A 57,671-nucleotide genomic window follows, 5' to 3' on the forward strand; every position below is an offset into this window, starting at 1 on the left:
TTGAACACGCCCTTTTCTAGGATAGTTTAATCATACGGAATCCCATTTTGACGTGTCCACTATTTAGACTAACTCTAACCCGCTCCTTTTCGGAGTAACTTTTTCGGATTTCGGAGCGACTTCAGTTGCATTCGGAGCGAGTTTCCGGCGATTCGGAGCACCCGCTCTTTTTTCGACGTTCCGTCTCGGCTTTCTCCGGTTTGGTCTAGCTTTCTAATCTGATCGGACGGCTGCGCTGTACCCGTCAACTGCGAGACATCCTTTTTCCTGCAGTTAATTATGAACAGGAGAGGACTTTTTTGTCATGAAGTCCCGGATTGAATCATGAAACGACTGTATGGGTAAACCATCCTATTTGTATTTATCAATGGTTTTTTCCGCCTCCCCTTACTTTATATTCCGCAAGAAAAAATTTGGATGATATTAATTATAAAAAATTCAGAATTCAATCAGATCTGCAGTTCAAATTGTTCCGCTGTCAAAAGGCAGCCTCTTAAGCAATGGCAATGGCTCCGCTTTTTGCTGTGCGGAAAAGCGTTTGCGATCGGCCGTGCTGCCTGAAGCATGGCGGCGGAACGGCCGATCGCAAAAAAAAACAGGAAATATGCGCCATTAAATAAGCGGATGACGCATACTTCCTGCACCTTTGAATCCGAATAATTAGAGTAAAGAAAATGATTTTTTCTCTCTCAGGATTCGTAATTGATTTTATTCACTGCAGGGATTTCGCGGGAGACACTCGCCGTCTGCAGGTCTTCACTCGGGATATTCAGGATAAATTTGACGATATTTTCAGGAATCAGCGGATCGACGTATTCCTGCTGCGATTTCTTGATTTCTTTCAGCATCGCCACGTTATTATCAAGCAGTTCGTTGATCGTCGGGACCAGGTCGCTCATCGACCCGCAGGTGATGGCCAAATGATACTTTTCGGCAAATCTCGGGTTGCCCGCTTCCTGGCCCGGAAGCGCCCCGGTAATTACGATCGGCGTGTTGCATGAGACGGCTTCCATCATCACATTCGGACTGCTCCTGATAAAGGCAATATCGGAATTTGCGATCAGATCCTGTATGTTTTGAGTGAATCCGTAGATTTTTACTTTATCGCCGTATTTCTTTCCAAGAGTTTTTTTTAGGTGAGCTTGTAATTTTTCATTTCTTCCGGCTACAATGGTAATATTAAATCCAAAATTATCAATCAGCGTCTTGGCCATCTTGCCCATGTTCCCGACGCCCTCGCCGCCGCTCATAATCAGGCAGTTCAAAGGCTTTCCGGGGGTGTAGTGCTCCGGCATATTCTTGGACGTGTGATTGTAGAAACGCGAGCGGACCGGAAAACCGAGCACCTTGATTTTTTCAGACGGAACACCGAATTCAATACATTTTTCCTTGGCTTCTTCCGTAGGGCTGATGATATAGTCGGCGCGCGGGTCCGCCCAGAACGGTGTAATGCTGATCAGATCGGCAATCAGCGTGACAAAAGGGATATGGATATTATTTTTTTCCAATATGTTAATAATTGAACCATTGAAGTTCGGATGTACAGTCAGAATCAGGTCCGGTTTCACTTGATCAAGCAATGCAAGGAACCTCGTTCTGATTTTCAATTCAACCAGATGGTTGACAAACGTCATTTTGACCGATGTGTAATCCCAGATGATTTTCCACAGATGTTCGGAATTTCTTGTGATCGGCCCGTACATTTTACCTACTTTGAGCAGTGTGCTTCCGCCAAGAGAAAAGCCATCGACGACATGGATCTTTACGTCCGGAACAATATCGAATTTCTCGCTCAAGGATTCGGTGATGCTCTTATGTCCATGGCCGGTGTAATTAGACGATATGATGAGTATGTTTTTAATCATCGAAGATATCCTTTCTCTAACAATTGGACTGACTCGCTAGATAAACAGTCTCTTCTGTCTAAATTACATTGTATGATAAACTGGGACAAGAAACAATTTATTTTAAGAAAGATATAAAATAATGCTAGCAAAAAGTTAGAGGCTGTGCAACACCAAACCTTAAGGAGACAGGCATTCCATGTCATTTCAGAAATTCAAAACAATTTACGCCATTTGTGTCTATGTCAGCCTGGCGGCGTTTGATAACATCGTTGTTGGGTTGTTCCCCCCTTTGTTTTCCAACATTTCTCATGACCTTGGTGTCGCGGTTTCGGCGATGGGCGTCGTTTCGGCGATTAATATTCTTGCAACGTCACTTTCTTCCCTGTTTTGGGGTTATCTGTCCGGAAAATACAATAGAAAAAAATTGATTATTGTCGGAACGCTGATCTGGGTAGCCGGCGTCTACCTGACGTCGCTGAGCTCTTCCTATATTCTGCTGCTGGCTTTCCAGATCGTGACCGGAATCGGGCTCGGCTGTGTAGCCTCGATCGGTTTCAGTGCGCTGACCGACTATGTCCCTTACCGGTCCAGGGGCATGATTCTCAGCCTCTGGGGCATGTCACAGGGATTCGGGGGTATTGCCGGCGCCCTGATTGCCTCGATCATCTCGACACTGTCGGACTGGCGCATGCCGTTCGAAGTGCTCAGCATGCTCGGCCTGGTTCTGATTATCTTTTACTTCTTTGTAGAAGAACCGAAGATCGGGAATACCGAGCCGGAACTTCGGGCGCTGATTAAAGAGGGACAAAGTTATAATTACCGGATCACCCCGGGTCAGATCAGGATGATGCTGGGAAAGAAAAGCAATCTGCTCCTGTTTCTGCAGGGCTTCTTCATGAATATTTCGACGGGAAGCCTCATCTGGCTTCCGACGCTTTACATAGCCAAACTAGAGGCACTGGGCTACGGAAGCAAGATTGCCATTATTGTCGCGTCTTTCCTGTACGGCATTTTTCAAATCGGCGGAACACTGACTTCCCTGTTCGGTTATCTCGGAGATGTTTTGCAGCGCAGAAGCTACAAAGCGCGCGCCCTGATTACATCGGCTTTTGTGTTTGCGACCATGCCCCTCTATATCCTATTATTTATTTTTCCCATTAATCAATTATCACTTCCTAAGACGGTAAATTCGGTCACGCTGTTTTTCAGCCTGATTGAGCAGATGTTCACGAATCCATGGATACTGGCCCTTTTTGTCATCGCCCTGTTCGCATCGGCCGCCCAGTCCGCCAATACGCCGAACTGGCTGGCGCTGATTACGGATGTCAATCTTCCGGAACATCGCGGGACCGTTTTCAGCATTGCCAATCTGGCCAACAGTCTGGGACGTACCTTCGGCAACCTGGGCATGAGCGGCATCCTTGCTTTTGTCTCCGTCTATCTGCAGCATCCGGGCGACTACGTCCTGACCATGAGCCTTCTTGAGCTGCCGCTGCTTCCTTCGGCGATCTGCTATCTGGTCATGGCGAAGTACAATGTCAGCGATATTAAGCATGTGAAAAAGGTTCTGAACAACCGCGGAAAAACGATTTGCAAAAAATACGAGGACTACGCCGACCGCGATGAAAAAAGGTCAACCTGAATCTGCGTAAATGTTTCTCCGCTGAGACAAGCATCCCCGGAACCGCCGGATAAACGGTTTCGGGGATGCTTTGTTTTCGTAAAAGGAATTTATTTTGCCTGTGCGGCAAAGAGTCTGGCGATCTCCACGATGGTCTGAGCGGCTTTGACCATGTTATCGACGGAGATATACTCGAATTTTCCGTGAAAGTTCTCGCCGCCGGTGAACAGATTCGGCGTCGGCAGGCCCATGTAAGAAATCTGAGCGCCGTCCGTACCGCCGCGGATCGGCAGCACCTGCGGTTCAATACCGAGGTTCTTCATCGCCTGGTAGGCGACGTCGACCACTTCCTTGTTTTGTTCCACTTTTTCTTTCATGTTGTAATACTGGTCTTTCAGTTCGAGAATCACGCTGCCGATTCCGTACTTCTTCTCAAGCTTTCGAGCCGTATCCCGGACGAATGCTTTCCTTGCGGCGAATTCGGCTTTGCCGAAGTCGCGGATGATGTACACGAGCTTCGTTTGTTCAACATCGCCGGCAAATGAAAGCAGGTGATAGAATCCTTCATAGCCGTCGGTCAGTTCCGGTGCTTCGTCTTCGGGCATCCGGTTCTGAAAATCAATGGCGACTTTGATCGAATTGATCATCTTTCCCTTAGCGGAACCCGGATGGACGTTGCTTCCCTTGAAAGTAAGCTTTGCTTCCGCGGCATTGAAATTTTCATATTCAAGCCCGCCGAGCGCGCCGCCGTCGACCGTGTAGGCGAGGTTTGCGCCGAATGCTGCAACGTCGAATTTATGCGGCCCCCGACCGATTTCTTCGTCGGGAGTAAAAGCGACACGCACCTGGCCGTGTTTGATTTCAGGATGGTGGAGCAGGTAATCCATGGCTGTCATAATCTCGGCAATGCCGGATTTATCATCGGCGCCGAGCAGCGTTGTTCCGTCGGTCGTGATCAGGGTGTGCCCGACATATTTTTTCAATTCGGGAAACGCATCCGGACTGAGCACGACTTTCCGTTCTTTGTTCAGAACGATGTCTCCGCCGTCGTAATGTTCGACAAACTGCGGATTGACGCCGTTGCCTGTAAAATCAGTGGCCGTGTCGGCATGGGACATGAAACCGACTGTCGGCACATCTTTATCCGTATTGGCCGGCAGCGTCGCCATCACGTAGCCGTTCGCATCAATCGCCGCCTCGGCCATGCCGATCGTTTTCAGCTCGTCAACGAGCCGGTTCAGCAGCGTCAGCTGACCCGGGGTCGACGGGCAGCCGGGATTGTTGTCGTTTGATTGCGTGTTTACTTTTACGTAAGAGATAAAACGTCTGATTATATCTTCCCTCAAAAAAGCCATCTCCTTTTCAGCATCTGAATTTATCTTACCACGACAGAAGCCGGGCAACACATCACAAGAAAGGGGAGCTGCTGCCGGTCATAGTTCCAGCCGGACGGAAAGGACGTTCCCAGAAAACTTCTGCCGGTAAAAAAATTTACGGCTGCCAGGATCAGAGCATAGAGTCCGAGAGCGTATGCGGGAAGAGCGAGCCGATGCCAGCAGTGCCTGCAAAGGACCGCCCTCCCGGACAATTTCAAGCGATCTGGAAAAGGGGAGCGCTCCTCTGTTGATCACTCTATAGCAGAATACGCCGGACAGCGTGCGGTTAAAAAATGACCGACGGATCGGAAGGGATCGGTCATTTGTAAATAATCGGAAATGCAGCGGATAAGACCGGATAAACGAAGAGAAGCAGCCGGATGATAAAAGCTTTTAACGTTCCGCTGCGGATGGAGGACGGATGCCTAATAGAGGTGCGGTGCCGAAGATCCGGCCGCTGCACATATCAGGATCACTGCCCCCCAGGGACGGTCCGTTCCTGCCATCCGTGGTCAGATTGTCTACTAGCAGAGTGATATCTTTTTCCATTTCGATCGCTTTCACTCTCAGTCTCCCGATTCTATTAGAGATTATCCTGTTACGACGGTATTTTTCGTGAAAATCAATATGGATTAAAGAGTCCGATTTCCGATGGATCGGACCGATTTTCATCTATCCTTTCGCCGGCTCATGATCGGTCGCTGTGAACCGGGCACCCGTGTCCGATGATGAATCCGGTTTATTTACCCTCTTTGAGTGTCACGGCATTCGCCCATTGCATATATCATATTGAGGCCCAATTATTTTCACCGATGCCGGCTGCGGCACGCTGCTTTTCCATTTTTCAAGAGAAAGGGGGCGCGATATGAGTGAACTGGAAGTGGTGCACTGCAGTAAATACTACAAAAAGAACGGCGAACTGTTCTGTGCGCTGAAAGAGGCCGACATGCAGATCGGAAGCGGCAGATTTGTCAGCATCATCGGCCCGAGCGGCTGCGGTAAAACGACGCTTTTCAATATTATTTCCGGACTGACCGGGCCGTCCGCTGGACAGGTGCTTCTAGACGGAGAGAATATTGTCCGCGAGAGCGGGCACGTCGGATACATGCTTCAAAAAGATCTTCTGCTCCCATGGCGGACCATTCTTGATAATGTCATTATCGGGCTCGAAATCCGCGGGATATCAAAGAAAAAGGCGCGTGAACGGGCGCTGCCGCTGCTGCGGAAATACGGTCTGGCCGGATTTGAATATGACCGTCCCGATGCACTGTCCGGGGGGATGCGGCAGCGGGCCGGCCTGATCCGAACACTGCTGCAGGACATGAATGTTATTCTGCTCGATGAACCGTTCGGCGCTCTGGACGCCCAGACGCGGCTGCAGATGCAGAACTGGCTGCTTCAGATCTGGAACGATTTCCGGAAAACGATCCTTTTTGTGACGCACGACATTGACGAAGCCATCTATCTTTCTGATGAAATCTACGTCTTTACACGCCGCCCCGGCCGGATTAAAGCCAAAATAGAAGTCGGACTGCCGCGTCCCCGCGATGAGCGGACGATGACGGATGAGCGATTCCTGCAGCTGAAACGAGAGCTTTTACTGATGCTGAAGGAAGAACGCGAACCGTCGGCCTGACTAAGTGCCGGAGCGGCAGTTTAAAAAAAACATTGGATAAAAAAGAAGAACGGAGGCGGGTCGTCAGTGGGGAACAGGAAGAAAAACAGCCGCGGTCCGCTGATTGAAGATCAGAGCGCGGACGCAGCGAGGCTCCGGCACCGAGCGCTTGCCGGACAATTGATTGCAGGCGTCCTGATTGTCTTTTTATGGGAATTTCTGACGCGAATCGGATGGCTGGACAGTTATTACTGGAGCAGCCCCTCAACCATTGTCCGGACGGCCTGGACGGCGATTACAGAAGGCACGCTGCTGCAGGATCTCGCGTACACATCCGGCTCGACGCTTGCCGGCTTCATTCTCGGCACTCTGGCCGGGAGCGCTCTCGGCCTGTCGTTCTGGTGGTCCGGGCTGTATACGAAGATCGCCGAACCGTATCTGATCGCCCTTAATGCGGTGCCGAAACTCGCTCTCGGGCCGGTGCTCGTGATTATGTTCGGCATCGGATTCGGTTCCAAAGTTGTCCTTGCTTTTCTGATGACGGTAGTCGTTGCGGCGATTGCGGCCTACAGCGGAGTGAAAAATATCGACCGCGATCTTGAGAAAATGCTGATTTCACTGGGGGCAAAAAGGCGCCACGTGTTTATAAAACTGGTTATCCCGGCGTCGATGCCGTGGATGGTCGGCATTCTTAAAATCAATATTTCTTTGGCGCTGGCGGGAACGATCGTCGGTGAATTTATCAGTTCAAGACAGGGGATCGGCCGGATGATCCTTTACGCAGGGCAGGTGCTGAATATGGACCTTGTATGGGTCGGCGTCGTTTCGCTGTCTGTCCTGTCGATTGTGATGTATCTCGGAGCCGTCTGGCTGGAGCACCTGCTTATGCGAGAAAGAAAAACAAAGTCATGAACGGAGGTAAGGGTCAGCATGAAAAAATTAAAGTGGGCGCTGAGCCTGTTGATGGTGTCCGCTCTGCTCCTGTCGGGCTGCGGAGCGGCGGGGGGTTCAAAAACAGCGGAGAAGATCGTCATAGCCGAACCGGTTCATCTGATTGCCTATCTGCCTCTTTATGCAGCCATTGATAAAGGCTATTTCAAGCAGGAAGGCCTGAATGTCAGTACCATTACGGCAACAGGCGGGGCGCATGTCACCACCGTCGTCAGCGGCGATGCCTGGGGCGTGATCGGCGGACCGGATTCCACTCAGATCGCCAACGCGGGGAAAAGCAAAGATCCGATCGTATCCGTCGTCAACGTTGTCGACCGGGCCAATGTGTACTTGATGGCAAACTCCAAACTGCAGCTGAAGGACCGCAGCGATAAAGGGCTCGCCGCATTTTTAAAAGGAAAAACAATTGCCGCCGGCCGGTACGGCGGCAGTCCGGACCTGCTGACCCGCTGGCTGCTGATAAAACTCGGACTTAATCCGGAAAAAGACGTCAAACTGGAAGAACAGGGCGATGCGGCCGCCGCCGTTTCGCTCGTATCGCAGGGCCAGGCCGATATTGCCAACGGGGCGGAGCCGCAGATCACCGAAGGGATTAAGAAGGGTGCCTGGAGCGAACCGTTTTACGGCTTCCCGAGCCTCGGCGATTACGCATATTCTGTGATCAGTGTGAAACAATCGACGATAAAAAAAGAACCGCAGACCGTACAGAAGTTTGTCAATGCGATGCTTAAAGGGCTCAAACTGATCAATGAAAATAAGAACGAGGCCTTGAAAATACTGAAAAAGGAATTTCCGACAACGTCCGAGGCGAGCCTGAAAGCGGCGCTGGACCGTGCATACAAAGATCAACTGTGGAGCAAAGACGGAACGATCTCTCCGGCCGCCGTGGCCAAACCGCTGGACGTTGTCGCCAAAACAGGCGTGTACACAAAAGGCTATGACTTCAACAAACTGGTCAACATGTCATTCGTCAAAAATGCCTCGAAATGAAGCAGAAAAAAGAGTGTAAATGACCGGATCCGGAGGGGGCTATAAAGAGAAGCCGGGAGCCGGTGTCCATTCTTTTTTTTTACAGAGATCGCGGACATGCCGCCCGGCTGCAGAAAATTTGCCTGATTCTGTTCGAACAGCCCTGTGCCCTGAATTTTCCCGGTATCCGTACGGTGAATCCCTTCATGCGCCGTCCCCGGGCCCCGATAAGCTTCCTGCCGCGTGGCTGTCATCACGGAATTGCTGGCATGCCTGCGAAACAAAAAGGTTGCATCATACAAGTTTATCGCTGTATAATACACTTTATTTACAGGAAACTTGGTCAGGAACGAGGCGATTTTTATCATGACGCGATCCGGCACCGATCCGCTTGAAGTGATCGAGTATGAAGTGGTCGTGCTGCTCCGCCGGGCGGATTTTAAAAAAACGATGGACGGCCGGGAGAACAGTCTGTTCCGTTCCGGATACCTGATTCTGAATGTACTGCTGAAAAAGAGCCCGATGTCGGTTCGCGGACTGGCGGACCTGTTTCAGCTGGATTTGTCGACGATGAGCCGCCAGATCAAAGCGCTGGAAAACAAAGCGCTGATTGCCCGGAAAATAGAGGACCATGACGGACGTGTTCATCAGATCTCGATTACCGAGGCGGGAAGGCATGCGGTCTCCGCGCTGAAAGAAGAACGTATCCGGATTTATCAGGGCCTGCTCGACGACTGGAGCGAGGAAGAGCGGACCGTGTTTGCCGATCATCTGGCGGGACTGAACAGAAAAATCGAACGAAGAAAACGACTCAAATAAAAGGGGAGTTCTGTATGGTAAAGGAGACAATCGACTTTGCGAAAACGGCACTGGTTCTGATCGATCTGCAGAAGGGCATCGTCGGCGTGCCCGGAGGAGACCGGGTCGTTGAAAATGCAGCGAAACTGGTGGATCTGTTTCATAGGCGGGGAGGATTCATTGTCTTTGTCAACGTCGATTTTCATGACGGAAAAGATGTGCTGAAGCCCCTGACCGATCAGCCGTTTCCGGCCGGTGAAAGAGCAGATGACTGGGCGGTTCTCGATCCGCGTCTCGATATTGGCAATCAGGACTATCGCCTGACCAAAAGGCAGTGGGGCGCTTTTTTCGGTACGGATCTGGATCTTCAGCTGAGGCGGAGGGGCATCGATACCATCGTGCTCGGCGGGATCTCAACTAACCGCGGTGTGGAGGGCACGGCCCGCGAGGCTTTTCATTACGGCTACCATCAATTTTTTATCGGGGATGCAATGACGGCGCACAGCGAAGAAGAGCACAGGGCCTCCATACAATTTATTTTTCCCTATATCGGGAGAGTTCGTTCGACGGACGGCTTTATCAAGCAGGCGGATGAATGAGCGGCTGGAAAAAAAGCCGCCCGGTTTTTCTGACGGCCATTGCAGCCGGAACAATACTGAATCCGCTCAATTCGTCGATGATCTCGCTGGCGCTTCGCAGCATTCAGGATAATTATCGGCTGTCGTTTGCCGCCGTTTCCTGGCTTGTGTCCGGATTTTATCTGGCCAGCGCGGTCGGCCAGCCGATAACGGGGAAGCTGGGGGATCTTGTCGGCCGCAGGAAGATGTTTCTGATCGGGTTATTGATTGCCGCCGCTGCCTCGCTGGGCGCCCCTCTGGCACCGACTTTTCTCTTCCTTGTTCTGATGCGGATTTTGCAGGCACTCGGCAGCAGCGCCGTCTATCCGTCCGGCGTCGCCATCATCCGCAGCCATGTGGACCACTCCAAGCAGGCATCCTCGCTTGCCATTCTAGCCATTTTTGCTTCGGTGATGACGGCTTTCGGGCCGACAGTCGGCGGATTTCTGATTGTCTGGGGCGGTTGGCAGACGATTTTCACCGTCAATTTCCCGTTTATTCTGATCAGCTTTGTCCTCGGCATTCTGGTCATTCCCAAAGATGTGCGAGATGGAGCCGTTCGGATCAAAGAGGTTCTGCATCGTCTTGATATTCCGGGAATCTGTCTTTTTTCTGCCGGTATTGTCTGTCTGCTCTGGTTTCTGCTGTCGCTCGAAGAAGCCGTGCACTACACGGCAGCGGCTGTCGGTCTGTTTTGTTTCGTCCTTTTTGCCCGCCGTGAATGGAAAACCGCCCGGCCTTTCGTCGATCTGCGCCTGATGAAGAAAAATCATGCGCTGACCCTTGTTTATGTGCTGTTCATTTTACTGAATATCATTAATTATTGCCTGTTTTACGGCCTGCCCAGCTATTTTCAGGATGCGCTCCATCTCGGCCTGCGGCTCAGCGGCGCGCTTATGCTGTTTATGTCGGTGGCCAGCGTCCTCTTTTCGCTTCTGACCGGACGCTGGATCGACCATTCCGGGACAGCGGCGCCGATCATTGCCGGAGCGGCTGCGACGGTAGGCGGATCGGCTCTTCTGCTGTTTTCGGCCGTAAATATTCCCTTCTGGCTGATCGGCGGGATCCTGCTGATAATGGGAGCCGGCTACGGGATCGGCAATGTATCCCTGCAGGCGGCGATGCTTGAAGCGGCGCCGCGCGAAGCGGCGGGAACGTCCACCGGCCTGTTCCAGACCTGCCGTTATGTCGGATCCATTTTATCTACGGTTGTCCTTGGGATGATTTTCGGAAAGACGGTGACACCGCAGCACTTATTTTTGCTTGCCTGGGTTCTGGTCGCCGTCAGCGGTTCCGCTTTATTTATCAGCCTGAATTTTTTCGGGAAGAAAGCCCGCCTTTCAGCCCGATAAAACTTATCCGATCCGTAATTTTTGCGTCACGACTGCATCGGAAACGGCGAAAACTATAGCTATAATGGAAGCTGCGGGAACGGCGAATTTATGAAGGGGAGCCTGATTTCTTTTGGGAGGAATTTTTCTAAGAATCCTGACGGGATTTATAACCGCGATGATTGCGTCGGCGAAGGGACGCAATCCGATCGTCTGGTTTTTTGTCGGCGTCGTTTTCTATTGGCTCGCTCCGATCGTCATTCTGTTTATGCCAGGCAGAAGGATCAGGATGAGCCGGATTTTCCGGTCGGGCCCATCTTCCGGAGATGCCCTGAACTGGCGGAGACAGGTTGAGGCGACGTGCCCCTACTGCGGGAGCCGGGTCGTCATTGACGATATTCCGGGAAGCTGGGCCTGCCCGGACTGCGGCAGAACATTCACATACAGCGCGGACGGCCGTACTTACAGGATCAGAGAGGATCAGGTGCTTCCGCAGATTGAATGGATCGTCAAGCTTTTTGCCAAACTGGCCAAAAGAGACGGCGTCGTCACAGAAAATGAAGTCCGGCAGGTGGATCGTATTGTTCGGCAGGCGTTTCAGCCGAACGAAGAGCAGCTCAGCCGGATTATGTCTGTTTTTAACATGTCGCGTTATTCGGATGAGACTTTTGAAGAGATTGCCGAAAACCTGTATGCTTCTGTCGGCGGCCGCCGGGACATCCTTGAGGATACGCTGGTTGCGCTTTTGGCCATTGCCTCTGCCGACGGATCGCTGAACGCCGGGGAGGAGGCAATGATCGCCCGGACGGCGGATCTCTTCGGCCTGGGTGCGGCATATGCCTCGCTCAAGGCCCGTTTTTATGAAAACACGCAGGAAAAAGGCGGCGACCTGGCGGCATGCTACCGGCTGCTCGGCTGCAGCGAGCACGATTCCGATGAAACGATAAAAAAGCAGTACCGGCAGCGGATCAAAGAAAATCATCCGGACCGGCTGGTCGGCCGCGGGGCTTCGGAGGAGAGTATCCGGCAGGCCAATGTCAAGGTGACGGAGATCAAGCGTGCTTTCGAAACTATTATGGCCGCACGCGGCTGACCGAATAATTCAGAGGGATGATCGTATGGAATTAAGCGATGTATGCCGGAAAATCTTAAAGAACAGCCTGGATCTGAAGGCGGGCGAAACGTTTCTGATCGTGACGGATGATGCGAAAAAAAGACTGGCTGAAGCGCTGTACCGGGCCGGGCAGGCAATCGGCGCGGAAACGCTGCTGATTGTTATGAAAGAACGGCAAAGGTCCGGTGAAGAGCCGCCGCGGGCAGTTGCCGCGACCCTGATTGAAGCGGACGCAGCCGTCCTGATCACCGAATTCTCGCTGACGCACACTCGGGCGCGCAAAAGGGCGGTTGAAGCGGGCACGCGGCTGGCGACCATGCCGGGAATAACGGAAGATATGTTTCTGCAGGGTGCGATTACTGCCGATTATTCGGAAGTAAAGGCGCTGACGGAACGGATCACCGGGCTGCTCGACCGCGGCCGCCGGGTGCTCATCGAAAAGGGAGGGCAGCGCCTCGCTTTTTCTATCGAAGGACGGAAGGGCGTGCCGAGTACAGGTGTCTATATCCACTCCGGCGAATCGGGCAATCTGCCGTCGGGAGAAGCGTTCATAGCGCCGGTTGAAGGGACGGCGTCAGGCAGGATACTTGTCGACGGATCGGTCGTCGGCGTCGGCAAATTGAAGTCGTCTCTTCTTTTGACAGTAAAGGACGGCCGTCTGGTCGAAGCGGAAGGCGAGGGTGCCGGACGGCTTCTTGAACTATTGGGAGCAGATCTCGGCCGCTCGGTCGCCGAATTCGGCATCGGTACAAACCGCAGCGCACGGATTACCGGCAATGTGCTTGAAGACGAGAAGGTATACGGAACGGTGCACATTGCATTCGGCAGCAACCTGACATTCGGAGGAACGATTGAGGCCGGCGTGCACATTGACTGCGTGTTCAAAGATCCGGATGTGAAAATCGATGGCTGCCAAGTGATGAAAAACGGACGCATGTCGGGAACGGCACCGAAAAGATAAACGGAGTATCCGGCCGGGAGCGACTCCGTTGTCCGTTTCTCGGCCGGGCGTGACCAGCACCAAAATTTCGGAGTCGCACCGAACCAGGCTGGAGTTGCACCGAACTTGAGCGGACGCACCGAATCAGGTCAGAGTCGCACCAAAATCCTGAAAACTCGCACCGAACCGAGCTAGAGTTGCACCGAACTTGAGCGGATGCACCGAATCGGGCCAAAGTCGCACCAAAATCCTGAAAACTCGCACCGGATCGAGCTAGAGTCGCACCGAACTTGAGCGGCCGCACCGAATCAGGTCAAAGTCGCACCGAAATCCTGAAAACTCGCACCGGATTGAGCTAGAGCCGCACCGAATTTGAGCGGCCGCACCGAACCAGGCTGGAGTTGCACTGAAACGTTAAACAGCCCCGTTTCGGGATGTGTATCGGTCAACATACCCGGTTTATCGGTCGGCGCAGTAACTTTATCGGTCAACGTACCTCATTTATCGGTCGTCACGGCAATTTTATCGGTCAATGTACCTCGTTTTTCGGTCGGTGTGCCCAAATCGATAAATGTGAATAATCAGAACGGGGAAAAGGACTTTTAACAGGCACCGGTCCTTTTCTTTACAGACCGACATTGCGGATCATATCCCGCTTCCGGCACGTCCATTGTCCGGACCGGACCTCGCCATCAAGAATACGGACGGGGCGCGTTTTTGTCCGTGACGTCTCCAGGGGGCGGACGATCTATATGAATAAATTGAATAGTGCTGTTTGCGCCGGAGCCGGACATGTGCCGGCCTTTTTCGTGTTATCGAGATGTGCAGCCTTAAAGTCGGGAGAGATGAGATGTCTGAAAGCCGCACAGTCGCACTTTAGTTTGCAGAAAATTTTAAAGAGAAAATGTTAAAATACTATTTACAACTTAAACAAACTCTGATAATATCAATGTCAATCACAAAAAAATTAAGTTTTGGGGGAAGTGAGAATAATGGAACAGGTCGTGAACAGCATACGAGTGAAAGGCTTGATTCGAATTATTTTGCGTTTGCGCACATGAAGGGCTGAAACAAAACCGTTTCTCTGGAATGGCATTGTTTGAGTCCGGCTTATCATCTTCAACGAATAGGCGCTCAGGCAATCGCAAAAACAGCGCCTATCCGCCGCGTTTCACGGATAGGTTTTTTTGTTGGCCTTTTAATTTAAATATTTCGATTATTCCAATTAAACCAGCATAAAGCAATTAACACAATCAGCATCCGAATTTTTAAAAAATAGAATTTATTAGGGAGCGAAAAAGGATGAAGGATGAGCAGACAATGAAATCAGAAAAAGAAGAAGCGAACAAGAAGGGAGATCCCCAAAGGCGGGAAGCGAAAACCGCGGATAAACAGAGTTTCAAGGATTATTTCATGGATCGGATGTACGCCGTTTCCGGAGGCATTGCCTATGCCATTCTGGTCACGTTGGGCGTCGGCTTGCTTTTTGAGACGCTTGCCAAATTCACGGGATTCATGCCTTTCGAGACCATCGGAGGTGCGGCGAAAGTGCTGCTCGCCCCTGCTTTGGGGGCCGGTGTGGCTTATGCTTTGAAGAGCAATACACTGACCATGTTTGCGGCCATGGCCTGTGCATCCGTCGGTGCCAATGCGATTCAGCTGGTCCATACAACGCCGGCCCAGGTCTTCACAATTACGACCGGACAGCCGGTCAGCGGTGTGCTGGCGGCGGTCATTGCCGTATTTGTCGGCAAAAAAATCACCGGAAGGACCAAGTTCGATATCATGGCCATTCCGTTTTTCTCCGTTCTGATCGGCGGTATCTGCGGTTACGGCCTTGCGCTGGTGGTGACGCCTTCGCTGAACTGGATCAGCGGCCAGATCACGCACTCCGTTCAGGGATCGCCGCTTATCGCATCGATGGTCATTTCGCTTGTCTGGAGCATTTTCCTGATGTCTCCTGCCTCTTCAGCCGCACTGGCGATTGCCCTGCAGCTTGACCCTGTGTCCAGTGCCGCGGCCCTGATCGGCTGCACGGTTCAGTTCGTCGGTTTCACGGTGATGTCGTTCAAAGAAAATGATTTCGGCGGATTTTTCGCGCAGGCCCTTGTGACGCCGAAAGTGCAGTTCCCGAATCTGGTCAAGAATCCGAAGCTGATTATTCCCCCGTTCGTCGCCGCAATGGTGAGTGCCCCGATCGCAACGATGCTGCTTGGTCTTAAAGTGCCCTACGAACTGGGCGGCCTGGGCCTCAGCTCGCTGATCGCTCCGTTGAACATTCTTGCTGTCCAGGGCGTTCGCGGATTGATGATCTTTATTGTATCCGGTGTCCTGATCCCGGCGGTCATCACACTGGTGCTTTATCGGGCCATTAAAGTTGCCGGCTGGGTCAAAGAGAGAGACCTGCATCTGGAAGTTCAATGAGAACCGGCAGCTGCGCGTTCTGAGAACGGCGCGGAATGTCTGCCGGGAAGTCCGCTCATCGAAATACCTATTCGAAAAAATAAAAGAGAAAAAGAGTTAAGGATGAAAACAGAATCGCTGAAAACAGAGCGTATAAAGAGAAAAAGAGTCCGTCCTGCGCGGGCTTTTTTTCATGGACACGCCGCGGGCGGGTATAAGCGCTGAGAGCCGTTGCCGGGAGAAACGGCATTTCCGCATAACCAGGCGTTACAGGATTCAAACAAGCAACCGGGCCGCCAAGGAGCCTCTCGCCCGAGCGGCGCCGTCTGAGAAGCGGCACTTCGGAAAAGTGTGAGTAAAATATCTGCAGGCGATCGTTCAGCCTGTAAGTTCCGCTGCCGACTGTTGCCGTGAACGAACCTGCAGGACACCGGGCGCAGCAGGCATGTGAGCTTATTCTTTGAGAAAGAGGGCTCTTCCCGGCAAATCAAAATCGTGCAGAACCCGATTCTAAAGGGCCGATCCTCGTGAAACGGAATACCACAGTTTATTTGAATTTAAAACAAATAGAGCCGTTCGTCTGGCGGAACTTACAGGCCCCTTCCGCTTCGGGCATGAAACGCCTGCTGGAAGAGATGGCCGACAGATCATCCGGAAACGGGATAAAAAGTGATACTGCCTTTTGAATAAACGGTCTCCTCAGGGTGCCGGCCTCTTCGCTGAAATGAGAAAAGGTGCATTTCTGATGAAGAAGGAGCTGTGTTAAAATTAAGAGAAAGATAAGCGATCCGGAAAGAGGCAGATAGAGATGAAAGTGAGTATTCTTGGCGGAGGCAGCGAGATCGGCGCTTCCTGTCTGCATGTACATATCGGCGAAACCGATTTATTGATCGATGCCGGCATGCGCGTGCACGGAGACGATTTGCTTCCGGCATTCGGAATGCTGGACAATCTTGGCGAACCGGAGGCGGTGCTCGTGACCCATGCACATGCCGATCACATCGGCGCGCTGCCGATTGTCCACCGACTCTATCCGAAAGCTCCGATTTTTGCCACGCCGCCTACCGCCGATTTAATGCAGATCATGATGAGGGATTCTTTTAAAATCATGGAACAGCGCTGTCTGGAAACGCGTTCGCTCATTCCGTACACGAAGGAGCAGATGGAAGAAACGCTTCGGGCCGTGCGCTTATTTCCTGCCGGCGGAACGATAACGTTCGGTGATGCAAAGGTGACTCTATACCGGGCCGGCCATATTCTGGGTGCGGTGATGTTTCTGATTGAAGGCGGCAGCGAAAAACTGCTCGTCAGCGGAGATCTGAGTTTCAAGGCGGGCCGGACGATTCCCGGGGCGGAGGTGCCGGCCGGCACGCGCCCGGATGCACTGATCCTTGAATCCACCTACGGGAACCGCGAACATTCAGATCGCAATACGGAGGAAAAAAGGCTTGCAGATAATGTCGCCGAGGTGATCGCAGTCGGCGGTTTTGCACTGATTCCCGCTTTTGCCCTGGGCAGGGCTCAGGAAGTGCTGCTGATCCTGCAGGACTATATGGACCGCGGGCTGATTCCGGAATTTCCAATCTATGTCGACGGGCTGGTGACGCCGATCAGTAAAATCTACCGGCGCTATCCGCAATTTCTTAAAGGTCCCGTGGCCCATCGTATTCGGACAAACGGCGATGCGTTTCTCACTGAAGGACGATGCACGGCTGTGCAGCCTAAAGAGCGTGAGGCGGTTCTGCAGGGAAAGCCCGCCTGTATCATCGCCTCGTCGGGGATGCTGATCGGCGGTGCCAGCGTCTGGTATGCAGAGAGGCTGATCGGCGGCGCACAGAATGCCATTTTTATCACCGGCTACCAGGATGAGGAAAGTCCGGGCCGGAAATTGCTCAATCTGGCTGAAGGTGAGAGCGATGAATTGGAACTGAACGGAACGGTTCACTCCGTAAAATGCCGGGTCGGTAAATACGGCCTTTCCGCCCACGGCGATGCCGGGGAGCTGAACCGCTTTATCGATACGGTCCGTCCGGCGCATACATTGCTCGTTCACGGTGATGACGAGGCCCGCGCCGCATTAAACGAAAGAATCGAAAAACGCTACCGCTCGATTTTATCGGAAAATGGAGAAGCCTACACATTCAGGCGAAGCGCATCCGGCCGGGAAATCCGCAGCGGCGGTCCGCAGCGCGGCCCGGACCGGGCCCTGAAAGAAAAAGTGGGCTGCCTGATCCTGTATCGGAAAAAAGAAGACGAGCCGTTTCATCTGGCGCTGTGCACGGGCGTTCACGGAAGGACACATTCTTTGATCTGCCAGACACCGAAAGGGAAGCAGATCCGGCTGTCCCCGGATCAGACGGCCGAAACAATCGGACGCTGGAACCGCTCCTTTGACGAGCTGCAAAGCGATTCCGGCGAAGTGTTTGCCTTTGCCCGTCCGTTTATAAAAAAAATAGACTGGGAGAGGGCGAAGGAAGGACATCGGACATTCGCGGAAATGGTATCAATGTGCCTTCCGGAAGCCAGTCTGAAGCAGCGGCTTGCCGCGGCGCTTGTTCTGCAGGCGCTGCCGGATCGTTTCCGAACCTTGAATCAGGGCACGGCCCGTTACCGGATCGATCGGGAAAGCCGGCGTCTGCTGGCCAGTCTTGCGCTGCCCGTTCAGGGTCTGAAAATGAACGTGACCTTGGCGATGGATAAAATCAGGGAACGGCTGGCCGATCAGCCGCATTTTATCCGCTGCGGAGCCGACGGGCTGGGAACGGCTGACGAGCGCATCACGCTCTATTTTGATTTTCCCGACACGGTCGGCCTTGAAGAACGGAAGAAACTGTCCGGAAAAATAAAAGATGCGACCGGATGGACGGCTGCTTTTTCCGACTCTGTCCGTACGGATCTTCTGCAGGCAAAGATCGGCGAATCGCTCGGCACATCTGTTTCGCCGTCGATTTATCTCGATACAAAATGTGTGTCGCTTCCTATTAAATGTCCGGAAAACGGCGGGGAGATCGCCGAAAAAATAAAGAAGGAAACAGGATTCACGCTGCAGTTCAAAGATGAACCGCCCGCCCCGGCGGACGCTGAGGAACGGCGCGGTGTTCCACCGGAATTCTTCAGGACGCAGACGCCGTCCCCGCGGCTTGAAAATAATGAGGCCATCCATGAAGCGAAAGTCTGGGCGGCGGATCGCGGTATCACGATTTACAAGGCCAGTATGAAACAGCGGAACGGACTCGCCTATATGGAAGTGCATTTTATCACACCGGAAGTCGCCATGCGGCACACGGCGGACATGGAAGAATTGTCCTGCCGGACGGGACTGCCGATCACTTTCGCGAAGAATCCGAAACAGAATGAGATCATCCGCACAGCCTCGGAACTGATTCCCGAGGACTGGGGCCTTCAGAAAAATCCGTCTCTGCACCCGGGAGAAGCGCTGCTGACGGTCAAGCTCCCGGAAAAGCCCCCTGAAGAAGAAGTGCGGCGGGTAGGCGAGCGGATTGAGGAGCGGACCGGCTACAGGCTGTCCGTTCTCGTTCGCTGACAGATGCGGATGAAAGAATAAGGAGCATGGTTTTGATGGCAAAATCAAAAGTAAAGACGAATGCAATGCGAATCCTTGATTCGGAAAAAATACAGTACGGGACTCAGACTTATGACATCAGCGACGGGCTGATTGACGGCGTTTCCGTTGCGAAGAAAGTCGGCGAGGATCCGAAAACCGTTTATAAAACGCTGGTGACACAGGGCCACAGCGGTGAATTTTATGTCTTTGTTGTCCCTGTGGCAGAAGAGCTCGATTTGAAAAAAGCAGCCACAAGCGTCGGAGAGAAGCGCGTTGAAATGATCCATGTGAAGGATATTCAGAAGCACACTGGCTATGTGCGCGGCGGCTGCTCCCCGGTCGGCATGAAAAAAGCCTATCCGACGGTGATCGATGCCTCTGCCCGTTCGATCGATCATATTGTGGTCAGCGGAGGGAAAAAAGGCGTGCAGATCATCCTGGCTGTCGATGATCTGGTCAAGGCAGCTCATGCCGAACTGCATGAGATCATCAAGTAATCCTTAGCCGACAGCCTTAATATATATTGAGATTGCAGGCAGCGCGCTGCTTTTTTCAGAAAGTCCGGTCTCAGGAATCAGCTGCCGGCGGCCGACCATGCGTTTCGAATTCTTATATGGCGGTTCCCGGCGCGACCGGCTCATGGACTTAGGACATCGGCGTAGATCGATATCATGATAGAATGCACAGAGCTGAATCAGCAGATTAAGAGCAGAGCGTGCCCCAAAGGCATACTTGCGTCGGAGCAAATCAATAGGGTCCATGACTCAACGAGAGTATGAGTCATGGACCGCTTTTTAGTATTAAAGTCTCTTCCTTTTTGTGTTTGCCTGGCTAAAATCAGGCGTTTTTATTTTTAACAAGTTTTATTCATTATTAACCTGGATTTCCGGTAAATTTATAACCAGTTGGCGAAAAGTCCGCATCAGTAAAGGATTCAGCTTAACACCTCTTCCTCATTGGCATAATTAGTTACTAATGGTCCAAAAGTAGCCTAAACATCTGGATTTTTCATGGCCTTGGTATAAAAAACAGGAATGCAGGTGTTAAGAAGAATTGCTTTTTTTACCAAGCCTGTAGGGCCCAAGTACGAACTCACGTAATTTTTGATCATTCAAGAGCATTTGTTATCTGCGCTGCGCCAGCCGATGCCGCGTCTGGCATCGGCAGGTAACGGCGGATGTCCCCGCCCTGCAGACGAGCGGATGCCGGATGCACGCGGAGGTCCGGTTAGATACATCAGCCGGGGGGATACTCAGTATATGGAATAATCGAAAGCAGCACCGTCCCTTAAATATGCTGTTCTTTAGACTGAAAAGCATAAGACAGCCGAATCCGGTCCGGGACCGGCCCCGCCGGACGCTCCGCCTATCGAACAGGATGGGATCATCCGCTCATTTTTGACCGCCGGATCAGGCGTGTATTAATTTTTGAATCATGTCTGCTTTTTTAAGAAAAAATATTTTTGGGTCTATTTAACTGAAATCGCTTTCGTGATAAGCTTTAAGTAAACGGAAAGCTTGTATAAAAAGGAAAAAAGGGGTGTGAGAAAATGAAAAAGATAATGAATGAAGCGGAAAACATTGTTGATCAAATGCTGGACGGCCTCGCTTTTACAAATGACGCGATCGTCGAACGTCTGCCGGGAACGCAAGTGATTGCCAGAACGTATCGATCAGATGGAAAAGTAGCCGTGATCAGCGGCGGCGGGAGCGGCCATGAACCGACGCACGCCGGTTTTGTCGGGAAGGGCATGCTGGCTGCCGCGGTGGCCGGACCTGTTTTTACTTCACCTGCACCCGATCAGATTCTCGAAGCCATTAAACATGCGAACCAGGGGGCCGGCGTTCTGCTTGTCATCAAAAATTATACAGGCGATGTGATGAATTTTGAAATGGCCGAAGAACTGGCGGCCGGGGAAGACATTCCGGTCGATCACATCGTTGTCAATGATGATGTTGCCGTCGAAGACAGTACTTACACGGCGGGAAGGCGCGGCGTTGCCGGAACGATACTCGTTCATAAAATTATCGGCGCGGCGGCGGAAGCGGGCCTGCCGCTTAAAGAATTAAAATCGCTTGCCGAAGAGCTGATTCCCTCGATAAAGACGATTGCCGTTGCCCTCTCTGCGGCCACGGTACCCGAAGTTGGCAAACCGGGATTTGAACTGGCGGAGGACGAAATCGAATACGGGGTCGGCATCCATGGGGAACCGGGCTATCGCCGCGAGAAGATTAAATCGTCGAAAGAAATGGCATCGGAACTGATCGAACAGCTGAAAAAGAACTTCAACTGGCAGAACGGCGACCGCTATGGTGTCCTCGTTAACGGAATGGGGGCGACTCCGCTGATGGAACAGTATGTTTTTATCAATGATGTTCGGCAGCTGCTGGCAGAGGAAAAACTGGACATTGTCTTTAAGAAAGCCGGCAATTATATGACATCGCTCGATATGGCGGGCATCTCGCTGACGATGATCCGGCTGAAAGAGGAACAGTGGCTGAAGTGGCTTCAGGAACCGGTAACGACCATTGCGTGGTAAGGAGGATGAAGAGAGATGCTGACGGTTGAAAAGACGATCGCATGGCTGAATCTATTCGGACAGAAGGTTGAAAAAAACAAGGACTATTTGAGCGAACTGGACCAGAAGATCGGCGACGGCGACCATGGAGCAAACATGGCACGGGGAGCAGCGGCGATGAAAACCGCTCTTGAGCAGAAAGCCTTCGATACGGTGCAGGATGTTTTGAAAACGGCGGGTATGGCCCTGTTAAGCAAGATCGGCGGAGCATCGGGTCCCTTGTATGGTTCTGCTTTTATCGGGATGGCGAAACAGGCGGGCGCAGGATCCGCGGATGTACCGGCTGTGCTTGAGGCAGGGCTGGAAGGCATTCGGAAACGCGGAAAAGCGGAGGCTGGGGACAAGACAATGGTTGACGTGTGGCTTCCCGCTGTTGATGCAGCCAAAAATAAAGAGCTGAGCCGGGAACGGATTGACGGATGGGTGAAGGCAACCGAACCGATGAAGGCGAAAAAAGGACGGGCCTCTTATTTGGGCGATCGTTCAATCGGGCACATTGATCCGGGAGCCGCCTCAAGCGGCCTGCTGTTTGAATCGTTGATTGAAGAAGGCGTTCTCGATGAGTGATTACGGAGTTCTGCTCGTCTCGCATGTCGCTCAGATTGTCGAAGGCCTGAGCCGACTATTAAAAGAAGTTGCTCCGGATGTGGCGCTCACAACAGCCGGCGGCACGGATGACGGCGGTGTCGGAACGAGTTTCGACAAGATTCAGGCGGCCGTCCGCGAGAATGCCGGCGAAAGTCTGCTGGCGTTTTATGATCTGGGCAGTTCGAAAATGAATCTGGACATGGTCGCGGAAGTATCGGATAAGAAAATCGAAATATTTGATACGGCTTTCATCGAAGGCGCTTATACGGCGACCGCCCTGCTTCATGCGAAAGTCTCTTATCCCGAAATTCTGAAACAGCTGGAACCGCTGAAGGTGAAATAGAAGACATAAGGTTAATCTGTGGCGTTTCCCGAGTACGGCTTAAAAATTTTTGTGCAGGCCTTTGATTTGCAAAATCTGTAATCGGCACGCTGCAGCCGTCTGGATCTTTTATAAGCAGCTGGACTTTCGATGAGTCGCTCGTCCGGGAGGCTGCTGCCGGACGCCGGGGCGCGAGAGGGCCTGCAAATCGGATCCCGATCGGACATAAAGAGCCGGCGGCGAACGCCGAAGCCGCGGAACGGTCCGGATGAGAACCGTCAAGCTCTCAGCCGGAAAGCGTTCGCGCCGAATGGAACCGGTCTCCGGGAGTTCCCGGTATGCAACCATGTGTCATTTTATTTGTACAGGAAGCCTGTTTTCTCTGATCAGAGAAAACAGGCTTTTTTCCTTCAGCCGAAGAGATACAGGTTCCAGCGCGAACGGCTGCCCCGGAAGATCGGTTAACCGGGGGACCCCGGCTGTCTTGGATTGATCGGCCGCTGCCGGGGGCGACCGGCCTTTCAGCCGCGCCGATTGATTTCCGAAAGCCCCTCCATAAATAGCTAAGAACCGCCGTATGCGGGATTACACAAGCCAGCTGGTCGGAATCAGGAAGGCATAGGGAGCGGTGAAGACGGCAAACAGCAGTGCCATCCGCTTTGCCTGTTTTGTGCTCATCCTTTTTTTCAGCAGAACTAAATCAAGCCGGTATGTCAGCACGGCAGAGATCAGAATGGCCAGACAAAACAGCGCCACGCTGAGCGGCGAGGTATAAATATAGTAAAAGTCAATAAGGTTCAGAGAAAGCAGGCTTCCGTTCTTCCCGGAAAGCATCAGCAGGAGTGCCGCGAAAATATCTGCGGCCATGCCGATTCCCCAAAGGGCCATCAATAAGCCGAGCCGGTTCTTTATTTTTATATGAAAAAAAAGCAGAATGACAAACATGACTGCCGCGTCGATGATCAGACTTGCGGCGGCGGCAAGGCCGAGGAGCGGCGGCGAGAAATAAAACATGAACACTGGAAAAATGATATTGGGCAGGATGAGCCGGCGGATTGTGTTCAAAAGACATCTTCCTTATCAGTAAATGTCGGCACCGAAAAAGGCCGCTTTATAGATTAATATTAGCATAGTACACAATAGAATGGAGTGCGCGGGCATGAATTTGAAAACGTCTTCATGATAGAATGAAAGTGTGATTTATGTCTCAACCGCTGAAGGCGGGGATGGGTTCCATGAATATTATAGAAAAACGGGGGAATGAACGATGGTGAAATCATTGGCAGACAGGGGACGGCCGGAAAAGGGCCTGCCGATCCCCTGTCTGCCGGAAAACGGAGGAATGAATCGCGGGGATCAGATGCAGAGAAATATCCCTCTGCTGCGGAAGCTGGCCATTGCGACGGATGAACGGTTCTTGATTGTTCCTTTTTCCGATATTATGTACATCGGCGCGGACCGCGGTAGAACGGTCGTTGCTTTGAGAAAGAAAAAAATGACTGTGAACGAAACACTCGTCTCTTTGGAAAAAAGGCTGCAGCCGCAGAGCGGCATCGTCCGCGTGCACCGCGCTTATCTCGTGAACCTCGAAGCGGTGACGGAAATTTCTCCATGGTTCAATTCAACCTATAATCTGATGCTGGAAAACGGAGACAAGGTTCCGGTCAGCCGGAACTATGCGAAAAATCTAAGAATGTGGTTCAAACTTTAGGAAAATTTTCGGCCTGATTGTTATATAACAAACATACATGTTATATAACAAAAATGCATTTCAAACGGCCGTTCCGCTCTTTCAAAACAGGGTAGCGGCTTTTTATCCGCTCATTGTACGATCAGACACCGTTTTCCTTTACAATTGAGAAAAGCTGACGCCCGAGGTCCGAAAATGAACGGAGGAGGCAAGAAAAGTGAGTGCGATTACCATTGTGATTGGCTCGATCTGCATTTTGGCAATAGCCTATCGGTTTTACGGAGTTTTTATGGCGAACAAAGTCCTGCGTTTAAACAATGATACAGTGACACCGGCCCATGCCTTTGCGGACGGGAAAAACTATGTTCCGACGAACCGATGGGTTGTTTTCGGGCATCATTTTGCGGCCATTGCTGCGGCCGGCCCGCTTGTCGGTCCGGTTCTTGCCGCACAGTTCGGATATTTTCCCGGCCTGCTCTGGCTCCTGATCGGAGCAGTGGTCGGAGGAGCCGTACACGATCTGGTCGTTCTCTACGCGTCGATGCGGCATGACGGAAAATCGCTTTCGGAAGTTGCCAAGAAAGAAATGGGGCCGGTGGCCGGATTCTGTACCGGCCTTTCCATGCTGCTGATTATCACCATCACCATGGCGGGCCTGTCAATGGTCGTCGTCAATGCGCTCACGAACAATCCGTGGGGCGTATTCACCGTTGCCATGACGATCCCGATCGCGATGGCGGTCGGCCTTTATTACCGCAAAAGCGGCAACCTGAAGATGGCTTCGGCGGTCGGTTTTCTCTTTATCCTGCTGGCCGTCTTTGCCGGGCCGTACATTCAGCACACGGCGCTTGGGCATTTATTGACGCTCGACGTGAAAACCCTGTCCGTTCTGCTGCCCGTCTATGCGTTTTTTGCGGCGGCTCTGCCGGTCTGGCTGTTGCTGACACCGCGCGATTATCTGAGCTCTTTCATGAAAATCGGCGTCTTTGCCGCGCTGATTATTGGCGTTTTTATCATTAACCCGATGATTCGGATGCCGGCACTGACACAGTTTACGGGCGGAGGCGGTCCGGTCATCGGCGGCCCGGTCTGGCCTTTTATCTCCATTACGATTGCCTGCGGAGCGATTTCAGGTTTCCACGCCTTTGTCAGTTCGGGAACCACGCCGAAGATGATCGATCGCTGGACGGATATCAAAATGGTTGCTTTCGGAGCGATGCTGGTGGAGTGCCTGGTCGGTATTATGGCGCTGATCGCTGCGACAGCGCTCCATCCGGCCGATTATTTTGCGATTAATTCTGTGCCGGCCGTGTTTAAGACACTCGGCATGAACGTCGTCAATCTGCCGCAGCTGGACCATGAGATCGGACTGGGTCTTGCCGGCAGGCCGGGAGGCGCCGTGACACTTGCTGTCGGCATGACCTATATTTTCACAAGTATTCAGTGGTTCAGCCACCTCGCGCCTTATTTCTTCCAGTTTGTCATTTTATTCGAAGCGGTCTTCATTTTGACGGCAGTTGACGCGGGGACCCGTGTTGCCCGCTATTTGATTCAGGACTTTTTCGGTGAATTCTATGCTCCTCTGAAAAAAGCAGACTGGCTGCCGGGTTCTATTTTTGCAAGCGCTCTCGCCTGCCTGCTGTGGGGTTATCTGCTCTTCTCGGGCAATATTGGGTCGATTTGGGTACTCTTCGGCGTCTCCAATCAGTTAATGGCGGCCATCGGGTTGATTGTCGGCGCCACATTTGTTCTGAAAATCGCCGTTAAAAGGCGTTATATGCTGACCTGCCTGATTCCGCTTGCCTATCTGTATGTGACGGTAAACGTAGCCGGATACTGGATGATTACCCATGTCTACCTGAATCGCGCCGCTTCCGGATTCAGCCTGCTTAACGCGATCCTGTCCATCGTCATGCTCATTCTCGGTTTCGTGATCATGGTGACCGCGATCAAAAAATGGCTGGAAATGTGGCGTGAACCGCGCGTCGATATAGAGGAGCTAACCGTCGGCTGACGGCTGTACTGCCTGCGGCCGGAGACAAAATATCCGCTCTTTGGCCGCTCTTTACATACTTCCTTCAGACCGCCGCGCACCCGGCCGTCTGAAAAGGGATGCTCTGTTTGCTGAGGAAAGGACAGTAACCGGTACGAAGATGCGAAAATAACTAAAGAGATCGATCGGAAAGAGGGAGGAGCATCGGGATGAATCAGAAAGTGCAGGGAGTCGGGATGGACGGAGAGACGCGCTGTGTCCATTACCACACAGAAAAGGATATCATCGCGATCAAGTTTAAATGCTGCGGCACCTATTATGCCTGTTACTCATGCCATGAAGCACTGGCCGGTCACCCGGCGGAAGTCTGGGAACGCAGCCGGTTCGATGAAAAGGCGATTCTGTGCGGTTCATGCGGTCATGAACTGACGATTAACGAATATTTGACAGGCGGTTTCCGCTGCCCGAACTGCGGCGCACTGTTTAACCCGAAGTGCTCCCTGCATGCTCCGCTTTACTTTGATGTGGAAAAGCACGGCTGAAGCCGTCTGCCGAAAAATAAAGATCAAAAAAAGCGCTTCATTCGCGCCTGGCGGGAAGGAAGAGCCTTATCAACAATCGACGGATCAGTTGAGAATTTTATTATTCGAATAAATGCCCTTGATTTCTTCCGGCGTTTTGCCGCGGACAAGCAGGCAGAAATTCTCATAGCCGATTTCCCCGTGGGCACTCATCAATCGTTCAAGAGCCTGCAGACCCTGCGGATGCTTGTTGATTTTTTCGATCTCGCTTTTGTACAGATCGATGATGGATCGCTGGACGAAATGAGGAGCAAAACGGGCGGCAAATTTTTCATTTCCCAGCATCAGGCCGCACAAATATTCATATTTGAACTGCAGCTGACGGGTAAAATTCACAAGATGAAGCAAACGGTAGAACGTGTCCGGATAGTTTGTCCTGAAGTCTTCAATATCCGTCCGCGCATTTTTGAGATCCTGTATACTGCTGATCATTTTCACCACATGATCATCTCCTTTCCATTTCATCGGAAACCGCCCCTCTCTCTTTAGAATTATGTCCGTGAGTGCGTGCAATAATCCCTTTCATCATTCATGGAAGAACATCAGTCGGAAAAGCGGTTCCCTACAAGTTAAGGTTTACCAAAAATCCGGGATAGGAAAGCCGCCGCAGCCTTGCCGTCCCGCCTGCTTTGCCGGTGCCGGTTGTTGATCGTCTAATTAACATTTATCAAAGGCATGAATTTTTCCGGTGCTCTCATGCTTAGCTTATCTCTTTTTGCTCAAACTGTAAAATGATTCTTTTTTATTAAAACGATAACGACAAAACATAACTGTTCTAAAATAAGAAGAGAAACGACTGTCTGAGGGAACAACTGAATATTGCAGTTTCTGATTAAGCATGATATAGTTAAAACTCAATAGAAGGAAAAAACCATAAAAAGCCAAACTTCAACATATCATATGTGTACCCTTTTGTCAATAGCAAATGGTGAAATGGAAGATCGATTCTGACCGGCCGATCTTCAGAATTAAGAAACCTGCTTTCTCTGCCCGGCCGAAGGGAAAGGGACTGACACTGCATTCGTGTATTCAGTTGCCCGGCCTCCTGAACGCCGCTGCAATCGGATGACTTTTTACAGGAACAAGAGGTGTTTTTCATGGTACAGAATGAGCGAAAAAAAGAGCAAAATCGGATAAATGAAGTGGTTGACGTCATCAGCTCGAAAATTTCCGGAATAACCGGGGAAAAAGGGGCAGTCAGGAAAGGCATCGTTGATCTTCGCCAGAATTTCTGGGAAGACGTGACGGTCAATCTCGACGAAATGGATGATGTTTATGAAACACAGGCGAGCATTAAGCAGCAGGCCGAGCTTTTGTCCGAGCGCGAGCGGCGTCACGGGCAGATGGACAGGGAGCTGAAAACGTTGTACCGCCTTCAGGATTCGCCTTATTTCGGCCGGATCGACTTTCAGGAGGAAGGCGAACAGAAGACGGAGCCACTCTATATCGGCATCGGGTCGCTGATGGATGCCCGCAATGAGAAATTCCTGATCTATGACTGGCGGGCGCCCATCTCAAGCATGTACTATGATTATGCTCCGGGTCCGGCTAAATTTGATTCGATTGACGGAGAAATCAAAGGCGAAATGAAACTGAAACGTCAGTTTATCATCCGGCGCGGGCAGATCGACGGTATGTTCGATACCGGACTGACGATCGGCGACGGGCTGCTTCAGGCGATGCTGGGCGGCCGGGCATCCACGCATATGAAGAGCATTGTCGCGACGATTCAGAAGGAGCAAAATCAGATTATCCGCAATGAGACAGACCGCTATCTCATTGTTCAGGGGGCGGCCGGGAGCGGCAAGACATCGGCGGCACTGCAGCGTGTGGCGTTCCTGCTCTACCGCTATCGGAAAACGCTCCGTTCCGATAACATGCTCCTCTTCTCGCCGAATCCGCTGTTCAGCAGCTTCATCTCGACGGTTCTTCCCGAGCTCGGCGAGGAGAATGTCCGGCAGACAACCTTTAAGGATTTTATCGAAGAGAAGATCGGGCGCGATCTTCAGCTTGAAAATCCGTTTGATCAGACGGAGGCCTGTCTGACAATGGAAGAGAGTGAAGCGTACCGTGCCCGGACGGAGGGGATCCGCTTTAAGGCATCGCTTGCCTATAAACGGCTGCTCGACCGCTGGCTGGAGCGCCTGAAATTTGGAGGCATGATTTTTCGCGACATTGTGTTTCGCGATGAGACGATTGTTTCCGGGAAGGCCATCAAAAGGTTTTTCTATTCGCTGCCGCGCGAACAGTCCATTTTAAACCGGATGGAAGACGTCCGCGACTGGCTGCTGCGCCGGATTGCCGTCTTTGTGAAGGAGGAGCGCAGGAAGGACTGGGTGCTGGAAGAAGGCGAACTTCTCGATAAGTCGGATTACGCGGAAATCTTTCAGAAGCTGCAGCAGGAAAGACAATTCAGCGAAGAAACATTTGATGACTATGACCGTGAAGAGCAGATGCTTCGCAAGGTCGTGATGAATCGCCGGATTAAGCCGATCCGCCGCCGGATCAAGCAGCTTGAGTTTGTCAACAGCCAGAAGGTGTACTGTGAAATTTTTTACCACGACCACGACGACGAATGCGTTCCGGAGCACTGGACGGCGATTTGCCGTGCCACGCGGATGCGTTTCGAAGAGGGCGACTGTCCATGGGAGGACGCCGTTCCTTACCTTTATTTGAAAGAAAAACTGCAGGGCAGGAAAGGGAACCAGGAAATCCGCCATTTGATTATTGATGAGGCGCAGGACTATTCCCCCGTGCAGCTGGCCTATCTGCAGGCGGCTTTTCCGAGAAGCCGGATGACGATTCTGGGCGACTTGAATCAGGCCGTTTATGCGCAGAGTTTCGCCGAAGAGACCATGCTGTCGGAGAATCTTTATAATCGTGCGGAGGTTAAGAAGCTGACTTTGCTGCGCAGTTACCGTTCCACAAAAGAAATCATGGATTTTTCCCGCCATCTGGTACCCGGCGGCGATCAGATTGAACCGTTTGAGCGCAGCGGAAAGCTGCCCGAATGGGTCGCTATCCGCGACGGCCGGAAAGAGGCGGTTATTCTTGACAGGATTGCATCATTCAAGAATGCAGGTTTTGAAACATTTGCGCTGATCGGTAAAACGATGAAGGAATGCCAGGCTATTTATGCGCGGCTGAAAAATAAAATCAGCGTCAGGCTGGTTACTCAGGCGACCTATCAGTTTGACAAGGGCTTCATTATTATTCCGGCCTATCTGGCGAAAGGCATCGAATTTGACGCCGTGATCGTCAATGACGCGTCTGCAGCTAATTTCCACCGGCCAAATGAGCGGACGATTTTTTATACGGCCTGCACGCGTGCGATGCATGAGCTGGTTCTGCTTTCTTCCGGCGAAGCGACGCATTTTCTGAACGGCGTGCCGAAAGACAAGTATGTCAGGGAGACGGAAGGCTGAAAACGACGGGTCAATGTTGAATCGGCAGGACGGCGGCAGGCCCGCTTCCTTTTACCTGATTACATAATAGCCCTGAATAAAAAACAGCCTGATCCGAAGAATCGGAGCGGCGGCTGCAAATAAAGGGAGCCCGACAAATGCCGGGTCCGGGCCGCCCGCGCGAAAAAGCGATCAGCCGTCAGAGCGGTTTTCGGATTTTTAACCTGTTTAAAAAAGGCTTTTCGCCGAAAAGGGCCTGCCCAGGCCTTGGTCTGCCCGCTCGTTTTTCAGCACGACGCGATCTGCGAATCGGGGCAGGCTCTGAGCCTGCCGTCGGCCCGACACCCGGCCGGTTTTCCGGCATTGCACGGACGCCTTTGCAGGCATTTTCAACTAAAAAAACACAGTCCGTTACACGGCAGAAGTGAGCGCGGGAGCGGCCATTGAAAAAGAAGCTGCAGCCGCACGGTGTCTTTTTTCATTAATAGAGGGGCTGCGGCCTCTATTTTTTTATAGCGGACCGGGATAGTTACTTCTGCGGGATATGCATGGATGCGGCCGTTCCCTTTCCCGGTGCGCTTTCGATCTGTAATTCGGTTCCGTAATAGTGCTTCAGACGCTGGTTAATGTTTTTAAGGCCGACACTTTGCGTATGCTCCGACGTCAGTGCCTCTTTGATCTGCTCTTCGGTCATGCCGATGCCGTCGTCTGCAACACGGATGGCGACGCCGGCGTTTTCCCGATGCACGGACAGCGTGATTCGGCCGCCTTTTTTCTTTTTTCCGATCCCGTACTGGACAGCATTTTCAACGAGCGGCTGGATCATCAGCGGCGGCAGCGCGAAATCGAGATTTTCCTCAATATCGAAATCGGCGCGGACGCGGCCGGAAAAGCGCATCTGCTCGATAGTCAGGTAGGATTGCACAAGGGCCAGCTCTCTTCTGAAAGAACTGAGCGTCGACGTATTCTGAAAATCAAAGCTGCCTCTCAGGTAAGCGGCGAACTGTGCGGTCATTTCCCTTGATTTTTCAACGTCCTCATAGCTCAGCGCGATGATCGAATTGAGTACATTGTAAAGGAAATGAGGCTTGATCTGCGACTGCAGAAAAGCGATCTCCATCGTTCTCGCCTGGTTTGCTGATTTTTTCATGAGAATCAGTCCTTTAATACGTGCGGCAAATTCAGAGTAGTTATAGGGTTTTTGCAGAATATCGTTGGCGCCTGCGCGGAATGCCTGATATTTATCGGCCCCGATAACGGCTGCGGTAATCATCAGAACGGGCAGATCGATCAGGCTGAACCGTTCGCGGATTTTGCTGCAGACCTGCAGGCCGGTCATGCCCGGCATCATCAAATCGAGAATAATCAGGTCAAGTTCCGAACGGGCGACGATATCGAGGGCTTCCTGCCCGTCTTTAACGGCAATCACGTTGTAAGGCACGGCTTCAAGCATATCAATGAGGATTTCCAGATTTTCGATGTTGTCATCCACGATCAGAATGGTCGGAGCGTTTTGCTTTTTGGAGAAATAGGGGGTCGTCAGCGATAATCTGCTTTGCTTTGCCGCCAGTGTTTCAACAGGTTCTTTCAGATGGACGACAGGTTTCTGGAGGTTGCGGGCAACCGGGAGCGTCACGTGGAAAATGGATCCCCTGCCGACTTTGGATTCGAATCCGATGGTACCGTTCTGAAGTTCAATGAGCTGCCGGACAATGCTCAGTCCCAGCCCTGCACCCTCGCTCGCATTCATTTCCGCCTGCTGAAAAGCATTGAAAATCGTCGCGCGCGATGCTTCGGGAATGCCGATTCCCGTGTCCGCAACGCTGATCTGTACCTGTTCTTCATGCTGAGCGGCCGAAACGGTAATCTGTCCTTTATAGGTGTATTTGATCGCATTATCCACTAAATTACCGACGATTTGCCGGAAACGGTTTTCATCGGCGAGAACCGGCGGGAGATCGGCCGGAATGCGGTCAACGAGGCGCAGGTTCTTTTTTTCAGCCATCGTCTTGAAGATAGCCAGCGTCAGTTCAACCGTCGACCGGACGTCGACCGGAACGGGGCGGACTGCGAACAGGCCCTGCTTCATCCTGGACAGATCGAGAATGTCGTTCACGAGGTCGGACAGACGGTAGCCGGTATGGATGATCAGTTCGATTTTCTCTCTTTCCTCGCTGATCGTTTTTTTATTTTTGCGGGCGAGCAGCGTCTGGCAAATGTTGATAATCGCGTTCAGCGGCGTCCGGAATTCATGCGATGTTTTAGCAATGAATTCATCTTTCAGTTTATCCATTCGGATTAGTTGCTGCGCCAGAGATTCGCTTCTTTTAAAGGCGTTGGAGAAACGCTGCGACATCAGCAGCGAGAGCATCAGCAGGAAGAGAATGGATGAAAAGGAGTACAGGGAAAAAAGGCTTCGCGAACTGTATGCGCTGATCGTCGTGATGATGATGTAGACACTCATTGAAAGAGTGGCAAACATCAGATAAATGCTTCCCTCACTTCTTTTTATGATCGCCAGAACAAAGATGTACGTAGCATAGACGAGGATGCCGATCGCCAGCAAAGTATGGAGAAACAGTTCAACGGCAACCAGAAAGCTCTGCTGGAATAATAAATCGAGCGCCAATGTGACGAGTGAAAAGGCAATACCCGCGGACGTCACCTTTTTGGAGACAAGATTTGGATACGAATACAATAAATAAAGCAGCGTGGCGATTCCGATGAACAGTGTCGTTGCCGATTCGAGAACGGTGACCGCACCGTAGGAGAGGCCGGGAACAAGCAGGTAAATGAGCCGCCCCGGGCTGATCCAGGAAACGATTACTGAAAAAAGCAGGCAGAAGATTGAAAAAAACAGCAGTTGAAGATCTTTTCTGCGCTGCATATAATAGCCGAGAAAGTAAAGGCCCATAATGAAAAAAGCGACAATCATGATCAGGTCGTTGAGCAGGGTCAGATCATGGCTTTGCTCGATCTGCCGTTCGGTGCCGAAAAAGAGCGGTTTGGCGATTCCCCATCCCGTGACCCCTTCGGCCTTGGATACCTGGATAATCAATTCATTATTTCCGCGCCGGATCGGGAAATAGGCGGCATAGGGTCTGAGCGAGGTATTCTGATCTTTTATGCCCGAAGGATTGCCGCTCCCGCCGATCAGCTGTCCATTCATAAATAGTCTGCTGGAACTGTAGATGATCTGCGTCTGAATGCCGAAAATCTGCCGATCCCGGTCGGAGCGGATCAGCAGCCGGTAGGTTCCGTAACTCAGATCAGATGTTTCTCCGCCTTTCACACTCTGTGCATTATCGGGAACGGCCACTGCCATTTCATGCTTGCCCCCGCCCGCATGAACGGCCGCCGGTGAAAGAATCTGATTTGGGTAAAAGTCCCATTGACCGTTTAACTGAACCTCTCCGGTCCGTTCAAAGTTCCAATTTTCGAGATTAAGGGCACCCTGCTTTGCCATAGGGCCGCTGTATCCTGAAAGATGCGACCACGACAAAAAAATTAAAAATAAGCCGATATAAATGAAAACAACGATGATCATGGCGGGCAAACGGCGCACACGTGTCACTCCCGTATCGGAATAGGAATATGATACTAGTAATTCTATCAGTTCAGCGATTCAAGTTGAAGGGCGGATTAATAAGAATTTATGAGTATCTTTCAACTCATGCATCTAGTAGAATGCTTCAAAAATAATATAGCATGGGGATAATCTCCTGAATCATTGCCGGGTTCAGAACTAAATTGAGATGGGTTGAAATCTTTTTTAATGTTACATAAGAAACGATTGATCAGTCGGATGGCGTGAATGCGCCGCCGCTTCCTCGGAAGGACACAATATCCTTCCGAGGGGCCATGCGGACGGCGGCATACTCCTCCGAAGAAGGTATTTCATGCACGGACGTCATACGCTTGAGATCTCCGATATTTTTCTTCAGCCTGGCGCTTATCCATATGAATCATGGCGAAGTACATCGGCAAACGTTGGATATTAACAGTAAAACACCATTTATCATCAGAAGGCGCAAAATCATTAGTAACGTGGGAGTAATCGGCAGTGAACAGACTGGAATCAATCAGTACGGACAGTCAGAACCGAAAGACAGATCCGGATTATTAATCATGGCTGAAAATTTATCGATCGCTGTGCTTGACTTATCGTTCGCGGAAATGATGCCGCCTTTCAAAAAAGGAATTGCCCCAGAAAGCGCCGATCATCAATTAACGGTACAGAGCGGCAATGGGCTGAAGCAATACTCGTTTAAGAATTAGGATCCAAATCGGCTGATTTCCATATTTTTCTGTATGATATAATAGATGTATTAAATTAGTCCAAAAAATCCGAGAAAATACCCGGTTCTTGGAATCCGGCTGCCGGGGAAGGGGGAATCGGCCGGATGAATGCGATGGTTGTCGACGACGAGAGACTGGCCTGCACTCAGTTAAAAAGAATGCTGGAACGCACGGGGGCCTTTCAGACAATAAAAGTCTATGATGATCCGGAGACCGCGCGCGCTGATGCCGAAAAAGAGCCGGTCGACGTCGCCTTTCTGGATATTGAAATGCCGGAAATCAGCGGAATAGACCTGGCTGAAGCAATCCAGGCCGGCAATGAAGCCGTCCAGGTTGTTTTCATCACCGCATACGATGAATTTGCAATTAAGGCATTTGAAATAAATGCCGTCGATTACCTGCTTAAACCGGTTACCGTATCGCGGCTGAACAAAACGGTTGATCGTCTGCTCGGCCAAGCGAAAGCCGGGATTCATTCTGAGAAAGAGGCGGCGGACAAACGGCAGCTCGGCATTGAATGTTTCGGCAGCCTAAAATTTTACCGGAGAACGGAAGGTGTCAAGACCTATATTCCGGTTAAATGGCGGACATCGAAAGCCCGGGAACTGTACGCCTTCTTTTTGAGCGAACACGACCGTTTCATCAGCAAAGAAAGGCTGACAGGACTTCTTTGGCCGGATGCGGATCCCGCTAAGGCCCAGACCCAGCTCTACACCACCATCTATCAGATCCGAAAATTGATGAATCAGCTGCCTTTTCACCACCGCATTGTAAAAAACGATATCGGTTATTCACTCGTTTTATCCGGGACGCCGATCGATGCGGAAGAATGGGAAAAGGCGCTGAACGGACTGGAGCCGATCTCTGCGGCCTCGTACGAGGCACATATCCGCCTTTTCAAGATGTACAGCGACCACTATTTCGGCGAATACGGATACATATGGGCGGAGCCTGAGCGCGTCAGACTTTCCCGGCTGTGGATGGCGCATGCCTGCCGGCTGATCGACTTCCTGATCCGCGAGAAAAACTATGTCGAAGCACTCGACATCTGCCAGCAGGCCGATAAAATTGAACCGGATAGCGAAAAGATTATGAAATACCAAATTTCCATTTACAATAAAACCGGCAATGTTGAAGACGTCATCCATGTCTATGAACGTTATAAAAAGAGTAAAAACGCGATGAATTAACTAAAATGAGCCTTTCTTTTTAGCTGATGGACCCGTACCGGTCGAAAAGCTCGCAGCGCTGACCGAAAAACCCAGCCGCGACCGAAAAACTCGCTGTGCCGGTCGAAAACCCAGGCGTACCGACCGAAAAACAGCCAGCACTGGTCGAAAAGCTGGGTGAGCCGACCGAAAAATCCAACCGCGACCGAAAAACGGCGCCTACCGGTCGAAAACCTGGGCATGCCGACCGAAAAACAGCTAGTACCGGTCGAAAACCTGGGTATGCTGACCGAAAGACAGCCCGTACCGGTCGAAAGCTCGCAACACTGACCGAAAAGCTGGGTGAACTGACCGAAAAACCCAACCGCAACCGATAAACCGCTACTAAACGGTCGAAAACCTGGGCGCCATGACTGGATAAACTCCTTGCTACAATGTTTTATCAATCAGGGACGATCTTTATGTTCTGATTATTCCCACTTATTGATTCCAGCCCGTTTAATACAGATTTTTTGACTGTTCCTGTTGATTTTCCATCGATTGCTGTTGATATTTTGCTCTTTACTGATAAGCCAGCGTTTGCCGGCGATTTTGGCCATGATTCGCAGGGATACACAACGGCCGAGGAAAAAGATCGGCTGTTTCCGCCAGGTACCGCCTGCCCGCACAAGGCATCATCCTTTCAGCAGAATAAACCGCCGTTGCATGAACATTCAAAGTGCTTCTACAAATCAATCGTTTTTCGGAAGAATCGACGGTGCATTCGCGGCATAGACCGACAGGATACATGAGTCAAAGGAGAATACTCATTTAACTAAATCGGCAAAAAATATGATCATTCCAGAAGCTGAGAACCCGGCAGGAAAGTCGGGCTCTCAGCTTCTTTTTGTCTGTGATTTGCCGCACATATCAAGAGAAATTCTACATTGACTGGTAAAATGTTGAAAAGTGTTCAGAAACTGTCTAGTTCCACCCAATATACTGAAACCAATATCGGAAAGTTGGGGGTACTCTGCGAAATTTTTTAAAACTTCCGGAGACAGAAGCTTTAAAAACGGGAGGATGAAGGAGGATACATAACAACAGTGATCATTTCTGCAAATCTTTAAACCTATTTTTCTGCTGATCTCTGAAAAGCTGCACGATTCGAACGTCCTTATGAAAAAAACAAATGGTATTCCGTTCAGGGGAAAAAAACACACAGAAGGAGGAAAAATCAATTGAGAGCAAAGAGGCTTCCGCTCGGACTGAAAAAGACAAAGAGAAAAAAGTTCACCAAGCAGCTGTTCATCATCGCTGTGTCGCTGTTTGTCATCCTTAGCCAGACGTCGATGTCGCCGTTAGGCAATGCGCTGGCGGAGACAGGCAATACAACAAAAACAGCGGACAACAGCCAGTTCTTCGACATGACAAAACCGGTCCAGCTGACTACGGGAACGGAACCGGATCAGACAAAAGTCGTTTCTCAGAATAATCCGATTCAGAAAGACAATAAGGTCAACATTGAATACAATTACAATTTGTCTCAGAATCTGATTCAAGGTCTGAATAAACAGCCTTATGTCACAACGATTAACATTCCAAAAGAATTTCAGTTTGACACAAGTGTTTTGAAGGGTGCTATTAAGCTGGCGGATAATGCAACGGTTATCGGCAGCTATTCGATTGATGCGCAGACTCATGCGCTGACCCTGACAATCAATAAAACGACAACGGCACTGGCGGGTACAAAGGGTAAAATCGCTCTTGCGGCGACTTTCCACAACGACCTGCAGGAAGGACAGAACGAAATTAAGTTCGATCTCGGCAGCATCGCGAACAGTCCGTATGCCGTTCCGGTATGGACAGTTGTCCAAAGCTCGGCTGCCGGCAATGGCAGCAGTTCAACTGCTTCAGGATCATCGGGCAGTGCGGCCGCTTCGACAACATCCGGCTCTGCATCGGGTTCGGCGAACAGCAGTTCAGTATCGTCTGCAGATCAGAGCAGCAGTACGGCAGTCTCTGCATCTTCTTCGAGTTCATCGGCAACACCCAAGATAAATAGATTTTCCGCTGCAGCTTCTACATCGGCGCAGACCGGCACGCAGATCACACAGAATATACTGACGGGCGTCACGCTGACGGATGCAAACGGCAAGCCTTATGATCAATCCAATAAGGCAACAACCGATTCGCCGGCGAATATTGATTTCACCTACACCATTCCTAACGGTTTAAAAGTGAATGACGGGGATTACTATACTTTTAAACTGCCCAGTGATTTTGCCATCTATAATACAATAGGCCCCCTTCCATTAACTGACGGGAACGGTATACAAATTGGAACATTTACTGTCGGTACGGACGGGACCGTGACGATGACGTTTATCAATAATGCCAGCAATGATTTTTATTTTGACAGCCACTCCTATGTAGACGGAACGCTGACGGTGAATACGCGCTTTGATACTCAGACGATCACCGGTACGACACAGCAGCAGATCACGTTTCCGATCAGCCAGCCGGTAACATTAACGATTCCGTTCAAGCCGTCAAAGACGATGGATTCGATTGATAAACAGGGTTCGCCGGATAAAAGTTACAATCCGACCAGCATTAATTGGACAATCAACATCAACCAGACGGAAAATACGCTGACAAACGCTAAGCTGACCGATCCGACGCTGACAGGGCTGACACTTGATACGAACTCCGTAAAAGTTTATCCGGTGACGGTCAATGTCGACGGTTCGACAACGGTCGGAACAACGCCGATTGATAGCAGCCAGTATACGCTGAATACAACCGACGGCAATCTGGAAATCGATTTTAATAAGCCGATCAGCAGTGCCTATCAAATCCAGTATTCAACAGCAATTACAGATGCAGGAAAAGATATTAAAAACTTTGACAATAAGGCGACATTATCCAGTGATGAAAACTCGCCGCTGACTGCCGATGCATCGGTAGACAATAATCGCGGCACCCATCTCACGAAGAGCGCGACCGGTTACGATGCGTCAACGCAGACGATCACCTGGACGATCAACTATAACGGCGACGAGAAGAACATAGCGGACGGAACGGTGCTGCACGATCTGTTTGACAACACACAATCGCTGGACGGTTCAGTGCAGGTTTATCATGCGACCGTCAATGACAACGGCAGCTTCTCACAGGGAGCGCTCGTCGACAGCGGCAGCGGCGCTTATACGGTGACGCCGGCATCTACATCCGAAAAGAACGGCTTTGATCTGACGTTTAACGGAACCGGCAACAGCGGCGCCTATCAGATTGTCTACAAGACAAAAGCTAATGGGCTGGTCACTGCCAACGGAACGGTCAATAACTCCGTTCAAGAAAATTCAGGAACACCTGTTCCCGCTTCAAAAGGTACCGCGGAGCAGGGCATTATCAAGTACAGTACGAGTGCCAATTATGCAAATAAAACAGATACATGGCATATTACGGTCAACGGCAATGGATATCTACTGAAGAACGCCACCATTACGGATACGTTTGACAACGCTGGACTGTCGCTTCAGAACAGCACATTTAAGATCCATGATGTGACAACAAATACAGATCTCACCGAAGGAACAGATTACACATTAACTTCCGATTCAAACGGCTTTACAGTTATCTTTAAAAGTGCGTATTCTTCAACAAGTGATGCGTTCACCATTGATTACACAACGGATTTCAATTATGCGAATCTGACATCAGGAAAAGTATTCTCGAATACTTCTAAGCTGGACTGGACGGATGAAAATGGGGATCCGCAGCATAGTTCATCAACGGCGACATTTACCCCGGATAGCGACACAAAGTCGAACGGGTTTAAAAACGGCTCCTATAATGCGGTGAGCAAACAGATCACCTGGAATATCGGCGTGAACTATAATCTGGCTACGATCACTGATCCGGTGATCAGCGATCCGATTACAGGCGATCAGCAGTACGTTGACGGATCGCTCGAGGTTCATTACATGACGCTGACCGGCGGAGCGAACGGTATTACAGTCGGGGATAACGTGCCGGCCGGTGATTACTCAGTCGATTATCCGTCCAGTGCCAATAGCAACACCTTAACGGTTCATTTTAATCATTCAATCACCACTCCTTATTACATTACCTTTAAAACGTCGCTGGCCGGCCAGGTTGTAAACCAAACGTATGCAAATACGGCGACGGTTAAAGACGGAAACACTCAGGTGACGGCACTTCCCGCTTCTGTCAGTCCGTCCAACGGCGGCAGTTTTGCCTCAAAAAGCGGTGCACAGGACGGCAACTATGTCGACTGGACGGTCAATATTAATGCAAGTCAGTCGACAATTTCCAATGCGCAGCTGGACGATACGCCGACGAACAATCAGATTATCGACCCGAACTCGTTCCATCTGTATCCGCAAACGGTCGATGCAAGTGGAAATCTGACAACGGATACGAGCCACGAATTGCAGCAGGGCAAAGATTACACCCTGGCGGTCAACACGGACAATAATACGGGTGCACAGACATTCACGATTAAATTCGCCAAGACGATCGACAGCGCCTATCAGTTGACCTATCGAACGATGATCAATGCGAATGATCGCGATACGCTAGGCAATACGGCGACGCTGTCCGGAAGCAACACACAGACAGTCAGTCAGCAAACGAGCCAAAGTGTTGTCGTGCGGGTGTCGAGCGGCTCCGGGACCGGCAGCGGTGTGAACGGGAGCCTCACCGTGCTGAAGGAAGATTCGCTCAGCAAGCAGCCGCTCGCCGGCGCGACATTTACGCTTTACGACAGTACCGGAACAACGGCGCTGCGTACATTGACAACGAATAGCGATGGTAAAGCAGCTTTTAACAATTTTAAATACGGAGATTACATTCTGAAAGAAACACAGGCGCCGAACGGTTATACGATCAGCGACGCTCTGGTCAGCGGGACTAAGATCACGATTGATGCATCTTCTTCGGCGGCGGGCGCTGTGACGGCCGTTGATGACAGTCAGAACAAGGTGATCCTGACCAAGCAGGATGTAAACGGGCAGCCGCTGGCCGGTGCAACTTTCCAGCTGGAAAGCAATATCGGCGGGAATTGGACGCCTACCCGCACGGACCAGACGATTCAAAGCGATGCAAACGGGAAAGTCGAAATCGACGGGCTGGCCCCGGGCAGTTATCAGTTAACGGAAACATCTGCTCCGGCCGGTTATTTGGTCAATTCAACACCGATCAATTTTACCGTCACAACGAATGCGAATAATCAAATCCCCGATGTCAATGCAGGAGTGCTGACCGATTATCAGGGCTCCGCAGTGCTGACAAAAGATGACAATGCGAACCATCCTCTTGCCGGAGCCGTTTATAAGCTGCAAATGCAAAACGGCGACGGGTCATGGAATACGATAAAACAGAATCTGGTAACGGGAAGCGACGGCAAGATCAGCGCTTCCGGTCTGGCCCCGGGCACGTACCGGTTTGCGGAAACCGAGGCGCCGAACGGCTATACCGTGAATGCTTCCCCGGTTGAATTTACGATAGCGTCAAGCGGTTCGGGCGATCCCGGTACGCAGCAGCTGACCCAATCCGATACTCAGAGCAGCGTCGTTTTGACAAAGGTCGACGCCAACGACGGCAATGCCAAGCTTGCGGGTGCGGAATTCGCACTTCAGGACAGCCAGGGCCATGCGATAACCAAAGATGCATTCGGCAAGGATCTGCCGGCGGCCTGGGCGACGGACAGCAGCGGCCAGTTCACGGTAACCGGTCTTTCGACGGGCGGCTATCAGTTTGTCGAGACGAAAGCGCCGAACGGTTACCAACTGGATACGGCCCCAATTCCTTTTAACGTAACGAATGGCGACACGAAAGCCCAGGCCGTGACGTCGGCGGATAATCTGGACAGCGCGACGCTGACGAAGGTCGACGCGAACGACGGCAATGCCAAGCTTGCGGGTGCAGAATTCACACTTCAGGACAGCCAGGGCCATGCGGTAACCAAAGATGCGTTTGGCAAAGAATTGTCGGCAACATGGACGACAGACAGCAGCGGCCAGTTCACGGTCAGCGGTCTTCCGGCAGGCGACTATCAGTTTGTCGAGACGAAGGCGCCGAGCGGCTACCAGCTGGATGCGACGCCGATTCCGTTTACCGTAACGAACACGGAAGTCAAGGCTGTTCCGATATCGGCAACGGATAAATTAAATCAGATTACTTTGACGAAGGTCGACAAGAATGATAACAGCATTCACCTTCAGGGTGCAGAATTCAAACTTGAAGACAGCAGCGGCAATATAGTAACCAAGGATGTAAAAGGCAATGATCTGCAGCCTGCGTGGACGACGGATCAAAACGGCCAGTTCACGATCACTGGTCTTCCGACGGGCAGCTATCAGTTTGTCGAAACGAAGGCGCCGAACGGCTATCAGCTGGATACAACACCGATTCCGTTTACGGTGACGAATACAGAAGCCAAGGCCGTTCCGATTACAGCAACGGATGAACTGGATGCTGCGACGCTGACGAAAGCCGACGCGAACGACGGCAATGCCAAGCTTGCGGGTGCGGAATTCGCGCTTCAGGACAGCCAGGGTCATGCGGTAGCCAAAGATGCGTCCGGCAAGGACCTGCCTGCGGCCTGGACGACGGACAGCAGCGGCCGGTTTACGGTTAGCGGTCTGGCAGCCGGCGACTATCAGTTTGTCGAGACGAAGGCGCCGAGCGGCTACCAACTGGATACGACGCCGATTCCGTTTACGGTGACGAATACGGAAGTCAAGGCTGTTCCGATTACAGCAACGGATAAGTTAAATCAGATTACTTTGACGAAAGTCGATGCGAACGACAGCAACATCCATCTTCAGGGTGCTGAGTTCCAGCTGTACGGCAGTGATAATCAGCTGATCACCAAGGACATCAACGGCAATGCGTTGCCTGCGGCCTGGACAACGGACAGCAATGGTCAATTTACGATCAGCGGTCTTCCGGCCGGCAGCTATCATTTTGTGGAAACCAAAGCGCCAAACGGCTACCAGCTGGATGCAACGCCGATTCCGTTTACGGTAACGAACACGGAAATCAAGGCTGTTCCGATTACAGCAACGGATAAACTGGATGCCGCGACGCTGACGAAAGTCGACGCCAACGACAGCAATGCCAAGCTTGCAGGCGCGGAATTCAAGCTGGAGAACAGCAGCGGCCAGGCGGTAACCAAGGATATTAATGGAAATACACTGAAATCGATCTGGACAACGGACAGCAGCGGCCAGTTCACGGTCAGCGGTCTCCCGGCCGGCAGCTATCAATTCGTCGAGACGAAGGCCCCGAACGGCTATCAACTGGATACAACGCCGATTCCGTTTAAAGTAACGAACACGGAAGTCAAAGCTGTTCCGATTACGGCAACGGATAAACTGGATGCCGCGACGCTGACGAAAGTCGATGCCAACGACAGCAATGCCAAGCTTGCAGGCGCGGAATTCAAGCTTGAAGACAGCAGCGGCCAGGCGGTGACCAAGGATATTAATGGAAATACACTGAAATCGATCTGGACGACGGACAGCAGCGGCCAGTTTACGGTCAGCGGTCTTCCGGCCGGCAGCTATCAGTTTGTCGAGACGAAAGCGCCGAGCGGCTATCAGCTGGATGCGACGCCGATTCCGTTTAAAGTGACGAACACAGATGTTGCGGCTGTTCCGATCACGGCAACGGATCGGCTGACGCCGGGTGATGTGCGGCTGACGAAAGTCGACCGGAATGACAGCAGCATCCATCTTCAAGGCGCGGTATTTAAACTGGAAGACAGTCATGGCAAAACGCTTAAAACAGGATTAATAACGGATGCCAATGGCCAATTTACAGTCAAAGGTCTTGCACCGGGCCATTACTTCTTTGTCGAGACGGCAGCGCCGAAGAACTACCGGCTGGACAGTACGCCGATTCCTTTTGCCATTGCAAAAGGTCAGGCGAAGGCAGTCGAAATTACTGCGACGGATCGGCCGGACTTGATTAATCAGGTAATTCCCGGAGGCAAACCGGGCGGAACGTACAATGTTGTCGATCAGCACGGCCATATCGTTGCACACGGAGTCAGCGCAGATAAGACGGGCAATGTTTCCTTTAAAGGCCTTGCAGGCGGTAAGTATCATCTTGTACAGACCGCTGCGTCAGGGAAAAGCGGAGCGCTTCCGATTACCGGCGATACGAGCGATATCGCCGCCGTCGCGGGAGGATCTCTGCTTCTTATAAGCGGCGGAGCCATTGCCTTCTTCACGAGAAGACGGAAGAATCGCGATTGACCCTGCCGGCAGGCAATTGAATTTTTTCAACGGCATCTGATCGGGATACTTTGATCAGGTGCTTTTTTATAGAAAAAAGAGGACAGCAAAAGAGGATGATCGCGGATGAGACGCAAGTTAATAATTACAGTTCTGATTCTGACAGGCCTGGTTCTGATCTGTTCCCCTTTTATCAAAGACGCCCTGATCGGGTTCATGAGCACCCGCCTGAGCGCGGAAAAACTGACGGCGGTCCAGCTGAACGAGAATGATCATCGTCAGGCTTCCTTCGATTTTGGTGCGATCCAGCCGCCTTCATTTTTTGAAACCCTGAAGGCGGGCGCCGGTGCCGATCCGGAAGCGGTGGTCGGTCAGATAACGATAAAAAGCGTGGGAATCAATCTGCCTATTTTAAAGGGGACGACGAGCGCGAATCTGCTCGCCGGAGCGACGACGATGCGGCCGGATCAGCGAATGGGTACGGGAAACTATCCGCTCGCGGGGCACCATATGCGGCAGGCAAGCCTGTTGTTCGGCCCGCTGATGCATATTCGTATCGGCAGCCAGGTCGTAATTACTGATCTGAAAAATGATTACACGTACGAAATTACAGGAAAAAGGATTGTTCCGGAAACAGACGGAAGCGTGATTGAACAGACGGCCGAAAAACAGATCACGCTGATTACATGCGATAAACCGACGCGGACACCGAACAGGCTCGTTGTCACGGGAAAACTGATCGGTGTGACTCCTCACGATGCCAAACGGCACTGAAGTGGTGTAAGATAAAAAGAGATACCGCATGTTTCAGCTGCAGCGACAATTTTTCAAACGGAGTATCCCATCGGCTTATGTATCTGGCCGGAGCGCCGCGATCCGTCGTCCAGGGCGGGTATCTATTCTTTTGGGCAATGCGCGTGGCGATCAGCAGCGAAATTTCGGAGCCGCGCCGAATCCCGGAAACTTGCGCCGAATCAGGCTGAAGTCGCACCGAAATACTGAAAAGCCGCACCGAAAAGAGCAAAACTCGCACCGAAATTTCGGAGTCGCACCGAAATAGGAAAAAGCCGTACCGAATCGGTTCAAAGTTGCGCCGAAAAGCAGAAAATTCGCACCGAATCGGGCCGAAGCCGTACCGAACTTGAGCAGCCGCACCGAATCGGTCAGAACTCGCACTGAAATTTCGGAGCCGCACCGAATCGGTTCAAAGTTGCGCCGAAAAGCAGAAAACTCGCACCGAATCGAGCCGAAGCCGCACCGAACTTGAGCAGCCGCACCGAATCGGTCAGAACTCGCACCGAAATAGGAAAAAGCCGCACCGAATCGGTTCAAAGTTGCGCCGAAAAGCAGAAAACACCGAATCGGACTGAAGCCGCACCGAAATTTCTGAGCCTATCCGAATGTCAGTAACGGCCGATGCGGAATTGAAGCACACTCTGCCGGTCTGGATGGGTCGGAAACATTTTACGGCGGACAGTCGACGGCCGGCTGACGACGCAGTTTGCCGAACTGGATAAGCATGAGGATAATCATATTTTTCAATAAGGATGATGTCAGTGAGCATTCTTGATGCTGAAGGATTATATAAGACATACGGAGATAAAACGCTGCTTGATGGGATTTCTTTTTCAATTTCCGCGAAGGAAAGAATCGGCCTGATCGGCGTGAACGGCACCGGTAAATCGACGCTGCTCAATGTGATCGGGGGTGCGGATTCGGTTGAGGCCGGAACCATCCGGCACGCCAATGCTTTCCGGCTGGCCTATCTGGCGCAGTCGCCGGCATTCGAAACCGGCGTCGCACCGATTGATTACATCTACGGCGGGACGGCGCCGATGATGGCCACATTGAGGAACTACGAACAGGCGCTTGCGGATCTGGATGACGATCCTTCAAGCAGGACGAAGCAGGATGCTCTGATGGCACAGCAGCAGAAAATGGACGCGGCGGGGGCCTGGGAAGCCGAAGCGGCGGCCGCCAATATTTTAACCCGTCTCGGTATCCATGACTTTCACACGCCGGCTGCCGAACTTTCCGGCGGCCAGAAAAAAAGAGTCGCGCTTGCCCGTACGCTGATCCAGCCGGCCGATCTGCTGATTCTGGATGAGCCGACCAACCATCTTGACAATGAAACGATCGAGTGGCTGGAGGAAGCGCTTATTCAATATCCCGGAGCTCTGCTGATTGTCACACACGATCGCTATTTTCTCAATCGTGTCACAACGAAAATATTCGAGCTGGATCAAGGAAAACTCTATATCTATAACGGAAACTATGAAATGTTTCTTGAGAAGAAGGCTGAACGGGAGGACAGGGAATCGGCTGACGAGGCAAAACACCGGAACCGGCTGAGACGGGAACTGGCCTGGCTGAAACGGGGCGCCAAGGCGCGGTCGACGAAGCAGAAGGCGCGAATCGAAAGGATACACGGAATGCAGGCGCACAAGGGCCCCGAGACGAAGCAGTCTGTCGATCTGGCGATCGGATCGGCGCGCCTCGGCAAAAAAGTGATTGAAGCCAAAAACCTGACAAAAGAGTTCAATGGGCAGCCGCTGATTGAGAATTTCGATCTGCTTGTGACGCCCGGAGAGTGCCTCGGCATCATCGGCCCCAACGGCAGCGGCAAAACAACCCTGCTGAATCTGCTCGCCGGGCGGCTTGCGCCGGATGCGGGAACGGTCGAAATCGGCGAAACGGTAAAAATCGGTTACTATACACAGGAACATGTTGAAATGGATGAGGACCTGCGCGTCATCGACTATATTAAAGAAGCGGCGCAGGTCATGAAAACGGCAGACGGGCAACTGGTGACGGCGGAACAGATGCTTGAGCGTTTTCTGTTTGCCAGACCGCAGCAGCACACGTATATTCGCAGACTGTCCGGCGGCGAGCGCAAGCGCCTCTATTTATTGCGTGTGCTGATGCGGGAGCCGAATGTCCTTTTTCTTGATGAGCCGACCAATGATCTCGACACGGAGACGCTGAGTGTGCTTGAAGACTATTTGCTGCAGTTTCCGGGCACAGTCATCGCCGTCTCGCATGACCGCTTTTTTCTCGACCGTGTTGCCGACCGCCTGATTGCCTTTGAAGGGAGCGGCGTGATCCGGCGCTTCGAAGGCAATTATAGTGGCTATATTGCGGACAAGAAGAAACAGCCACCGGGAAATGCAGCGGCGGCTAAGAAGGCAAAGTCCGTTCCCGCGCCTGTGATTCAAAAAAAGAAAAAGCTGTCATTCAGAGAAGAACAAGAATGGAACGGGATTGAAGCGCGCATTACCGCGCTCGAGGAAAAAGTGGAAACGCTGAAAAAGGCGGTGGCCGAAGCCGGCAGCGATGCCGGGCAGGCGCAGACGCTTTTTGCCCAGCAGCAGGATGCGGAAGAAGAGCTGGATCGGGCGCTGGACCGCTGGACCGAGCTTTCGCTGAAAGTGGAAGCATTGGAAAAAGAATAGTGACAAAAAGCCGGCTGAAGCTGTTTTCAGAGTTTCAGCCGGCTTTTTTAGTTCTGTTTTGCCGCGTGCGATTGATCGCTTGCCGGGTTCATTTAATTTTAATCTTTCAGATCATGATCTTTAAATTTATTAGCCGGCGCGGTATAGTTATCGGTCGTGGGTACAGACTTATCGGTCATTACATTCGATTTATCAGCCGTTAACAGGCATGTAACGGCTGTCCGATCCGTATTTTTGTCCATCCTACCTTGATCTACGGCCTGCTTATCCCTTCTTTTTCCTGAAGTGCCAGACGGCGCTGCGAAAGTCGCCTTTGCCGGCGGGGACGGCCAGCCCGGCGTACATCAATTCATCACCGCCGATGGTGCTGCCGGTTGCTGCATCTTCGTACAGGGCGTGCGGGTCGAGGCCCTTGAACTGAAACGTATGAAGCGGCCGTGCCGGATCGGCAAGAATTTCGAAGAAGAAGCCGGCTGTCTCCGATTTGTCGGAAGCCACGAAACACCAGGCGGCCGTATTGCTTTCAAAAGGGTTTTCGATCCGGTAAAAGTCGCCGAACTGAATAAGCGGCCGGATTTCTTTATAAAAGGCGATCTGCTTCCCGACCGCTTTTTTTTCCTGATCGGTCAGCCGGGTCAGATCCAGTTCGTAGCCGAAGTTTCCCGACATCGCCGCATGCCCCCGGGTGCCAAGAGAAGTGACGCGTCCGATTTGGTGATTCGGGACGGCGGAAACGTGGGCACCGATGGCAATCGCCGGATAGAGCAGGCTTGTGCCGTACTGGATTTTCAGCCTGCAGACGGCATCGGTGTTGTCGCTCGTCCATGACTGCGGCATGTAATAAAGCATACCGGGGTCGAAACGGCCGCCGCCGCTCGAACAGTTCTCAAACAGAACGTCCGGGAATCGGGAAGTCAGCGCTTCGATCAGTTCGTAAAGGCCGAGTATATAGCGGTGAGCCGTCTCGCGCTGCCGGTCCGCCGGCAGCTGTGCGGATCCGATTTCCGTCATATGCCGGTTCATATCCCATTTTACATAATTAATGTCGGCCGAGCGCAGCACGGCGGTCAGCGCTTGTATGAGATAGCCGCGGACATCGGCGCGCGACAGGTCGAGCACGAGCTGATTGCGGCTGAGCGTACGCTGCCGGTTCGGGACATGCAGGCACCAGTCCGGGTGTGCGCGGTACAGGTCACTGTCGGGCGAGACCATTTCCGGTTCGAACCAGAGGCCGAATTTCAGACCCAGTCCGTGGATCCGCTCCGAAAGCCAGCCCAGGCCGTGCGGCAGTTTGCGCCGGTCGACGGTCCAGTCGCCGAGCGAACTTCTGTCATTATCGCGGCGGCCGAACCATCCGTCGTCAAGGACGAACAGTTCGATTCCGAGTTTTCCGGCTTCCGCAGCGATTGCCAGCAATTTTCTCTCATTCAGCCGAAAATACGTCGCTTCCCAGCTATTAACCAGGATCGGTCGCAGTTGATCGCGGTAGCGCCCCCGGGCCAGATGCGTGCGGTAGAAGCGGTTATAAGTCCGCGACATGCCGCCGAGGCCCCGGTCCGAATAAACCATAACTGCTTCCGGCGTCTGAAATGACTCGCTGGGCCCGAGTTTCCATGAAAAATCGAACGGCCCGATCCCTATGGATGCCCGGACTGTTCGATAGGCATCCATCTCAACCTGTGCGCAGAAATTGCCGCTGTAAACGAGACTGAACCCGTAAACTTCGCCATGATCCTCATCGGTCCGCTCGCGCAGCAGAGCAAAAAAAGGATCGTGCTGCGGGCTGCTGGCCCCCCGGCGGCTCTCGATCACCTGCATTTCCCGGGAAAGCGGATGTCTTGAAATATTACGCTCATTATTATGCGATCCGTAACAGGACAGAAGGTCAAACCGGCCGTCCCGGAAATCGATGCTGGTGCTCAGCCCGCGCAGGAGGCGGATCGGGGCCGTTCCGCCGTTTGTAAAGCGGACAGAGCGCGCGATGATGCCGAAGTCGCGGAACACTGTGTAAGTCAGTGTAGCCTGAAGGCCGCCGCCATCGTCTTGCAGAAAAATGTCCAGAGACTGTGCCTCGCGATCATCCTCGGCATAAGTAGCAGGCAGTCCGCGGAGCTTTTTTTTCCCCCGGTAGATGCGGTGTCCCGTGTAACGCATGTCGGATACTGTCGAGCCGTTCTCGAATTGCACCTGATAGGCGGGATGACGGAAATCGCCGCTGCCGTATGCCGGATATTCCTGCGGAAGCGTGGCCAGTGAAAATTCCGGATGGCCCGGATCGGCATAGGGCGCAAAAGAACGCTTGACGAAGAGCGGTCCGGCGCTGCCGCGCAGAGCGGATAGCAGCCGTCCCCAGTACAGATGCAGCGGATAACCGTCCATTATCTGAAAAACATAGCTGACCCCGTGCGCACACAAATGAAAGCGCTGATGGGTTCTGTCAAAGGAAATCATGCCGACACCTCCGATTGAGATGGATCACTCTAAATAATATGACTCCATTGCCTGCCATTAGACGATCCGGGAGAAGGATCCGAAGGCTGCCGATAAATTGCTTGAAAAATTTGTATCTTGTGACTAAGATGAGCATGAGATCAGCATTTTAATCGGGTTTGAAAGGGTGAATGGGATGTCCTTTATTAAGAAGTTCTTCCATAAGAAAGGCTCCGACTATCAGACGGACATCCGTGCAGCGGCAAGCGGTGCAGGGGCGCCGGACGCTGAATTTCTCCCGCCGCTGGCCGGCAGAATCGTTCCGATTACGGAGGTTCCCGATCCCGTCTTTTCTCAGAAAATAATGGGCGACGGATTCGCGGTCATTCCGCAGAGCGACATGGTCCGCTCGCCGGTTGACGGCCAGGTCATCCATATATTCCCGACCAGGCACGCGATTGCCCTTAGATCATCGGGGGGCCGCGAACTGCTCATCCATATCGGACTGAATACGGTTTCCCTCAAAGGTGAGGGATTTACGATGCTTGTAAAAGAAGGGGAGCGGGTCAAAAAAGGGGAGCGGCTGTTAAAAGCCGATTTTTCCCTGATTGCAAAGCGCGTGCCTTCGACGATAACATCCGTCGTGTTCACGAATCTGAAAAAAGGAGAAAAAGTCGTCATTCAAGGAAGCCGCATCTCCATAAAAAATGATCATTGATTTTTCGTTTCCAATAGAAAAAGAGATCCGAACCGCCTGCTGCTGGCGGTCCGGATCTCCTTTTTTAAAGCCTGCCGTTCTGAATTATGATGCGAGCGGCCGTGAGGCACGTATTGCAAAGATGTTGATGGTGATGAAAACGACCGAGAAAAGGAGCAGCACCGCTCCGTCGAACCACCAGCCGGCGAATCCCGTACCGCGGATCATGATATTGCGCAGCGCATCGGTCGAATAATGGATCGGCATCAGAGCGCCGATGGCCCGGACCCAGCCCGGGAGTGTATCGATCGGGAACAGTCCCGAGAGAAAAATCTGCGGGACGATGACCAGCGGAATGAACTGAAACATCTGCAGTTCATTTGAAGCGAATGTCGAAAGCAGGATGCTGAGCGAAAGTGCGCTGAATGAAAGAATAAAGACGATAATCAGCACGTCGAAAATGCTGCCGACGTTATAGATTTGCAGGACGTAAACGATAAAACAGGTCAGGATAAAGGACTGGACAATCACGAACAGCCCGAAACCGGCCATATAACCGCAGATAATCTGGTAATTTCGGATCGGAGACGCCATGAGACGGTCGAGTGTGCCGGTCGTCCGTTCACGCAGGAAAGAAACGCCGCCGATCATAAAAATGAACAGAAAGACGAAGATGCCGACCATCGCCGGTCCAAATGAGTCAAATGTGTTCAGGCCGGAGTTGCCGTGCAGGTAGGAGACGTCGAGCTCAGTCTTTTGCGGCGGCTGAATGCCTGCCGGCGCCCCGGATTTTGCAGCATTGAGCTGAAGACCGGCCAGAGCGGAAGGAGCATAGCGCTGCATGATGACGGTCATCTGCTTCATGATCTTCTGCTGGGCCTGAATCGCCTTCTGCTGGCTCTGAATCAGGTTCTTCAGCTGTGTCTGCATTTTATTTACTTGAATTTGCTGCACGGCCTGCATCGATTTTTGAATTTTATTCATTGCCAGCCCGTTCCGCTGCGGATCGCTGCCTTCCAGATGAACGGCAACCGGGTTCCCGAGATCCACATAGGCGTCGATCTGCTTGTCTGCCAGCTGCTGCCGGGCCTCAAAGGCGCTCATGCGCTCGTAGTCCGCTGATTTAAAAGCGGGAAGCAGATCCGACGATTCATAGTTGATGACGGCAAGATGCGGAGTAGCGCTTTTTGCGCCGAAAATATACCAGACCAGTGTCAGAATAAGAAGCGGCGCGATAATCAGCAGAGCGAGCGTCCGCTTGTCGCGGATGATCTGGCGGATAATGCGTCTTGCCATTGCGGACAGATTGCTCATGATTTTGCCCCTTCCCTGACCAGAAAAACGTCTTCAATAGTCGAAACGCCGTACTGGCGCATGAGTTCTTTCGGCGCACCTTCGGCGATGATATGCCCCTCACTGAGCAGGCCGACGCGGTCGCACTGCGCTACCTCGTCCATCACGTGGGTCGTGACAATCATCGTTGCCCCCTTGCTCCTCAAGTAATGAAAAAGCCTCCAAATATCTCTGCGGATCAGCGGGTCGAGTCCGACGGTCGGTTCGTCAAGAAGATAAAGGCGCGGTTCATGAACGAGTGCGGCGGCGAGCGAAAGCCGCCGCCTCATGCCGCCGGAGAATTGGGAGACACTCTTTTTCAGATCATTTTCCAGTCCGACGTTTTTCGCGACTTCCCGAATCCGCCGTTTCTTTTCTTTTCCGCGCATTCCCTGAATCGCTGCGAAAAATTCCAGATTCTGATAGGCACTTAGCTCGTTATAAAGCGCGTCGGACTGTGCCATATAACCGAGCGACCGGAAGGCATTGAGTGTCGGCGCCTGTTCGAAAAGTTCCACACGGCCGCCGTCCGCTTTCTCCAGCCCGAGCAGGATTCTGACCAAAGTGGTTTTTCCGGCGCCGGAAGGGCCGATCAGCCCATAGATTTCACTTTCACGGAGCGTGAGAGAAACATCGTCAAGCACAACCTGTTTCTTATAATGCTTGTAAAGATGTTCCCCGATAACCGGGTATGTCATCGCCATCACATCCTTCACCGAATGAATAATTGATGAACACAGTGTTCATCAATTATGATAAAATGGAACCGGAATTTGTTCAATGTGCAATGTCAGAGAAAATGATCATTAATAGACACTTGCAGTAAGAATGTCTGATAACAGAAAAAATACCTCAAAAGCGCCGCCCTTGTCAACAACGGCCGGGAACGGCTCATCTATTCAAACGGCGCCGTTCTGACATCCCGAACAATTTCGCACAGATTTTTACCTGTTATTCCAATCAAAAATAAATGGGGCGATAACCATGCAGCCGGAGTCAACGGATCGCCGGGCCGTCAAGACAAGAGAAGCGATAGAATCTAAATTTCTGGAAATGCTGCTTCGGAAAAATTTTAACGAGATTACGGTGAAAGATATTGCTGCCGGGGCAAATGTCAGCCGCGGCACCTTTTATTTGCATTATGTGGACAAGTTCGACCTGCTCGGCCGGGTCATGGACGGCGGTCTGACTGCTTTGATCACTCATTTTCATCCGGAAAATTTTTTTGAGAACAGCAGATTGATCCCTGAGAAGGTGGTCGGCTTTGTCACTGGCATTTTCGGCCATTTTCAGAAACATGAACTGTTTTTTCGGGCGATGCTGTTTAACGAGGGCATTCCCGGATTCCGCAGCAGGGTACAGAAGAGTTTTCTGCAAAGGTTCTACAGTGAAGTGCCCGGCCTGATTTCTTTGCATGGCACGTCCGATCCGGTGACGTTCGAAATTGTCCCGATTTTTATTTCCTCCGCCATGCTCGGTTTGGTCAGCTGGTGGTTCGAGAACGACATGAGCATCTCAAAGGAGGAGATTGCCAGAAGATTATTTCTGATCATGGCCAAGGGCCCGCTGCGTGCGCTCGGATTTGTCGTTGATGACGGACAGGAAGAAGGATAGAGACAAGCTGCCGATTTTCCGCCGTTCTCCTTTTCATGACCGTTTTAGCGCGATTGTGCATTCGCCGAGAGGCTCCCGTCCCCAGCGCAGCGAAAAGCTGCTGCCGTCCGCGACTTTGCCGACACCCGCCGGAGTTCCCGTAAATATAATATCACCCGCGCCCAGCCCGTAATGATTGCCGCAGAAATCAATCAGCGTCTGCAGATCAAAAATCATTTGTCCGATATTGCCGCGCTGCACTTCTCTTCCGTTCATCCACAGAGAAAAATCGGTTTTCAGGCAGGCTTTCACTCCCGGGAAGGGAATGAACGGCGTCAGGACGGCGGAATTCAGAAAGCCCTTTGCCCGCAGCCAGGGCTGCTGCTTTTCCTTCAGTTCGCTCTGGACATCCCGTAAAGTAAAATCGATGCCGAGCGCCATTCCGTCGATCAGTTCGTCGGCCGCCAGTCCCGGACTGAAGGCACGTCCGATATGGGCGACCCATTCGCCCTCATAGTGGACGTCGCCCTGATTTCCCGGCAGCCCGATCGTCTGTCCCCGGGCTTCGGCGGCTGCGTGCGTCGGCTTCGAAAAGAACATCGGTGCAGCGGGGACGGTATTGTTCAGTTCTTTGGCATGCTGTGCGTAGTTTCTCCCCACGCAAAAAATATTGGCGATTTCGGTCATAAGTTCCTCCGTCCCGATCAAGATGATCACTTATTAACGAACGGTATATCTTCAAAAAGGATCAACGGCCGATCAGCTGTCTTTTATAAGCGCTGTGGTCGGTCGGCCCTGTGTATTGATTCAGGCTGAACGACTCTCTGATTCCGGCCGTGACAAATGCCTTGGCAGTCTTAACGGCCTGCGCTACCGGTTTTCCTTTAGCCAGTTCGGCTGTGATGGCGGCGGCATAGGTGCAGCCGGCGCCGTGAATGTTCGGGGTATTGATTTTTTCACTGGCGACGATCTCGAAATTTTTGCCGTCATAAAGCACGTCGATTGCCTGATCGGTGTCTGGCAGCCTGCTTCCGCCCTTGACCAGCGCGTATGCCGCACCGAGAGCCACAAGCTTTGCCGCGGCTTCTTTCATCTGATCGACATTTGTGATCCGCGGGGTAGCGGCGAGTTTTGCGGCCTCATAGAGATTCGGTGTCGTGATCAGCGCCTTCGGGATCAGCAGCTCGCGGATTGCTTCCGTATTTTCCGGCTGCAGCTCCGGCTGCAGTTCTTCTTCTGCCCCCTTGCAGACCATTACCGGATCGATGACGACATTCTTTAAATGGTGCTTTTCAATCACGGCCGCCGTTGTCCGGATAATTGCCGGCGAACCGAGCATTCCTGTTTTCATCGCATCGATGCCGATGCCGGCAACGATGGTGTCCAGCTGTTTCTGCAGCAGGTCTGCCCCCAGAGTAGTTATCGAATGTGCCCAATTGTGATACGGATCCATGGTGACAATACTGGTCAGCGCCGTCATCCCGTACACGCCGAGTTCCTGGAATGTTTTCAGGTCTGCCTGCATTCCTGCGCCGCCGCTCGAATCCGAACCGGCGACCGTCATCGCTTTATAATGTTCTGTCATTAAAACGACCCCCCTGTATCAAAAATACACTTTTTATTTATTATAGTAAGAATGCGCCGAAAAAACTATAATCAGACCAAAACGAGCAAGGTGTTCGCAATTGGCCGCCCCAATAAGGTACATTTTAAGAAAGGAGGGATTCGAATGATTGAAAAAGCGACATTTGCCGGCGGCTGTTTCTGGTGCATGGTGCATCCTTTTGACGAAGAGCCCGGGATTATCAAGGTTGTATCGGGCTACACGGGCGGAAGCACAGAGAATCCGACTTATGAACAGGTGTGCTCTGAAACAACGGGACACGCGGAGGCGGTGCAGATTACCTTTGATCCGTCTGTCTACCCCTATAAAAAACTTCTGCAGCTATTCTGGCAGCAGATCGATCCGACGGATGCCGGCGGCCAGTTCCACGACCGCGGTTCCTCTTACCGGACGGCTGTTTTTTACCACAGCGGGGAGCAGAAACGTCTGGCGGAAGCATCAAAAAAGGCACTGGAACAAAGCGGAAAATTCAGGAAACCGATTGTTACGGAAATTGTCCCGGCAGGCCCTTTTTATCCCGCCGAGGAATATCACCAGAATTATTATAGGAAAAATGGGCTGCATTACCGGCTGTATCGTCAAGGTTCGGGCCGCGACGAATTTATCAGGAAGCACTGGCTTGTGAAAAAGGAGCGGAAGGCACTGCGGGAAGAGCTGAATAGCATTCAGTACGAAGTGACTCAGAAAAACGGGACAGAGCGGCCCTTCGACAATGCCTACTGGAGCAATCGCCGGGATGGCATTTATGTGGATATCGTATCCGGGGAGCCGCTGTTTTCGTCGACAGATCAATATGATGCGGGCTGCGGCTGGCCCAGTTTTACAAAACCTCTGAGCGAGAGCAGGCTTGTTAAACGGACGGATACAAGCCACGGCATGATCCGGACCGAAGTGCGCAGCATGCTGGGAGATTCGCATCTCGGCCACGTATTCGACGACGGGCCGGCTCCGGAAGGGCTTCGTTTCTGCATTAATTCGGCAGCGCTCCGTTTCATCCCTGAAGAAGATTTGGAATCCGAAGGCTACGGAGAATATAAAAGCCTTTTTCAAAAAATAGACTGAGGCCAAGGTCCTTCTCCGAGAGACGCGCGACATAAGAATCATAAATCATGTATATTTATCAGTAAAACCGGTTCTATCCGACCGGTTTTTTTGTTTGGGCCTAAACCTTTTAGAGAAGCACGCCGATAAAAAATACGAAACAGTTCAATAATTAGCGGGTATTTCCGCGTATGGAGGGATCTCCTGAAAGCGAAAAATTCTGCCAATCTATGACTCTAATAAAGTGTTATTATAGAAATAAGCTGGGTATTTTGTCCATAGTCTCCGGTATGGGGCCGATTGTCACCGGGACTTGCGATACGGACTAAGAAAACGATTGGAGGCCGGTTTTATGAATAAATATGTTTTGCCTGCTGCGATCGTCGGGGGGATTGTTTTTACGGCAACCGGGCAGTCCGTTTTTGCGGCGACCGGGCAGGACATTGTCAACAAGGCGTCACAATTTCAGGGAAGGCCTTATGTTTACGGTGCACCTGCTTTTTCAACTTCGTCGTTTGACTGTTCTTCTTTTACACAGCTGATTTATAAACTGGCGGCCGGTGTTACGCTGCCGAGGGTAGCCGCGGATCAGGCAACAAAGGGGATCGCGGTGAGCAAGTACAGCCTGCAGGCGGGCGATCTTCTCTTTTTTGATACAGCGGGAGACGGCAGTATCCAGCACGTCGGCATCTATACCGGCAAAGGCCAGATGATCAGTGCGCAGACATCATACGGGGTACATATTACCAATGTTTTCAGCGGAGGAGGATCGGAAGGCTACTGGGCGCCGAAGTTTGTCACGGCACGCCGCATTATCGGCACCGCGGCAGCCCGGCCGGCAGCGGCAGCCACGCAAAGCGAGAGCGTCTCGTCGCAGTCGTCGTCTTCCTTCTATACGGTGAAAAGCGGCGACAGCCTGTGGGCGATCGGACAAAGCCACGGCCTTTCTGTTTCGACGCTGAAATCGCTGAACGGCCTCAGCTCGGATCTGATCCATCCGGGTCAGACGCTGAAGCTTTCTTCGTCGGCATCTGCAGCTGCTTCGTCGTCTTCGTCGTCCGGGCAAACGAGCTCGTCGTCTTCCGTCTATACGGTAAAGAGCGGCGACAGCCTATGGGCGATCGGACAAAGCCACGGTCTTTCCGCTTCGGCATTGAAATCGCTGAACGGCCTCAGCTCGAATCTGATCTATCCGGGTCAGCAGTTGAAAGTCACGTCTTCTTCGACTGCGTCATCTTCGTCGGCCTCATCCGGCGGAGGCTACCAGGTCAAAGCCGGCGACAACCTCTGGGAAATTGCGACACTTCACGGTGTTACGGTGAACCGGCTGATGCGGGCCAACAATCTGTCATTGACCCTCATATTTCCGGGTCAGCACCTGATTATCCCGTGACAAAGTTGATTCTATTCTTTCAGGGAGCGGATAAATATCCGCTCCCTTTCTTGTGCGCCCGGCATGGACGACAGCCAGGCGGTGAAGGC

The 57,671-nt window shown here is 51.9% G+C and carries 39 protein-coding genes; 28 read left to right on the forward strand and 11 right to left on the reverse strand.

Going from position 1 to position 57,671, the window contains the following annotated elements; translation table 11 throughout:
• Positions 1 to 689: 689 nt before the first annotated feature.
• Positions 690 to 1,865, reverse strand: coding sequence for an MGDG synthase family glycosyltransferase (locus tag Q6A92_RS10890; protein WP_332238160.1), 1,176 nt, complete (start codon positions 1,863 to 1,865; stop codon positions 690 to 692).
• Positions 1,866 to 2,043: 178 nt separating this feature from the next.
• On the opposite strand from Q6A92_RS10890, the gene Q6A92_RS10895 reads away from it, so the two are divergent.
• Positions 2,044 to 3,489 (forward strand): MFS transporter, encoded by a 1,446-nt coding sequence (locus tag Q6A92_RS10895; RefSeq protein WP_332238161.1) that lies wholly within the window; start codon positions 2,044 to 2,046, stop codon positions 3,487 to 3,489.
• A gap of 89 nt (positions 3,490 to 3,578) precedes the next feature.
• Here Q6A92_RS10895 and pepT read toward each other — a convergent pair whose 3' ends face one another.
• Positions 3,579 to 4,814: a peptidase T gene (pepT, locus tag Q6A92_RS10900; protein WP_332238163.1), complete on the reverse strand. Its 1,236-nt coding sequence runs from the start codon at positions 4,812 to 4,814 to the stop codon at positions 3,579 to 3,581.
• Positions 4,815 to 5,237: 423 nt separating this feature from the next.
• The gene (locus Q6A92_RS10905) at positions 5,238 to 5,408 is read right to left on the reverse strand and encodes a hypothetical protein (RefSeq protein ID WP_332238164.1); all 171 of its coding nucleotides are present in this window, start codon (positions 5,406 to 5,408) and stop codon (positions 5,238 to 5,240) included.
• Positions 5,409 to 5,709: 301 nt separating this feature from the next.
• On the opposite strand from Q6A92_RS10905, the gene Q6A92_RS10910 reads away from it, so the two are divergent.
• From Q6A92_RS10910 to dhaM, 14 genes are all read left to right on the forward strand, one after another.
• Positions 5,710 to 6,480 carry an ABC transporter ATP-binding protein gene (locus Q6A92_RS10910; protein ID WP_332238166.1) on the forward strand — a complete coding sequence of 257 codons (771 nt, stop codon included), beginning with the start codon at positions 5,710 to 5,712 and terminating at the stop codon, positions 6,478 to 6,480.
• A gap of 99 nt (positions 6,481 to 6,579) precedes the next feature.
• Positions 6,580 to 7,371: an ABC transporter permease gene (locus tag Q6A92_RS10915; RefSeq protein WP_332238261.1), complete on the forward strand. Its 792-nt coding sequence runs from the start codon at positions 6,580 to 6,582 to the stop codon at positions 7,369 to 7,371.
• Between the two features lie 18 nt (positions 7,372 to 7,389).
• The gene (locus Q6A92_RS10920; RefSeq protein WP_332238167.1) at positions 7,390 to 8,400 is read left to right on the forward strand and encodes an ABC transporter substrate-binding protein; all 1,011 of its coding nucleotides are present in this window, start codon (positions 7,390 to 7,392) and stop codon (positions 8,398 to 8,400) included.
• A 345-nt stretch (positions 8,401 to 8,745) separates the two neighbouring features.
• Entirely contained in the window at positions 8,746 to 9,198 is a 453-nt protein-coding gene (locus tag Q6A92_RS10925; protein WP_274399041.1) for a MarR family winged helix-turn-helix transcriptional regulator, read from the forward strand.
• 14 nt (positions 9,199 to 9,212) lie between these two features.
• Positions 9,213 to 9,776, forward strand: coding sequence for an isochorismatase family protein (locus Q6A92_RS10930; RefSeq protein WP_332238169.1), 564 nt, complete (start codon positions 9,213 to 9,215; stop codon positions 9,774 to 9,776).
• A complete protein-coding gene (locus tag Q6A92_RS10935) occupies positions 9,773 to 11,146 on the forward strand; it encodes an MFS transporter (RefSeq protein ID WP_332238170.1) in 1,374 nt (457 codons plus the stop codon). The genes Q6A92_RS10930 and Q6A92_RS10935 overlap by 4 nt, the downstream gene beginning before the upstream one ends.
• Before the next feature lie 112 nt (positions 11,147 to 11,258).
• Positions 11,259 to 12,218, forward strand: a complete 960-nt coding sequence (locus Q6A92_RS10940) for a TerB family tellurite resistance protein (RefSeq protein WP_332238172.1) — start codon at positions 11,259 to 11,261, stop codon at positions 12,216 to 12,218.
• A 25-nt stretch (positions 12,219 to 12,243) separates the two neighbouring features.
• The gene (locus tag Q6A92_RS10945) at positions 12,244 to 13,200 is read left to right on the forward strand and encodes an aminopeptidase (protein ID WP_332238173.1); all 957 of its coding nucleotides are present in this window, start codon (positions 12,244 to 12,246) and stop codon (positions 13,198 to 13,200) included.
• A 1,401-nt stretch (positions 13,201 to 14,601) separates the two neighbouring features.
• On the forward strand, positions 14,602 to 15,603 hold the full coding sequence (locus Q6A92_RS10950; RefSeq protein ID WP_274399202.1) for a PTS transporter subunit IIC: 1,002 nt from the start codon (positions 14,602 to 14,604) through the stop codon (positions 15,601 to 15,603).
• Between the two features lie 787 nt (positions 15,604 to 16,390).
• Complete coding sequence (locus Q6A92_RS10955; RefSeq protein WP_332238174.1) at positions 16,391 to 19,126, forward strand: MBL fold metallo-hydrolase; 2,736 nt, start codon at positions 16,391 to 16,393, stop codon at positions 19,124 to 19,126.
• Positions 19,127 to 19,161: 35 nt separating this feature from the next.
• Positions 19,162 to 19,644 carry a Cys-tRNA(Pro) deacylase gene (gene ybaK, locus Q6A92_RS10960; protein WP_332238175.1) on the forward strand — a complete coding sequence of 161 codons (483 nt, stop codon included), beginning with the start codon at positions 19,162 to 19,164 and terminating at the stop codon, positions 19,642 to 19,644.
• 1,052 nt (positions 19,645 to 20,696) lie between these two features.
• A complete protein-coding gene (dhaK, locus tag Q6A92_RS10965; protein ID WP_332238176.1) occupies positions 20,697 to 21,686 on the forward strand; it encodes a dihydroxyacetone kinase subunit DhaK in 990 nt (329 codons plus the stop codon).
• A gap of 15 nt (positions 21,687 to 21,701) precedes the next feature.
• A complete protein-coding gene (gene dhaL, locus Q6A92_RS10970; RefSeq protein WP_443029723.1) occupies positions 21,702 to 22,292 on the forward strand; it encodes a dihydroxyacetone kinase subunit DhaL in 591 nt (196 codons plus the stop codon).
• The gene (gene dhaM, locus Q6A92_RS10975) at positions 22,285 to 22,656 is read left to right on the forward strand and encodes a dihydroxyacetone kinase phosphoryl donor subunit DhaM (RefSeq protein ID WP_332238178.1); all 372 of its coding nucleotides are present in this window, start codon (positions 22,285 to 22,287) and stop codon (positions 22,654 to 22,656) included. Before dhaL ends, dhaM begins: the two co-directional genes overlap by 8 nt.
• A 564-nt stretch (positions 22,657 to 23,220) precedes the next feature.
• Here the strand turns inward: dhaM and Q6A92_RS10980 are convergent.
• The gene (locus tag Q6A92_RS10980) at positions 23,221 to 23,700 is read right to left on the reverse strand and encodes a hypothetical protein (protein ID WP_332238180.1); all 480 of its coding nucleotides are present in this window, start codon (positions 23,698 to 23,700) and stop codon (positions 23,221 to 23,223) included.
• A 202-nt stretch (positions 23,701 to 23,902) separates the two neighbouring features.
• Here Q6A92_RS10980 and Q6A92_RS10985 point away from each other — a divergent pair, with 202 nt between their 5' ends.
• The 3 genes from Q6A92_RS10985 to Q6A92_RS10995 all read left to right on the forward strand — a co-directional run bounded on the left by Q6A92_RS10985 (position 23,903) and on the right by Q6A92_RS10995 (position 26,860).
• Entirely contained in the window at positions 23,903 to 24,346 is a 444-nt protein-coding gene (locus tag Q6A92_RS10985) for a LytTR family DNA-binding domain-containing protein (protein WP_332238181.1), read from the forward strand.
• 196 nt (positions 24,347 to 24,542) lie between these two features.
• Positions 24,543 to 26,339, forward strand: a complete 1,797-nt coding sequence (locus Q6A92_RS10990; RefSeq protein WP_274399026.1) for a carbon starvation CstA family protein — start codon at positions 24,543 to 24,545, stop codon at positions 26,337 to 26,339.
• A gap of 188 nt (positions 26,340 to 26,527) precedes the next feature.
• Positions 26,528 to 26,860 (forward strand): CHY zinc finger protein, encoded by a 333-nt coding sequence (locus Q6A92_RS10995; protein WP_274399025.1) that lies wholly within the window; start codon positions 26,528 to 26,530, stop codon positions 26,858 to 26,860.
• Positions 26,861 to 26,944: 84 nt separating this feature from the next.
• Here Q6A92_RS10995 and Q6A92_RS11000 read toward each other — a convergent pair whose 3' ends face one another.
• Positions 26,945 to 27,364, reverse strand: a complete 420-nt coding sequence (locus Q6A92_RS11000; protein ID WP_274399022.1) for a hypothetical protein — start codon at positions 27,362 to 27,364, stop codon at positions 26,945 to 26,947.
• 632 nt (positions 27,365 to 27,996) lie between these two features.
• Between Q6A92_RS11000 and helD the strand changes: the two genes are divergently transcribed.
• Positions 27,997 to 30,324 carry an RNA polymerase recycling motor HelD gene (gene helD / locus Q6A92_RS11005; RefSeq protein WP_332238184.1) on the forward strand — a complete coding sequence of 776 codons (2,328 nt, stop codon included), beginning with the start codon at positions 27,997 to 27,999 and terminating at the stop codon, positions 30,322 to 30,324.
• Between the two features lie 508 nt (positions 30,325 to 30,832).
• Here the strand turns inward: helD and Q6A92_RS11010 are convergent.
• Complete coding sequence (locus Q6A92_RS11010; RefSeq protein WP_443029725.1) at positions 30,833 to 33,850, reverse strand: hybrid sensor histidine kinase/response regulator; 3,018 nt, start codon at positions 33,848 to 33,850, stop codon at positions 30,833 to 30,835.
• A gap of 371 nt (positions 33,851 to 34,221) precedes the next feature.
• Between Q6A92_RS11010 and Q6A92_RS11015 the strand changes: the two genes are divergently transcribed.
• The 5 genes from Q6A92_RS11015 (at position 34,222) to Q6A92_RS11035 (ending at position 47,472) form a co-directional block, all read left to right on the forward strand.
• Positions 34,222 to 34,581: a hypothetical protein gene (locus Q6A92_RS11015; protein ID WP_274399019.1), complete on the forward strand. Its 360-nt coding sequence runs from the start codon at positions 34,222 to 34,224 to the stop codon at positions 34,579 to 34,581.
• A gap of 125 nt (positions 34,582 to 34,706) precedes the next feature.
• On the forward strand, positions 34,707 to 35,792 hold the full coding sequence (locus tag Q6A92_RS11020; RefSeq protein ID WP_274399018.1) for a response regulator: 1,086 nt from the start codon (positions 34,707 to 34,709) through the stop codon (positions 35,790 to 35,792).
• Between the two features lie 1,199 nt (positions 35,793 to 36,991).
• Complete coding sequence (locus Q6A92_RS11025) at positions 36,992 to 44,041, forward strand: SpaA isopeptide-forming pilin-related protein (RefSeq protein WP_332238187.1); 7,050 nt, start codon at positions 36,992 to 36,994, stop codon at positions 44,039 to 44,041.
• 105 nt (positions 44,042 to 44,146) lie between these two features.
• Entirely contained in the window at positions 44,147 to 44,794 is a 648-nt protein-coding gene (locus Q6A92_RS11030; RefSeq protein WP_332238189.1) for a class A sortase, read from the forward strand.
• Positions 44,795 to 45,576: 782 nt separating this feature from the next.
• Positions 45,577 to 47,472: an ABC-F family ATP-binding cassette domain-containing protein gene (locus tag Q6A92_RS11035; RefSeq protein WP_274399013.1), complete on the forward strand. Its 1,896-nt coding sequence runs from the start codon at positions 45,577 to 45,579 to the stop codon at positions 47,470 to 47,472.
• A gap of 264 nt (positions 47,473 to 47,736) precedes the next feature.
• Here Q6A92_RS11035 and Q6A92_RS11040 read toward each other — a convergent pair whose 3' ends face one another.
• On the reverse strand, positions 47,737 to 49,923 hold the full coding sequence (locus Q6A92_RS11040) for an alpha-galactosidase (RefSeq protein ID WP_332238191.1): 2,187 nt from the start codon (positions 49,921 to 49,923) through the stop codon (positions 47,737 to 47,739).
• Between the two features lie 175 nt (positions 49,924 to 50,098).
• On the opposite strand from Q6A92_RS11040, the gene Q6A92_RS11045 reads away from it, so the two are divergent.
• On the forward strand, positions 50,099 to 50,620 hold the full coding sequence (locus Q6A92_RS11045) for a PTS sugar transporter subunit IIA (protein ID WP_274399009.1): 522 nt from the start codon (positions 50,099 to 50,101) through the stop codon (positions 50,618 to 50,620).
• Between the two features lie 84 nt (positions 50,621 to 50,704).
• On the opposite strand, the gene Q6A92_RS11050 is transcribed toward Q6A92_RS11045, so the two are convergent.
• Entirely contained in the window at positions 50,705 to 51,913 is a 1,209-nt protein-coding gene (locus tag Q6A92_RS11050; protein WP_332238193.1) for an ABC transporter permease, read from the reverse strand.
• Positions 51,910 to 52,629, reverse strand: coding sequence for an ABC transporter ATP-binding protein (locus tag Q6A92_RS11055; protein WP_274399199.1), 720 nt, complete (start codon positions 52,627 to 52,629; stop codon positions 51,910 to 51,912). The genes Q6A92_RS11050 and Q6A92_RS11055 overlap by 4 nt, the downstream gene beginning before the upstream one ends.
• Positions 52,630 to 52,915: 286 nt before the next feature.
• Between Q6A92_RS11055 and Q6A92_RS11060 the strand changes: the two genes are divergently transcribed.
• Positions 52,916 to 53,545, forward strand: coding sequence for a TetR/AcrR family transcriptional regulator (locus Q6A92_RS11060; protein ID WP_332238194.1), 630 nt, complete (start codon positions 52,916 to 52,918; stop codon positions 53,543 to 53,545).
• 33 nt (positions 53,546 to 53,578) lie between these two features.
• Here the strand turns inward: Q6A92_RS11060 and Q6A92_RS11065 are convergent, their stop codons facing one another.
• Positions 53,579 to 54,211, reverse strand: coding sequence for a fumarylacetoacetate hydrolase family protein (locus Q6A92_RS11065; RefSeq protein WP_332238196.1), 633 nt, complete (start codon positions 54,209 to 54,211; stop codon positions 53,579 to 53,581).
• A gap of 61 nt (positions 54,212 to 54,272) precedes the next feature.
• Positions 54,273 to 55,109: a pyridoxine/pyridoxal/pyridoxamine kinase gene (gene pdxK / locus Q6A92_RS11070; protein ID WP_332238198.1), complete on the reverse strand. Its 837-nt coding sequence runs from the start codon at positions 55,107 to 55,109 to the stop codon at positions 54,273 to 54,275.
• A gap of 144 nt (positions 55,110 to 55,253) precedes the next feature.
• Here pdxK and msrA point away from each other — a divergent pair, with 144 nt between their 5' ends.
• Positions 55,254 to 56,210 (forward strand): peptide-methionine (S)-S-oxide reductase MsrA, encoded by a 957-nt coding sequence (gene msrA, locus Q6A92_RS11075; RefSeq protein WP_274398999.1) that lies wholly within the window; start codon positions 55,254 to 55,256, stop codon positions 56,208 to 56,210.
• A gap of 331 nt (positions 56,211 to 56,541) precedes the next feature.
• On the forward strand, positions 56,542 to 57,582 hold the full coding sequence (locus tag Q6A92_RS11080) for a LysM peptidoglycan-binding domain-containing protein (RefSeq protein WP_332238200.1): 1,041 nt from the start codon (positions 56,542 to 56,544) through the stop codon (positions 57,580 to 57,582).
• Positions 57,583 to 57,671: the final 89 nt, after the last annotated feature.

The organism is Sporolactobacillus sp. KGMB 08714 (genome assembly GCF_036598985.1).
Taxonomy (GTDB): Bacteria; Bacillota; Bacilli; order Bacillales; family Sporolactobacillaceae; genus Sporolactobacillus.

What these genes read in the sequence shown, in the direction of transcription:
- Q6A92_RS10890 (WP_332238160.1), bottom strand. Translation starts at nt 1,865, where the DNA reads ATGATTAAAAACATACTCATCATATCGTCTAATTACACCGGCCATGGA.
- Q6A92_RS10895 (WP_332238161.1), top strand. Translation starts at nt 2,044, where the DNA reads ATGTCATTTCAGAAATTCAAAACAATTTACGCCATTTGTGTCTATGTC.
- Q6A92_RS10910 (WP_332238166.1), top strand. Translation starts at nt 5,710, where the DNA reads ATGAGTGAACTGGAAGTGGTGCACTGCAGTAAATACTACAAAAAGAAC.
- Q6A92_RS10920 (WP_332238167.1), top strand. Translation starts at nt 7,390, where the DNA reads ATGAAAAAATTAAAGTGGGCGCTGAGCCTGTTGATGGTGTCCGCTCTG.
- Q6A92_RS10925 (WP_274399041.1), top strand. Translation starts at nt 8,746, where the DNA reads ATGACGCGATCCGGCACCGATCCGCTTGAAGTGATCGAGTATGAAGTG.
- Q6A92_RS10930 (WP_332238169.1), top strand. Translation starts at nt 9,213, where the DNA reads ATGGTAAAGGAGACAATCGACTTTGCGAAAACGGCACTGGTTCTGATC.
- Q6A92_RS10935 (WP_332238170.1), top strand. Translation starts at nt 9,773, where the DNA reads ATGAGCGGCTGGAAAAAAAGCCGCCCGGTTTTTCTGACGGCCATTGCA.
- Q6A92_RS10945 (WP_332238173.1), top strand. Translation starts at nt 12,244, where the DNA reads ATGGAATTAAGCGATGTATGCCGGAAAATCTTAAAGAACAGCCTGGAT.
- Q6A92_RS10950 (WP_274399202.1), top strand. Translation starts at nt 14,602, where the DNA reads ATGTACGCCGTTTCCGGAGGCATTGCCTATGCCATTCTGGTCACGTTG.
- Q6A92_RS10955 (WP_332238174.1), top strand. Translation starts at nt 16,391, where the DNA reads ATGAAAGTGAGTATTCTTGGCGGAGGCAGCGAGATCGGCGCTTCCTGT.
- ybaK (WP_332238175.1), top strand. Translation starts at nt 19,162, where the DNA reads ATGGCAAAATCAAAAGTAAAGACGAATGCAATGCGAATCCTTGATTCG.
- dhaK (WP_332238176.1), top strand. Translation starts at nt 20,697, where the DNA reads ATGAAAAAGATAATGAATGAAGCGGAAAACATTGTTGATCAAATGCTG.
- dhaL (WP_443029723.1), top strand. Translation starts at nt 21,702, where the DNA reads ATGCTGACGGTTGAAAAGACGATCGCATGGCTGAATCTATTCGGACAG.
- dhaM (WP_332238178.1), top strand. Translation starts at nt 22,285, where the DNA reads ATGAGTGATTACGGAGTTCTGCTCGTCTCGCATGTCGCTCAGATTGTC.
- Q6A92_RS10985 (WP_332238181.1), top strand. Translation starts at nt 23,903, where the DNA reads ATGGTGAAATCATTGGCAGACAGGGGACGGCCGGAAAAGGGCCTGCCG.
- Q6A92_RS10995 (WP_274399025.1), top strand. Translation starts at nt 26,528, where the DNA reads ATGAATCAGAAAGTGCAGGGAGTCGGGATGGACGGAGAGACGCGCTGT.
- Q6A92_RS11000 (WP_274399022.1), bottom strand. Translation starts at nt 27,364, where the DNA reads ATGAAATGGAAAGGAGATGATCATGTGGTGAAAATGATCAGCAGTATA.
- helD (WP_332238184.1), top strand. Translation starts at nt 27,997, where the DNA reads ATGGTACAGAATGAGCGAAAAAAAGAGCAAAATCGGATAAATGAAGTG.
- Q6A92_RS11010 (WP_443029725.1), bottom strand. Translation starts at nt 33,850, where the DNA reads ATGATCATCGTTGTTTTCATTTATATCGGCTTATTTTTAATTTTTTTG.
- Q6A92_RS11020 (WP_274399018.1), top strand. Translation starts at nt 34,707, where the DNA reads ATGAATGCGATGGTTGTCGACGACGAGAGACTGGCCTGCACTCAGTTA.
- Q6A92_RS11030 (WP_332238189.1), top strand. Translation starts at nt 44,147, where the DNA reads ATGAGACGCAAGTTAATAATTACAGTTCTGATTCTGACAGGCCTGGTT.
- Q6A92_RS11040 (WP_332238191.1), bottom strand. Translation starts at nt 49,923, where the DNA reads ATGATTTCCTTTGACAGAACCCATCAGCGCTTTCATTTGTGTGCGCAC.
- Q6A92_RS11045 (WP_274399009.1), top strand. Translation starts at nt 50,099, where the DNA reads ATGTCCTTTATTAAGAAGTTCTTCCATAAGAAAGGCTCCGACTATCAG.
- Q6A92_RS11050 (WP_332238193.1), bottom strand. Translation starts at nt 51,913, where the DNA reads ATGAGCAATCTGTCCGCAATGGCAAGACGCATTATCCGCCAGATCATC.
- Q6A92_RS11055 (WP_274399199.1), bottom strand. Translation starts at nt 52,629, where the DNA reads ATGACATACCCGGTTATCGGGGAACATCTTTACAAGCATTATAAGAAA.
- Q6A92_RS11060 (WP_332238194.1), top strand. Translation starts at nt 52,916, where the DNA reads ATGCAGCCGGAGTCAACGGATCGCCGGGCCGTCAAGACAAGAGAAGCG.
- Q6A92_RS11065 (WP_332238196.1), bottom strand. Translation starts at nt 54,211, where the DNA reads ATGACCGAAATCGCCAATATTTTTTGCGTGGGGAGAAACTACGCACAG.
- pdxK (WP_332238198.1), bottom strand. Translation starts at nt 55,109, where the DNA reads ATGACAGAACATTATAAAGCGATGACGGTCGCCGGTTCGGATTCGAGC.
- msrA (WP_274398999.1), top strand. Translation starts at nt 55,254, where the DNA reads ATGATTGAAAAAGCGACATTTGCCGGCGGCTGTTTCTGGTGCATGGTG.
- Q6A92_RS11080 (WP_332238200.1), top strand. Translation starts at nt 56,542, where the DNA reads ATGAATAAATATGTTTTGCCTGCTGCGATCGTCGGGGGGATTGTTTTT.